Genomic DNA, 57,172 nt, shown 5'->3' with positions numbered 1-57,172 from the left:
GCGATCGCCCCGCACAACGGTTCGCATTATCTCGGCGTCGACGGTGAGATCATCAAGATCTTCGACCCGATGCCGCCGCCGTTTCCGCTCGGCTGGATTCCGAACGTCACCTTCGTGCAGCCGGATGTCGAGCAGGCGCTGCGCGACAAGCTCGCCGAATATCCGCATGCCGACGTTCTCCTTGCGGCCGCCGGCGTGGCGCTGCAGCAGGATGAGAACGCGGTGACGCTGACGGCGCGGCGCGAGTCCGGCGAGGAGTTCTTGATCCGCGCGCGCTATCTGGTCGGCTGTGATGGCGCCAACAGTTTTGTGCGCAAACGACTCGGCATCGGCCTGGAAGACCTCGCCTTCGATGAATGGTGGATGGTGGTGGACACGCTGACCAGCGAGCCCGCCAAACGGCCGTCCCGGAGTTTCCAGTATTGCTGGCCGTCGCGACCCGGCACCTTTGTGCCGGGGCCGCGCAATCTGCGGCGCTGGGAGATCAAGCTGTTGCCGGGCGAGGATCCCGATTTGGCCGGCGTGCCCGACAACGTCGTGAAGCTGCTGAAAGGCTTCACCGACATCTCCGACCTCACGATCTGGCGCTCGGCGGTCTATCGTTTCCACGCGCTGCTCGGCGGGCGCTGGCGCGACCGCCGCGTGCTGCTGATGGGGGACGCCGTGCACCAGACGCCGCCGTTCCTCGGGCAGGGGCTGTGCGCAGGCATCCGCGATGCCGTGAACCTTGCCTGGAAGCTGAGGCTGGTTCTCCGTGGCGATGCCGACGATGCGCTGCTCGACAGCTACGAGATCGAGCGCAAGCCGCATGTCCGCGCCGTCGTCGCCAGCGCCAAGGAGTTCGGCAAGATCATCGGCGAACTCGATCCTGAGGCTGCCACTGAGCGCGACGTGCGGCTGCGCGCCGACCTCAAGGCCGGCAAGGCCGAAACCATCAGGCAGAAATTCATCCCCGATCTCGTGTCCGGTCTGATCGCGCGCGATGCCGATCTTGCCGGGCGGCTGTTCGTGCAGCCGCATGTGCGTGCGCCGGACGGGCGGACTTGCCGGCTCGACGATCTGCTGAAGCCGGAATTTGCGATCGTAGCGATGGCAGCCGAGCCGATGGCGTGGCTGTCGGAGACGTCCTGTGCCGCCTGGCGGCATCTCGCCGGCGAGCGCGTCGTCATCACCGCATCAGGCGAAAGCACCGACGCCAACGGTATCCTGACCGTGGTCGAGCGCGACGGCCTGTTCGCCGACTGGATGCGGCAACATGGCGCCGCGGCGGTGATCGTCCGGCCCGACCGCTACGTCTTCGGTGCCGCCGGCGGTGCCGGCGAGCTCAATATGCTTGTCGAGCAACTGCTCCAGAACCTCAGCGCAGGGCGCTAGGCTTTTCAAGGCGGCGCTTTCTCTGTACCACCGGAAGAAACACAGTCTGCGGAAAAAAGACTTGCCGGGGGAAACCAGTGAACAACAAGAATGATGCGGCGGAGTATGACTACGTCATCGTCGGCGCCGGCTCGGCCGGTTGTGTGCTTGCCAGCCGCCTGAGCGCCGACGGCAGGCACTCGGTGCTGCTGCTCGAGGCCGGGCCAAAGGACACCAACATCTGGATCCATGTCCCGCTCGGCTACGGCAAGCTGTTCAAGGAAAAATCCGTCAACTGGATGTACCAGACCGAGCCCGAGCCGGGTCTCAACGGGCGGCAGGTGTTCCAGCCGCGCGGCAAGGTGCTCGGCGGCTCCAGCTCGATCAACGGCCTGCTCTATGTCCGCGGCCAGCACGAGGACTACGACCGCTGGCGCCAGCGCGGCAATGCCGGTTGGGGCTATGACGACGTCCTGCCCTATTTCAGGAAGGCAGAGGATCAACAGCGCGGCGGCGACAAGTACCACGGCACTGATGGACCGCTGCCGGTATCGGACTGGAGGCATCATGATCCGTTGTCGGAAGCCTTCGTTCATGCCGCGGCCGAGGTCGGCATTCCGACCAATCCGGATTTCAACGGCGCGACCCAGGAGGGCGCGGGCTTCTTCCAGACCACGACGCGGCGCGGCCGGCGCGCCAGCACGGCGCGGTCCTATCTGCGGCCTGCACTGACGCGCGGCAATCTGCATGTCGAGACCTCGGCGCTGGCGCAGCGCATCCTGTTCGACGGCAAGCGCGCGAGCGCCGTCGAGTACAAGCAGGACGGTCTCTTGCGAAGAGCCAAGGCGCGCAAGGAGATCCTGGTGTCGAGCGGCGCGTACAACTCGCCGCAATTGCTGCAGCTCTCCGGTGTCGGCCCCGCCGATCTCTTGAAACAGCACGGCATCGACATCGTGCTCGATGCGCCCGGTGTCGGCAACGACCTGCAGGACCACATGCAGGTGCGCATCGTCACGCGCTGCGCGCAGACCGTCACGCTGAACGATGTTATCAACCATCCGGTGCGCCGCGTCATGGCCGGGCTGCGTTACGCGGCGCTGCGCAAGGGGCCGCTGACGATTGCCGCCGGCACGTCGGGCGCGTTCTTCAAGACCAGCCCGCGGCTGGCGTCGCCCGACATCCAGATCCACTTCCTGCCGTTCTCGACCGACAAGATGGGCGAGAAGCTGCATCCGTTCTCGGGCTTCACCGCCTCGGTCTGCCAGCTGCGCCCGGAAAGCCGCGGCTCGCTGAAGATCAGGAGCGCGGACCCGAGCGTGCCGCCGGAAATCCGCATCAACTATCTGGCGACCGAGACCGATCGCCGCGCCTTCATCGACGGCATCCGCATCCTGCGCAAGATTTTGGCCGCGCCGGCGCTGAAGTCATACTCGGTCGGAGAGGTCGATCCCGGCGCCAAGGTGGTCAGCGACGACGACCTGCTGGATTTCTGCCGCCGCACCGGCAGCACGGTCTATCACCCGACCTCGACCTGCCGGATGGGCAACGATCCGCTCGCGGTCGTCGACCAGCGGCTCAAGGTGCGCGGCGTCGATGGCCTGCGCGTGGTCGACGCGTCTGTCATGCCGGACCTGATGTCGGGCAATACCAATGCGCCGACGATCATGATCGCGGAAAAGGCGTCGGATATGATTTTGGAGGATGCGAGGTAGGAGTCCTCAGTTCCGTCATCCTGAGGAGCGCGCTCTTGCGCGCGTCTCGAAGGATGCACGGCCCCGATGTTTCGCGGTGCGGCACTCTTCACTCGTGGCCAGACTCGGGCCGTCGACCCTTCGAGACGACCGCTGCGCGGTCTCCTCAGGGTGACGGTGACAAAGTGGGCTACGAAGCTGCGACGCTCAGCCCTTATGCGCGCGTACCCGCGCGACCATCTGTTCGACATGGGCGATCGGCGTTTCCGGCAGGATGCCGTGGCCGAGATTGAAGATCAGCCGCCCCTTGCCGAAATTCTCCAGCACATCGTCCACCGCGCGGTCGAGCGCGGCGCCGCCGGTAATCAGCGCCAGCGGATCGAGATTGCCCTGCACGGCGACGCGGCTCTGCACGCGTTCGCGGATCATCGACGGCTCGGTTGCCCAATCGATCGAGACGGCATCGACGGCGGTTTGGTCGATATAGGCCGGCAGCATGCCGCCGGCGCCGCGCGGAAAGCCGATGATCCGGGCACCGGGGACCCGCTTGCGGACCCCGGCAACGATGCGCCGGGTCGGCTCGACCGACCAGCGGGCGAACTCGCGTGGCGGCAGCACGCCGGCCCAGGTGTCGAAGATCTGCAGGCAATCGGCGCCGGCTTTCAGCTGGCCGACGAGATAGTGGATCGAGTTCTCGACCAGGACGTCGATGATCTTGGCGAATGCGTCCGGATGGCGGTAGGCGAGCATCCGCGCGGGCGCCTGGTCCGGCGTGCCCTGTCCGGCCACCATGTAGGTCGCGACCGTCCATGGCGCGCCGCAGAAGCCGATCAGCGCAATGTCAGGCGCAAGCTCGCGGCGGACGCGGCGTAGCGCTTCGAAGACCGGCTCGAGCTTGCCGAAATCGGCCTGCGTTGCCAGCGCGGCGATCTCTCCGGGGGTTGCCAGCGGATCGAGCCGCGGCCCTTCGCCGGCCTCGAAGCGCACCGAACGCCCGAGCGCATAGGGGATCACCAGGATGTCGGAGAAGATGATCGCGGCGTCGAAATTGAACCTGCGGATCGGCTGCAGGGTAATCTCGGCCGCGAATTCGGGCGTGAAGCACAGATCCAGGAAGCCGCCGGCCTTGGCGCGCAACTCGCGGTATTCCGGCAGATAGCGGCCGGCCTGCCGCATCATCCAGAGCGGCGGCACGGGCCGCCGGTGGCCCGACAGGACGTCGATGAGCGGCTTCTTCGCGGGATCCTGCGGCACGGGGAAAGTTCCTGATCAGGTCAAATTTGCGCTCTTGATACACGCTGCGGCGTAATGGGCCAAGGCGGTTCTGGAACCCCGGTTTGCGTGGGCGCGTTGTTCCGGGGAATGGAGGAACGACATGGCCGAGAAATTCGATCCTGCCGCACATGACAAGCATGCCGAGAAGCCGCACGAGGCGCAGGCTGCCGACCGCAAGGCCCGCAGCCGGCTCAAGGAGGGATTGGAGGATACGTTCCCGGCCTCCGATCCGGTCAGCGCGACGCAGCCGGCACCGTCGAAGCACGACGGCAATCGGGACAATTAGCTGGTATATCCCAGCGGTTGCTAACCACGATGCGAGTTGGGTTCAACCATGCGGCGAATGGGTCGCGGCGCGGCGGTGGCTCAGCGCGGACGCGCCCTTGATCTGGAGCGCGATCGTCGGGATGGACTAGATGGGGCCGCCTTCGGGGCGCTGCATCCGGTCATATTCGAAGGTCACGCCGAGCCGGCGCTCCAGACGCCAGACCAGAATGCAGTGCCGTCGGATCGGCTCGCTCTCGATCTCGAGATCGAGCGCAAACGGGAGTGCATCGTCGCTTTCCACCGCGAGCCCAGCGCCGCCGGTCGAGAGATTGAGCACAACGCATCCGACGCTGGTGTTGCGGAAGAAGATGGTTCCGCGCTTCATCAGGACTGTCCGCTGGCTGTCCGTCTTGTATCTTCTTATTGTTGTACTCACGGCAGTCTACTACCCCCGATGATGCAGTCGCGATCGTTCCCCTACAGCGCGATGAGATTTGGTTGAATCGTCACCGCGCTTTCGTCCCTTGCTTGAGCAATATCTCTTCGGAAAACCGCCTGGTACTTTTCTTGGCACTTTTCCGGACCATGCTTTAGTTCACCAGCACCGCGCCGTCGCAGCGGACGCCGAGCACCCAGACGTCGACCTGGCCGAGCCCGATGCCGAGCGTCGCGAGCAGGGATGCCAGCACCTGATCGATTGGACTCGTCACGCCATTCAGGATGCTCATGACCAGCGCGCCCAATCCCGGGATCGGAAGCCCGAGCGGGCCGACGGTGATCGTGAGCGAGAGGTTGCCGAGCAGCGTGCTCGTCAGCGATGTAAGGAAGTTGGTCGTCGTCACCGTCTTCTTGGTTCCCGACTGGATGTCACTGTAGCTGAAATTGACGTTGGTCGGCGTGGTGTTGCCCATGCCGGCATGGGCGAGGCTGGTGACGGTGACGAGACCGAGATTGACCAGCGTCACCGGTGGTGGGTTTGGCTTGGTCGTGAAGTTGGTCATATCGGCCATCGTGACATTGCCGATCCATGCATCCACGATCCCGGGTGTCACGCCGACCGTCACCTGCGACGTGTTGATGTTCGGATGGCCGCAGGACACCGCGTTGAGCGTCGCGGTGCCCGAGGCGATCTCGACATAGACCGGGAGGTTGATCGCGGAAACGGCGCCGGAGCCGAGAACATTGACCGTCGCCAGGATCCTGGTCTGCGCGGTGTGCACGCTCACGCCCTGGGTGCCCATCGCGATCCAGCTCGAGCCGACCGGGCGCTCGCCGATCGTTGCGATCACGGAAACGTTGGCGATGCCGGGCAGGCCGAGATTGACCGAGGTAGCGATCTGATGGTTCCCGTTCGCGATCTGCGCCACGGTGCTAACGAGGTCGAATACCGAAATACTGGCGCCAACCTTGGGTTTCTGCCCGACCGTCAGGTTGGCAAAGGGGCCGAGGTCGACCAGTGTTCCGGGCGTAATCTTGGTTGAGGAGCCGGTGACGGCCTGGGAGATCGTCGACAGCGCGGTCGTCGCGGCGCCCGCGCCGTTGGTGATCTGCTGCGTGGTCAGCGCGGCCGCCATGATGTCGCCGACCTTGATGTTGCTGCTCAGCAGGTCGCTATAGGTGACGCCGGTCAGGTTGACCCGCGTCGCCAGCGCCGACAGGAAATCCAGCGCGTCGATCTTCGCGCTGATCAGCGAATTGTAGTCCATCACCGAGAGCGACAGCGTGGTGCCGAGCATCGAACCGAGCATCGCATTGAGCACGCCGCCGTTGACCGAGAGCAGCCGCGAGCCGATCGCGAACGACGCCATTTCGGTCGACGTCGCGGTGGCGGTGGTCCTGATCGTGAAGCTGCTCGCGCCGGTGATGTAGCGTGCGAAATAGAGCGGGGTCTGGGTATTCAGCGTGACACGCGCGGCGTTGGGAATGCCGACCGCCGGGGTCACGAAACGGGCCTGTGGCGCGACGGCGCTGTTTGCGGTGTAGGTCCCCGTCTCAACCTTGACCACCGCGCTGGCCGGATAGTTGTTCTGTGTCACCGTCGCGGTGGCGGCGTTGACCGGATTGTTCAGGTTGGCGGCGGCGACGATTGCGGCGAGATCGGCGGTGCTCTGGGTCTTGCGGCGGTCGGCGAAGATCGTGCCGAGATCGATTGCAAGCCCGGCGCACCCGATCACGAGCGTCATCAGGCCGGCGCTGATCATCGTGAAGTTTCCGCGTTCATCGGCACCGAAGCGACGCATCAGCATCAGCATGGCCGTCATCCTAGTACCCAGAATCAGAGCTGAGTGATACGGCGGCCTTTGAAACGGCGTTGACGGACCTTTTTCTTGGTCCAGACGAAGGGCTCGGCTCTGTCGTTGTATGCGTTGACGTAGGCATCGATGTGCTCCTGAAGCTGCGTGAGGCTTGTGAAGGAGGTGCCGCTGAGCGACTGCCCCTGCAAGATCGAAAACCATACCTCGACCTGATTGAGCCAAGACGCACTTGTCGGCGTGAAATGAAATTGCACGTTGGGGTGGGCCTTGAGCCAATGCTCGTTCTTCTTGTGGGTGTTGAGGTTGTCGAGGATGACGTGAAGCTTCCGGTTCGGAAAAGCCGCGGTGACGCTGTTCATGAAGTCGAGAAACTCGACGCGGCGTCGGCGTTTTGAATGCGCCGCGATGATCTTTCCGGTGGCGACTTCGAGCGCCGCAAACAATGTTGTGGTGCCATGCCGCTTGTAATCGTGGCTCTGGCCGGTCAAGGCGCGGCCATTGGGCAACTTCAGATAACCCTGCGCTCGCTCCAAAGCCTGGATCGAGGGCTTCTCGTCCACGCACAGCACAATGGCCTTCGCGGGCGGGGCGACATAGAGGCCGACAACATCGGCGGCTTTGGCCGTAAAGTTCGGGTCGTTGCTCTCACACCAGGACTTACGAGCCGCGAGGTCAATCTTGTGGCTGCGCAGGAACCGCCAGACATATTGGACGTCAACATCGCCCAGCGCCCCGGCCAGCAGGGGCCCGGTCCAGCGTGCGAACCCGTCCGGCGGCGGCTTGTCCAGCAGCTTCAGAATCCGCTTGTCGGTGGCCTTCGTATAGATTGGCTGCTTGCCCGGTCGCGGCTTGTCTTGCAGCCCTTCAAGGCCTTGGTCGGCATAGCGATGCCGCCAAAGGCTGACAATCCGCGGCTGGACCCCAACTTCCTTGGCGATCGACCGAGTGCTGCGTCCATCCGCCGCCAACAGAACTATCCGCGCCCGCTTCAAATCGCGCTGCAACGTCACCGGGGAGCGGCAACACGCCTCAAGCACCTTGCGATCTTTCCTCGAAAGGTGGACTTCTCTTGCTTCGGGTATCATCCCGACCTTGAATCACGACTCACGCTTTAAGAACAGTAGGTACTAGAATCCTCCGTACTGAATCGCCGCGGAGCGGACGATGGTGCTCGCGGGCTTGGGTACGAAAGGCAGGCTGTAGATGAAGTTGCCGGCCGCGTTGTAGTTGACCGTCACGACGTAGACGTTCGCGTTCGCCGCCGACGGCGCGGCATTGACCGTGAGATTTGCGGGAACGAGCAACGGATAGGTGGATGCGTTGGCGGTGACGTAGCTCGTCGCGAGGCTGTTGCGCTCGGTGTCGGTCATTCCTGCGATAGACGACCGCGCCGCTTCGGCGGCGAGTTGCTGAACGCCATGCACCATCGCGAGATACGAGCCGAAAACGATGATGCCAAAAATGAAGGCGAGAAAAAGTGGCAGCATGAGCGCGAATTCGACTGCGGACGCGCCGCTTCGACAGCGAAAAAACCTGGGCATGGAACACCTCGAGACGCAAACTACCGCGTCACGTTGCGAGGCTTTGATTAAGGAAAACTATGAAAACGCTTCCGCGAATCAGTGACGTCAATTCAGATGAATGGCAGCACCAGGATTGATCGGGCGCGCGATGCCTTATGGGGTGATCACAATATTTGATGCCGTCTCCGCAGAAATCCGGGGTTCGATGGCGCTGCGGTGCTGCGTGCGTGTGCAGATGCAGTCGTCTGATACCGTAGCCCTACGTGGAAATGCACGTAACAATACATATGGCCCGCAATAGAAGCGTCGTCGCGGCAAATTGTAGCTAAACGAAAGTGCAACCAAATGTTAGTATAGGTGATTGGCATACTGGGGAGATTGGAATTGCGTCACGGGCTGAGATTGGAGCGCTCTCGATGCACAGACCACGTCAGCATTTGAATATTCCTACTGAGATCGTCCGCACCGTCGTTGCGATCGCTGAGACGGGAAGCCTGTCGAAGGCCGGGGAACGTCTCGGCCTCAGCCAGCCGGCGATCAGTTCGCAGGTCAAGCGACTGCAAAGCCTGATCGGCGGCGCACTCTTCGTCAGAACGGCAAACGGCACCACCACCACCGAACTCGGCAAGGTCGCCGTGCAGCAGGCGAGGCGTATTCTCGAAGCGAACGATCAATTGCTTCGGTTGGGCGGCAGTCATGAGGGACCGCAGCCGCTGCGGCTCGGAATCAGCACGATGCTCGCCGAGGAATTCCTCAAGCTTCATCCGGCCGAGGCGCTCGGCGACGTCCTGCTTCACGCGGACATGTCGCCAGCCGTGATCAGAGGATTGATCGACGGCTACATCGATATCGCCTTCGTCTACAGCAATCCTTCGCTGGAGAACGAGGACGAGGTGACGATCGCCGCCGAGGCCGACGAACGGTCGGTTTGGGTGCGATCCCGCGATTTTGTGCTCAGGCCGGGCGCGCCAATCCCGATCCTGGCGTGGCCGGGTGACGACTGGATGATCCGGACGCTCACCAAACACAACATCTCCTACAAGATCGTGTTCAGGAGCCCGAACCACCAGCTGCGACTGGAAGCCGCGCGGGCCGGATATGGCCTGACCGCGTGCCCCGAGCGGATGATCCCGCCCTTCCTGGTTTCGGCGAAGGACTATTATCTGCCGGAGCTTCCGGTGCAGAAGCGCCTGCTGTGTTCCGCCCGGGCCTCGAAGGAAGTCGCGCGACGGCGATGGTGCAGCGGTTGTCGAGCCTGTTCTTCGCCGGCGCGAAGCCGGTCCGGCAGGTGAGCAACATGTAATCCGCCGCCGCCGCATTGCGGCGGCATCGGTCAATAATGCGGCGGGCGCTCGTTGGCGGGCCCTGGCGCCTGCCGTTCGGTCTCCTGAAGCCGGTCGCGCAACTCGGCGACCTGACGCATCAGCGCGTCGATCTGCTTCCACTGCGCCGTGATGGTCTGGTTCAGCGTCTCGATGGCTTCGTCCTGGTAGGTCAGGCGGACCTCCAGCGCATCGACCCGTTCGCTCAGCCTTGCAGCATCATTCATCGACGGCACCCGCGTGTTCGCGCTCGCGCAGGCCGTGGCCGAGCGCGACGCGCTCGTCGAACACGAAACAGTCGCCGCGCCAGCGGCTGTCCTGCTGTGGAGTTTCCTCGAGATATTTCAGAATGCCGCCCTTGAGGTGATAGACCTCGGCAAACCCCCGCGCGAGCAGATAGGCGCTGGCCTTCTCGCAGCGGATGCCGCCGGTGCAGAACATCGCAATCCTGCGGTGCTTCCCGGGATCGAGATGACAGGCGGCAAATTCCTTGAACTGACCGAAGCTCGCGATCCTGGGATCCACCGCGCCTTCGAAGCTGCCCATCGCGACCTCGAACGCGTTGCGGGTGTCGAGCACCAGCATGTCGGGCGAGGCGATCAGCGCATTCCAGTCGGCGGCGTCGACATAGGTGCCGACCTGGCGCGTCGGATCGATCGTGGTGTCGCCGAGCGTCACGATCTCCTTCTTCAGCCGGACCTTGAGCCGCTGGAACGGCATCTGCGCGGCTTCGGAGTATTTCAGCTCGAGATTGTCGAGGCGGCCGCCGAACAGCGGCCCGTGCCCGAGCTCCGCGACGAAGGCATCGATGCCGTCGCCGGTGCCGGCAATTGTGCCGTTGATACCCTCATGGGCGAGCAGCACGCTGCCCTTGAGATCGAGCCCCGCGCAGAGCCCGCGCAGCGGCTCGCGCAGTGCGCGGAAATCGGGCAGCGCGGCGAACTGGTAGAAGGCGGCGACCTTGAACGGCATGGCCGGGGTTTATCAGGCCGGCCAGGTCCGCGAAACCCCGCAAAGCCATGCGTTATCGGGATAATTCCTCTGGCATGCCAGGCATTGCCCTGCCGGGGATGAATGTGCCATGTACTTGGCATCCATCCGCCGCAGCAGCAGCATCAAAACATCACGATCAAGCGAGCTCTCCGCCATGAGGAATTTCCATTTCGCCGGCCGTTCCACGGTCCACGCCCAGAACGCGATGGTCGCGACCTCGCATCCGGAGGCGGCGCTCGTGGCGATCGAGGTGATGCGCGAGGGCGGTACGGCTGCCGATGCGGCGGTCGCGGCCTGCGCGCTGCTCGGCGTCATCGAGCCGCAATCAACCGGCATCGGCGGCGACTGCTTTGCGCTGATCCAGCCGAAGGGCGAGGGCAAGATCACGGCCTATAATGGCAGCGGCCGGGCGCCGATGGCGGCCACCGCCGACTGGTACCTCGAACGCAATATCCATTCGGTGCCGCTGACCTCGGCGCATGCCGTCAGCATTCCCGGCGCAATCGACGCCTGGGACGTCATCCTCAGGGATCACGGCAAGTTCGGCTTCGACCGGCTGCTGCAGCCGGCGATCAAGGCCGCCGAAGAGGGCTATGTGGTCGCGCCGCGCATCGCCTTCGACTGGAAGAACGGTTTTGAGAAGCTGAAGAACGGCACCAATACCGAGCGCTATCTGCTGCCGCATGGCAAGCCTGCGGTCGCCGGCGACGTGATCCGGCAGCCCGAGCTCGGCAAGACGCTGCGCGCGATTGCGCAAAAGGGCCGCGATGCCTTCTATAGCGGCGAGATTGCCGCCGACATGGTCGACACGCTGCGCGGCATCGGCGGCCTGCATACGCTGGAGGACTTTGCCGCGCATTCGACCGAGGCGACCTCGCCGATCGGCACGATGTACAAGGGCCACGACGTCTGGCAGTGCCCGCCGAACGGACCGGGCATCACCATGCTGGTCATGCTCAACATCCTGTCGCGCTTCGACCTGACGAAGTTCAAGCCGCTCAGCATCGAGCGCTTCCACCTCGAGGCCGAAGCCGCCCGCATCGCCTACATGATGCGCGAGCAGTACATCGGCGATCCCCAGCACGCGCATGTCGACGTCGCCGGCATCCTCTCCAGGGAGTTCGCCGACGAGCACATCAAGAACATCCGGATGGATGGCTTGCTCGATCTGCCCAACGTTGCGCCGCCGATGAATCCGTCGACCGTCTACATCACGGTGGTCGACAAGGACCGCAACGTCTGCTCGTTCATCAACTCGATCGCGCATTCGTTCGGCTCGGCGATCGTCTCCAACAAGACCGGCGTCCTGCTGCAGAACCGCGCCGGCGGCTTCCGCATCCAGCCCGGTCATCCGAATTGCATCGCGCCGGGCAAGCGTCCGCTGCACACCATCATTCCGGCGCTGGCCACCAAGAACGGCCGTGCCGTGATGCCGTTCGGCGTGATGGGCGGTCAGTACCAGCCGGTCGGCCAGACCCATGTGCTGACCAACATGCTCGACTATGGCTGTGACGTGCAGGAGGCGATCGACATGCCGCGCGGCCTGCATTACGAGGGCGTCTACCAGCTCGAGGATAGCGTGCCGGCGGAGATCGTCGAAGGCCTGAAGAAGATCGGCCACAAGACCACCAGCGTGGTCGCGCCGCTCGGCGGTGGCCAGGGGATCTGGATCGATTGGGACCAGGGCACGCTGACCGGCGGCTCCGATCCACGCAAGGACGGCTGCGCGCTCGGCTACTGATTGTCGCGGCCGGCGAAGCCGGACCGGCGGAACAAGGTGTTGTCGCGGGGTTGGTGCTGGAAGCCCTTCCCCGCGAGGCCCGTCATCCGTTCCCTCGATTCAGATGATACTGACCAGGCCGATTTGCGCGGCGGCATCTCGCCGTGGTTTGTCGCCGCAACGCCACCGCCGCGTCCCGCGCTATCGGAAAATCTCACCTGCGATGCGCTTATCGTCGGCGCCGGCATCACCGGCTCGCTGGTCGCCGAGCGCCTGACCCGTCAGGGGCTCGACGTCGTCATCGTCGACCGTGAGCACCCCGGCCGCGGCAGCACTGCGGCAAGCACCTCGATGCTGTTGTGGGAGATCGACCGTCCGCTTGTCGAACTGACGGCGATGTACGGCTTCGAGCGGGCTGCGCGTGCCTATCGGGCAAGCCTCGATGCCGTGACCGGCCTGATCTCGCTGGTTCGTGACCACAAGCTGCCGGGAGAGATCAGAAACAAGCGCTCGCTCGCTCTATCTGGCGGCCGGCAGCTCCGTAGCCGAATTGCTCGATGAGCATCGGCTCCGCCGCCGCGCCGGCCTGCCCGGCGACTTCCTCGATCATGGACAACTGCTCGAGACCTACGGAATGGCGCGCGCCGGCGCGATCGTCTCGCCTGGCGCGGCGGATGCCGATCCGCTCCAGCTTGCCCGCGGTCTGCTCCACCTCGCGGTCACGCGCGGTGCGCGGCAGTTCGATGCGGAGGCCGTGGTATTCGATCCGGCAGGTGCCGCAGTCACGGTGGGATTCGAGGATGGCCACGAAATTGCCGCGAGGGCCGTCGTGCTGGCGACCGGCTACGTGATGCCGGATATCGTTCGGTCGAAGGTCCAGGCCGTGTCCTCGAGCTGGGCGATTGCGACCACGCCGCAGCCGCAGAACATCTGGAAGGATGGCGCGCTGATCTGGGAGAACGCGAAGGATTATCTCTACGCACGCACGACGCCGGCGGGGCGCATCATCATCGGTGGCGAGGACAGTGAGGAGATCATCGCGCCCGATGCGCGCGACCGCCTGATCCCGGAGAAGTCGCGGCGGCTCGCGCAACGTCTCGCCGCGCTCTGGCCGTTCGCGGCAACGGAGATCGAATACCGCTGGGCCGGGACGTTCGACACCACCAGCGACGGCCTGCCGCTGATCGGCCCGGTCCCCGGCGCGAAGGGTGTCTATGCCGCGTATGGCTATGGCGGCAACGGCATTACCTTCAGTTATCTGGCCGCGCAATTGATCGGTGATCTCGTCGCGGGCGGCACCTCGCCATTGCTCGACGATTTCGCGCTGGACCGCGATGGCGGCATAGCCGGTCACTGAAAAATGGCTAGGGAATTGCTCTGCGCTGGGCTAGAGACGGCCGTTCTTCACGAGAGGTGCAAGATGCGATCTTCCCGACGCACGATCATCAAGACTGCGTTCGCCGGACTTGCGGCGGCGGTCTCCACGTCCGTTGTCAGCGGGACGGCAACGGCCCAAACTGCAGGAAAGCCCATGACCACAGCCTCAGGCCTCCAGATCATCGACAGCAAGGTCGGCTCCGGCGCCTCGCCGAAGCCCGGCCAGACCTGCGTCATGCACTACACCGGCTGGCTCTACGACAACGGCCAGAAGGGCAAGAAATTCGACTCCTCGGTCGATCGCAACGAGCCGTTCGAGTTTCCGATCGGCCAGGGTCATGTGATCAAGGGCTGGGACGAGGGCGTCGCCAGCATGAAGGTCGGCGGCAAGCGCACGCTGATCATCCCGCCTGATCTCGGCTATGGCGCGCGCGGCGCCGGCGGCGTGATCCCGCCGAATGCGACGCTGATGTTCGATGTCGAGCTGCTTGGCGTGAAATAATCGGGCGTGACGTAACGGCCCACAACAAGAGAGGGCGCAGCGATGAAGATCTCGATCCTCGACGATTATTTCGACACGCTGCGCACCCTCGATTGTTTCCGCAAGCTCGACGGCTACGACGTCACGATCTGGAACGATCACGTCCAGGACGTCGATGCGCTCGCCGAACGGCTGCGCGACACCGACGTGCTGGTCCTGATCCGGGAACGCACCCAGATCCGCACGCCGCTGCTCGAGCGGCTGCCGAAGCTGAAGCTGATCAGCCAGCGCAGCGTCTATCCGCATATCGATATCGACACCTGCACGCGGCTCGGCATCATCGTGTCGTCGGGCCAGCATGCCGACACCCCGTCCTACGCCACCGCCGAGTTCACCTGGGGCCTGATCCTCGCCGCGATGCGCGCGATCCCGCAGCAGATGGCGGCGCTGAAGGCCGGCAAGTGGCAGATCGGCGTCGGCCACACGCTGCGCGGCAAGACGCTCGGCATCTACGGCTACGGCCGCATCGGCGCCGTGGTCGCGGGCTACGGCAAGGCATTCGGCATGAACGTGCTGGTCTGGGCCCGCGAGCCGGCGATGGCCAAGGCGCGCGCCGACGGTTACGAGACATCAGCCAGCAAGGCTGATTTCTTTGCCCGCTGCGACGTGCTGTCGCTGCATATGCGGCTGGTCGACGCGACGCGCGGCATCGTCAAGGCGGAGGACCTCGCGCGGATGAAAGAGACCGCGTTGATCGTCAACACCAGCCGCGCGCCGCTGATCGCGTCCGGCGCGCTGGTCGATGCGTTGCGCGCCGGCCGGCCCGGCATGGCCGCGATCGACGTCTACGAGAAGGAGCCGCTGCGCGACACCGCCGATCCGCTGCTCAACATGGACAACGTGGTCTGCACGCCGCATCTCGGCTACGTCTCGCGCGACGAATACCAGATCCAGTTCACCGATATCTTCGATCAGATATTGGCCTACGCCGCCGGTACGCCGACCGACGTGGTCAATCCGGACGTGCTGGCACATCCGCGCTCGCGCGGCTGAAGCTTCGCAAGGACAACGTGCGGCCGCGCCGGAACGTTCCGATTTTCCGCTCGCCTGCGCTCGCGCTTTTCGGTAGCGTTCCCTGCACGAACTTGACCAACGAAAGCAAGAACGATGAGCGGCTCCCACGATCACACCCATCCCCAAGATCACACCCATGACCACGATCATCACCATCACGACGACGAGCGCTGGAAGCACGACGGCGTCCGCGTCATTCCCGGCAATCAGCTCGATCCGAATGTGCCGTCGACCGCCGGCATGGACCGCAAGGCTGCGATCAATTTCGCCCGCGTCGGCGCCCAGAAACTGTGGGCAGGCACCGTCAGCATCAAGCCGGACGCCAAGACCGGCGCGCATCATCACGGCCATCTCGAAAGCATCATCTACGTCGTGAAGGGCAAGGCGCGGATGCGCTGGGGCGAGAAGCTGCAGTTCACCGCCGAAGCCGGTCCCGGCGATTTCATCTTCGTGCCGCCCTATGTGCCGCATCAGGAGATCAACGCCAGCCGCGACGAGGTGCTGGAATGCGTGCTGGTGCGCTCCGACGGCGAGGCGGTCGCGATCAATCTCGACATCGAGCCGATCGAGAAGGCGGAGACCGTGCTGTGGGTCGACCCGGTGCACCGGCATCCCGACGAGAAGAAATAACGTCGCGGCGCGTCCGTGACGCAAGACAATAACAACAAGAGCAGGGAGGCCAGCATGACGCTCGTTCGCTACGAGAGCGCGGATCACGTCGCGACCATCACGATGGCGCGCAGCGAGAAGCACAACGCGCTCAACGACGCGTTGTGTACGGAGTTGCGCGATGCCTGGCTGCGCTTTCGGGACAGCGGCGATCGTGTCGCGGTGCTGGCTTCGTCCGAGGAGAAGTATTTCTCCGTCGGCGCCGATGTCGGTGATCTCCCCGCCAACATGTGGCACGCCGTGCCTGGCCTTGGTGTCGAACTCGACAAGCCCGTGATCGCGGCGACGTCGGGCTGGGTCGTGGGTGGCGCCTTCGTTCTGGTCCAGATGGCCGACCTGTGCGTGGCGTCGGAGACGACACGTTTCATCTATCCCGAGGGAAAGATCGGTACCACCGCGGGCGGCGTGTCATCGGTGATGGCACGGATGCCGCACAAGATTGCGATGGAATTTCTGCTGGTCGGCGAGGAAATGTCGGCGGAGCGCGCCTTCCAGATCGGCTTCGTCAACAAGGTCGCGCCGAAAGGGCAGCACGTCGTGATGGCGCAGGAGATGGCCGCGAAAATTGCCGGCAATGCGCCGCTGGTGGTCCGCGCGCTGAAGAAGCTGGCGCGCGAGGCCATGCCGAAGGGCCCCCTCGAAACCGTTGCCGATGCGCGGCGGCTGCTCGATGAAGTCAAAGACAGCGAAGATCTCAAGGAAGGCGTCAAGGCCTTCGCAGAGAAGCGCAAGCCGAGGTTCACGGGGAAGTGACGCTGCCATTCCGGGGCGACGCGGAAGCGTCGAACCCGGAATCTCGCGCCACAATATCGAGATTCCCCGATGCGCAATTGCGCATCTGAGGTTCTCGCTTCGCGAGCCCCGGAATGACGAGGGGTGAGAGTTACGCAAACACCCGGTGATCGATCGCCCCGTTCGGCACCACATAGCCGTAGCGCCTATTCGACGGCTCTGGGCCTGCCTTCTCATACTGCGCCTTCATCATCGCGAAGCGATCGCCTTTCAGCTCGAGCATCGCGCGCTTCGGCTGGACGTTGTAGAGCCGCGCATTGTTGTCGCCGAAGATCGCCGCCTTCACCGGTCCGTCGGCGGGCCCAAGCGGCGCGTAGCCGAACTTCTTCTGCATCACTTCGGGGATTTCCAGCCGCCGCAGGCCCTCGATCTGCCACTGTGGCGCGCCGGTCCACAGTGCGTCGGTGCCCCAGCAGACATGATCGACGCCGAGCCCCTTGATCAGCGTGCCCATCAGCGCGGCGCAGACATTGGGCTCCGCGACGAGGGTGGTTGCGAACAATTGCCCGACATCGCCGTAGACATTGCTGACGCCATACTGCGCCGGGATGTCGGCGAGATCGCTGGTCCAGGCGATCCGTCCGGTGCGCTCGAATTCGGCGAGTGCGACCCTCGGATCGCCGCCGACATGGCGATAGGCCGAGTGATAGATCACGAAGTTGAGCTGCGGCCAGTCCTTGGCGGCCTGGCCGACATCGGCAACGTCGGCAAAGCCGCGCAGGTTCGGATATTGCTTCTCGATCCCGGGCGGGAACAGTCCCTTGTGGACGCAGACATTCTTGATGCCTGCCTTCACCATCTTCTCATAGCCCTTGTAGGCGACCTTCTCGTCGTCCAGCCGCCAGGGATAGCGGCTGATCTCCTTGTGGGTGTTGTCGCCGATCGTGTAGCCCTTGCAGGATTCAGGCTTCAGCGCCAATGCAGCGTCGAGCTTGTCGAGCCAGCCGGGCTGTCCGGGCGTGAAGATGGCGTGGCAGAACACCCGGCGCGAGCCGGCCTCGTCGTTGATCTTCTTGCGCGCGTCGGCCATCTGCTCGTTGGTCAGGAACCAGTCCTGCTCGATATCCGACGGCGCCGAGGAGATCAGCGAGATCTTGGTGTCGGAATCGAGAAACATCTCCTTCTTGTAGTTGTTGAACTTGAGATCCTCGATGGTCTGCTCGTGATCGCTGAGCTGCTTGTTCCAGCCGGCCTTGCCGACCGCCTTGCGCATTTCCACGAAGCCCATGATGCGGGTGTCGTCGCGCAGGAAATGCGTGTGCATGTCCATGATGAACTGGTCCTTCAGGGCGTTGGCGCGCTCTTGCGCCATCGCCGGTGTCGCGGCCTCGGCCGGGGTCACGTCGAACAGCTCCCCGTAGACCTGGTTCATCGCGACAAAGGAGGCGGCCATGCCGGCCGCGGTCTGGAAGAAACGGCGGCGGTCGAGGCCCTGCTTGCCGCCGAGATCGTCGGCCATCGCGAGCAGCCGCGCCTCGACCTCGCGCTGCCGTTCGTTCTGCGGATCGGGATAGAACTCGTCGCTGGAGACGATCTGGGTCGGGATCGGCGTCTGGTACTGGCACAGTTCGGAGGGCATCAAGGCGGCAAGTTCTTCGTCGGTCAGATTGCTGCTCATTCTTCGCTCCCGCTTCTCGCCGGATATTTCCGGTCGGACCGCGGCGGAGACTAGGACCAAGTCCATCCGTCGTCCGCGCCGATTGCCGGAAACAGCGTTCACAAAATCGTGCATCGCATTTGCCGTCGTTGCGGGGAGCGTACGCGACGAAGCGATCCATACTCCCGCAGCAAGCGGCGCTATGAATTGCTTCCGCCTTCGCCAAGGCTTCGGCGGACACGTCGCTTGCGCTCGCAATGACGGTTGTGGATGCTAGCATCGTGCAACCCGGGGGCCGAACGAAGCCCCGTCGTAAGAGGGGAACCATGACGAATTCCGACCATTCGCGGCGCAGCGTCATCAAGGGCATCGGCGTTGCAACGGCAGCCGGTGTGCTCGGCGAAGCGCCGGCGGCGCGGGCCGCAAGCGCAGTTCCGGCCGAAGGCGAAATCTGGAGCAGCGAATACTGGGCGAAGAAGGGCGACATTCCGCTCTGGATGTTCCGCAAGCGGATCGGTGCGCCGAAGCAAGGCGAGCCGCCGCGGCCCGTGGTGTTCTTCGTCCACGGCTCGTCGGTGACGTCTAGGGTGTTCGACCTCACGGTGCCGGGCAAAGGCGAGTATTCGCTGCTCAATGTCTTTGCGCGCTACGGCTTCGATTGCTGGACCATGGACCACGAGAATTACGGCAAGTCGGGCCGCACCTCAGGCAATGCGGATATCGCGAGTGGCGTCGAGGATCTGAAAGCCGCGGTCGAGGTGATCGCCCGCGAGACCGGCGAGAGGCGATATCACTTCATCGGCGAATCCTCCGGTGCGCTGCGGGCCGGCGCCTTCGCGATGGCGGCGCCCGAGCGGATCGACCGGCTGGTGTTCGCCGCCTTCACCTACAAGGGCGAGGGCTCGCCGACGCTGGCAAAGCGCGCCGAGCAGCTCGCCTATTACCGCAGCCACAACATGCGCAAGCGCGACCGCGACATGATCCGCTCGATCGCGACCCGCGACAGGCCCGGCACGTCGGATCCCGCGGTGATGGAGGTGCTGGCCGATGTCGAGATGCAGTTCGGCGACCAGATCCCGACCGGCACCTATCTCGACATGACCGCCAATCTGCCGGTGGTGCATCCGGAGAAGGTGCCGGCGCCGGTGCTGCTGGTCCGCGGCGAATATGACGGGATCGCGGCGGTCCCCGACCTCGAGGAGTTCTTCAACAGACTGCCCAATGGCGACCGGCAGTTCATCATCCTGCCCGGCACGGCACATTCGGTGGCGCTGGCCACCAATCGCGAGCTGTTCTGGCATGTGACACGGGCATTTCTGACCATGCCGACGCCGATCGTGACCTGAGGCACCCTGCGGCAGGACGCCGCAACAAGAATCTGCGCGGCGATGTCGGGAGCCGGCCATGCGGTTCGTCCTCGGGGCACAACCCCGAGAAAAGGAGCCGTTCATGGCCAAGCCGACAATGATCTTCGTCAACCTGCCGGTCAGCAACCTCGCCCGCGCGACCGCCTTCTATGAGGCGATCGGGGCGACGAAAAATCCGCAATTCTCGGATGACACCGCCTCCGGCATGGTGATCTCCGACACCATCCACGTCATGTTGCTGACCCACGACAAGTTCCGGCAGTTCACGCCGAAGACAATCGCCGATGCCCGGACCACGAGCGAGGTGCTGATCTGCCTGTCCGCCGAGAGCCGCGACGCAGTCGACGGCTATGTCGCCAAAGCCAAGGGCGCCGGCGGTACTGCCGATCCGTCGCCGCAGCAGGATTACGGCTTCATGTACGGTCGCAGCTTCGAGGATCCCGACGGTCACATCTGGGAAGTGATGTGGATGGACGTCGAGGCCGCGATGAAGGCGCAGTCCGCCGCGGTCACCGCCTGAGCGCGCGCCGACAAGGAGCTCATCGATGTCAAAAGTGTCACCCTGCCTGTGGTTCGACGGCGAGGCCGAGGAGGCCGCGAACTTCTACGTCTCGCTGTTGCCGGACTCCCGCATTGACAAGATTCAGAACAACATCATCGACGGTCCGGCCGGAAAGGCCGGCACCGTGCTGGTGGTCGAGTTCACGCTGGCCGGTCAGCGCTTCATGGCGCTGAACGGCGGGATGCGGATGGAATACACCCATGCGATCTCGTTCTCGATCGACTGTGTCGATCAGGCCGAGGTCGATCGGCTCTGGGCCGCGTTGCTCGCTGGTGGCGGCAAGGAAGACCAGTGCGGCTGGCTGCGCGACCGCTTCGGCGTGTCCTGGCAGATCGTGCCGCGCCAGCTTCACAGCTATATCGGCGGCGCCGATGCGGCCGGCGCCGCGCGCGCGATGCAGGCGATGCTCGGGATGATCAAGCTCGACGTCGAAGGCCTGCGCCGCGCCTATGAAGGCAAGGCGGCGGCTTAACCTTCTCCCTCGCCCTGCTCTTGCGGGGAGAGGGTTGGGGTGAGGGGCCCATCCGCGATAACGGTGACAAGTGCGTTCGCGGAGGTTCCCCCTCACCCGAAATTCGAGCGACGCTCGAATTTCGACCTCTCCCCGCAAGCGGGGCGAGGTGGGCGCGCACCCTAATAATTGATCCTCAGTCCCACGCCGCCGTGAACCGTGTTGCCGACCGGCTGCGGCCCGGCGGTGCCGTTGACGAACAGGTCGGCGATCCAGCCCTTGGTGATGCGGAAGCCGACGCGGCCGCCATATTCGAACCAGCCCTGGTTGCCCATCGTTGGCACGATGGTGCCGTCGCCGGTGACGGTGGCGACGATGCCCGAATGGGTGGCGAAGGATTGCACCCAGCCGCCATTGATGTTGGTTTCGATGTTCGATCCGAACAGATGCGTCCACTGGCCGCCGATCTTCACCAGGCTGGTGCGATCGGTGCCGTCGGCGATCGTTGCATCGAACGGATTGAAGGCGACAGCGGGATCGCTGTAGCCCTTGACCCGCTGCCACAACTGCCAAACCTCGACCGAAGCCGCGAGCTCATCACGCGCCGACAGCCGGTTGATCCAGCCTGCGCGGCCGTAGACGCCGTAATTCTCGCTCGAGGTCTGGCTGGTGATGGACACCGGGCCGAGGCTCGTCGCGTAGTTGCGGGTGTAGCGTACCTTCTCGGACGGCGAGAGGATGGTGCCGACGTCGAAGAACGGCCGCGACGAGCCCCAGTCGACGAAGTCGTAGCGCAACGCGAAGGCGCCGATCGGCGCGCTGGTGACGTTGTAGCCGCCCTCGCCATATTGCGTGTAGGCGATGCCGGCGAGCAGCGACAGGTTCGGCGTGATGGTCTTGCGGCCGTGGATGCCCGCCGAGAACGAGCCGGCCGAGCCGAAGGCGCTGATGCAGTCATTGCAATTGACCTGCTCGTTGACGCCGAGCAGCACCGTGCCGAGCACGCGGTTGGTGATCATCTGGTTGAAGCGCTGGTCGGCGAGGCCGTTGATCGAACCGCCGCTCGACGGCGCGCCGGTGATCGGCGTCGGGGTTGGTGTCGGCGTTGGGGTAGGAGTTGGAGTGGGCGTAGGCGACGGCGTCGGCGTTGGTGTCGGAGTAGGCGTCGGTGTGGGGGTCGAATTGCAGTTCGGCGACGCCGCCAGCGTGCTTTCGGGAATTGAAGTACAGTTCGGCGTTGGAGTCTGCGCCTGGGCCGGCGCAGCCAGCGCCTGCAGCATTGCAAGCGACAGCGCCGTCGTCAGAGCGACCGACAGAACCAACTGATGCATGCGCCGTATCATGCTCAGCGTCCGCACAGCATGCCGGTGGGGTCGTCGTCGACCGGCGGCGTCACCGGCGTCGCATCGGCGAACTGGGTGACGGTGCAGAGCCCGGCCGCCTGGCTGCAGGTCGCGGCAAAGGTCCAGGGCGGATTGTTGGTCTTCTGGATCGTGGTGTGGCCGCCGCTCGAGGTGATGATCGCAGTGTCGCCCGGCTGGGTCAGATCGATGCACTGCCGGTTCGACGTGCACACCGTCGATGCGCCCTCCTGCAACACCACCGTGGTCTTGCCGCGTTGTGACAGGATATCGAGCACAGTGCCGCGAACGCCGATGGTCGCAAGCGGTGTCGTGATCCTGTAGGCGGCCTTGTCGGAGTGGCCGGTGACGAAGCGGAACGCGCCCGATGTCAGGCGGATTGCGACATCGCGGTAATGATGCTCGTCGTCGAACACGGTGCGGTCGAGCTTGAGCGAGGCATTCGGACCGAGCGAAAGGTTGGTGCTGTCAGCCATCACCAGCCGCGCGGCGCTTTCGAGACCGGTGCGCACCGTCTCATCGCGCAGCAGTGCGTCGCCGACATTGATCGGCGTGGTCGCGGCCGCAACACGAAGGACCTCGTTCTTCACCATGGCAGCTTCGCCGACGCGCGTCTGCGCGCGAGCGGGATGCGCCGTCAGTGCGGCGACAAGACCGAGCGCAAGAATGGAAAGAAAGCTGTGAGGCAAATTCATTGCAATACCGATCGACCAACCCTGTCATCGTATCGGATCGCCCCTGCAGCTGATATTGTATAATTGTCACAAGCTCTGCTGAGTTGAAGCGGTGCTGATGAATTCGAGGACGTTCAAGGAGCGGGTATGAGAGTGAGTTCTGATCACATTCGTCACATACGTCACACGCACCGGCGTAGCTCACACTTCGCTCACACTCGTTCCCCTCGCACCGTGCTCACGTTTTGAACATCGCATCCGAATCTCCCTCTGTTCTGCGTGGTCCCGTCGCGCGCACGGCGATTGTTGCGGCCATCATCTTCATCGTCGCCCATGTCGTGCTGCTGCTCGGGATCACGGCGCCGGACAAGCTCTATTTCGATGAGGTGCACTACGTGCCGGCGGCGCGGCAGATGCTGCTGCAGGTAGTCGAGGGTCCGATCCTCAACCCGATGCATCCGCCGCTTGCCAAGGAGATCATCGCCCTCTCGATCAAGGCATTTGGCGACGTGCCGCTCGGATGGCGCTATCCCGCGGCGCTGTTCGGCGCGCTGGCGCTGGTCGCCATCTATCTCGGCGGGCTCGGGCTGTTCGCGTCGCAGGAACGCGCCATCGCGGCGGTGCTGCTCGCCTTCTTCAACCAGATGCTGTTCGTGCAGTCGCGGATCGCGATGCTGGATATTTTTGTGCTCGCCTTCTGTCTGTTTGCGATCGCGGCCTTCATCCACGGCTTCGGGCAACAGCGGCCGCAACTCGCCTTCGCGCTGACGGGGTTAGCAGCGGGGTTGGCGTGCGCCTGCAAATGGAGCGGGCTGTTCGTGCTCGCGACCTGCATCGCGATCGTCGCGGTGATCCGCCTGATGCAGAGCTGGCGCACGCGCTTTGCCGATGCCGATGCGGAGGACTGGTACCGGCCCGATTTGTGGCCGGATTTCCGTCTCCCTCACTTCATCGTCTGTTTCGTGCTGATTCCGTTGATCGTCTATCTCGCGACCTTCGTGCCGCTCTACGGCCTCTCGTTCTCCGGCCTCATCGAGGCGCAGCGCCGCATCTTTGCCGACAACACCACGACGGCGATTGCAGGCCACACCTATATGAGCTCGTGGCCGTCCTGGCCGTTCCTGGTGCGTCCGGTCTGGTATCTGTTCGAGAAGGTCGGCGACGACGCCTTCGCGGCGATCGTGTTCCTCGGCAACCCGCTGGTGCTGTGGCCGGCCTTGATCGCGCTGATCGTGGCGCTGCGCGACTGGATCGTCAGGCGCCGCCGCGATGCGTTTCTGGTGCTTGCGTTCTACCTCGGCCCGTATCTCGCCTGGGCGCTGCTGCCGCGCACGCTTGGCTTCATCTATTACTATCTGCCGGCAGCGTGCACCGCGAGCTTCGTGCTGGTCTACGCGTTGACGCGCAAGGGGGCGCCGCGCTGGCTGTTGTGGGCTTTCGTGGCGGCCGGATGCGCCGGCTTCATCGCGATGCTGCCGGTCACGGTCGCCGCCATCGGGACGTCGATGGCGACCTTCAACCGGCTGATGCTGTTTCAGAGCTGGATCTGAAACGCTCGGGGATAAAATGATCCGCCTGCCAGGTTTGGCAGGCGGATCGAGGCTGCGGGAGGTTATTTCGACGCAGTCTTGGTATCCATATTGACGACCTGCACGCGGCGATTGGTCGGGTCCATCGGCGCGTTCGGATCCTTCGGCCGGGTCTTGCCGTAGCCGACGGTCACGAGGTCCGAGCCGTTGAGGCCGTAACGCTCGACCAGATACTTCTTGATGGTGTCGGCGCGGCGCTCCGACAAATCCTGGTTGTAGGCTTCGCCGCCGATCGCGTCGGTGTGGCCGGCGACGACGAAGGTCGAGCCCTTCATGCTTGCATCCGACAGCGCCTTGCCGAGCTCCTGCACCGCCTGGGTCGAGCCCTTGGCAATCTCCGGCGAGTTGTAGTCGAAGTGAATTTCCAGATCGATCTTCGGTTTGGTGGCGGCGATGTCGGCGATCTCCTGGCGCTCGCCGAGCGAAAGCGAACGGGTCTGCCGGTTGCGAACGGTGTTGAGGAAGCTCGCCTCCTTGGCCGAAGCGGCCGGGTCGACCTGCGTATCGGCCGAGAGGCCGCGGGTGGCCGACTTCGGCTTCAGCGCATTGAGGATCTGGGCGGCCGGAACGGTGTCGCTGCCGGCCAGTGCCACGCCCGCCGTCATCGACAGCGCAGCGCCGATTGCCAAAAGAGACAAGGAAAGAGAGCGGGTCATGGGTTTCGTCCTTAAATATGCGGCCAGCCAAATTTGGCTTGCTGTCGTTTTGATGCCGAGAACCTAGGACCGGTTCAAAGCCCGGTATGTGACATAAGTCACAGTTGGATGTGCAGGACCTGGCTTGTGCCAGCCAGGGCAGCGGAGAGGGTGAGCACCATGGCCCAAATCAATCGCGTCCTCCGCTCGATCAATGACGAGGATGCCGCGCGCTGCGTCGATATCTTCCTTCGCCCTGAAGGGACCACCGGCTTCGAAGAATACCGGCGGGACGTCGAAGACATCAGCGGCTGGTTTCCGGTTGGCGGTCATGCGTCCCGGGTGTTTCAAGAGGAGAGCGCCGCACTCGAGGCAGCGATGCGGGACGTTCCCTGGTTGCGGCGGGTCGTCGGATCGGCGTAGCCGGTCCTGCTCGCCCGCAAACACCGAAGCCTGCATGATTGTGCGCGAGCAGATTTCCGTCGCCCGGCTCTCCACAGCGGCGCGAATCTCACTACATTGCTGGCGCAATGCCCCGCGCCGAAGAACCCCTTTCGCTGAACAATGCCGCCGCCCGCCATATCTGGCTGCGCGCGCAGCGGCTCGATACCCAAGCGCCGTTCGGGCAGGGGGCTTCAGCCGTGGCGGCCGCCGTCGACCATCTCGGCTATGTGCAGATCGACACCATCAACGTGATCGAGCGCTGCCATCACCACATCCTGTTCACCCGGATTCCGGACTACCGCCGCGCCGACCTCAAGCAGGCGCAGAGCACCGACAAGAGCGTGTTCGAATACTGGACGCACGCGCTGTCCTACATTCCGTCCAAGGACATCGGCATCTTCCTGCCGGCGATGAAGGCGCACAAGCGCGAGGGCCATAAATGGTTCTCGTCGGTAACGGCGGCCGATACGCGCAAGGTGCTGCGGCTGCTGCGGGCCGGTCCGCTGACCATCCGCGACATCGAGGACGACGTGCTGACCGAGAAGGAGCATCTCTGGCAGAGCCGCAAGCCCTCCAAGCGCGCACTGCAGCTCGCCTTCTATGGCGGCGTGGTCACGATCAGCGAGCGCGCCGGCATGCTGAAGACCTATGAGCTGATGAGCAGGCACTTCGGCTGGGACAAGCCGCCGAAGCCGGCCCCGGTCTCGGCCAGAACAGCCTATCTGCTCGACCGCGCGCTGCGCTCGCAGGGCATCGTCAGCCTGGATTCGATCTGCCATCTGGACGCGCCGAGCAAGAAGGCGGTGCGCAGCCTGATCGAGGCGAGGGTGCGCCGCAAGGAATTGGTCCGGATCGCGCTCGACGGCGCCGGCAAGCAGGAGCATTGGGCGCGCCCCGAGGTGCTGGAGCAGACCGGCGAGGGGGATCCCGCCCTGGTCCACATCCTGTCGCCGTTCGATCCCCTGATCATCCAGCGCAAGCGCACCGAGCTGTTCTTCGGCTATGGCCACCGCTTCGAGGCCTATGTGCCGAAGCAGAAGCGTCTGTTCGGCTATTTCGCGCTGCCCGTGCTGGTCGGCGACGACATCGTCGCCGCCCTCGACCTCAAGACCGACCGCCAGAACAAGAAACTCCTGATGCAGAAATGGAGCTGGGTCGGCAACGGCAAGAAACAGGCGTCGCGCAAGGAGCTGAAGCGCCGCATCGAGGAGGAGCTCGACCGCTTCGAGCGGTTTCAGCTGGCCGAATAAGTCCAGCTCGATCCGTCGTCACCCGCCGCCGGCCGCCGCGTCGGTTCCCGTTTGACGCTGTGTGCTATGAGTTTTTGCCATTGCTCAATGCGGAGCGAGCCAATAATCCTCGGGCCAGCAACACCCTGGGGGAAACTGATGAGCCAGACCGCAACCATTGCGCCAAGCACCGGCGCCCGCAGCGAGATCGAGACGTCGACGATCCGCGCGATTTCCTGGCGGCTGATCCCGTTCCTGATCCTGGCCTACTTCTTCTCCTATCTCGACCGCGTCAATCTCGGCTTCGCCGCGCTCACCATGAACGCGGAGCTGAAATTCTCGCCGGTGGTGTTCTCGTTCGGGGCGGGCATCTTCTTCATCGGCTATTTCATCTTCGAGGTGCCGAGCAACCTCGCGCTGGAGAGGTTCGGTGCCAGCAAGTGGATCGCCCGCATCATGGTGAGCTGGGGCATCCTCTCGGCCCTGATGGCGGCGGTCTATGACGAGCACAGCTTCTACGCGCTGCGCTTCTTCCTCGGCGTTGCCGAGGCCGGCTTCTTCCCCGGCATCATCCTCTATCTCACCTACTGGTATCCGGCCGAATATCGCGCCCGCTTCCTCGCCGCCTTCGCGCTCGCCGTTCCGATCTCCACCGTGATCGGCGCGCCGATCTCCGGCTTGCTGCTCGGGCTGGACGGCGTCATGGGTATGCAGGGCTGGCAGTGGCTGTTCATCATCGAGGGCGTCCCCTCGATGCTGCTCGGCATCGTCACCTGGTTCTATCTCACCGACCGGCCGGAGAAGGCCGATTGGCTCTCGGCCGAACAGAAGGCCTGGCTGAAGGCGAAGCTGGACGCCGAGGTCGCGGCCAAGCAGGCGGCGAAGCATTTCAGGCTCGGCGAGGCGCTGTCTTCGCCGAGGGTGCTGGCGCTCAGCGCGATCTATTTCGGCTTCGTCGCCGCGCTCTACGGCATGCAGTTCTGGCTACCGCAGATCGTCAAGGCGTTCGGTCTGACCAATGCGCAGACCGGCTTCGTCACCGCGATCCCCTATGCATTCGGCGCCGCCGCGATGATCCTGTGGGCGCGCCATTCGGATGCGACGCGGGAGCGCGTGTTCCATGTCGGGGCGCCGCTGTTGCTGACGGCGCTGGCGCTCGGCGTCTCCAGCTACATCACCGATCCGACCATGACCATGGTGGTGCTGACCGTCGCCGCGATCGGCGTGTTCTGCACCTTCGCGGTGTTCTGGACGCTACCGACCGCCTGGCTCTCCGGCACCGCCGCCGCCGGCGCGATCGCGCTGATCAACTCGATCGGCAACCTCGCCGGTTTCGGCGGGCCCTATCTGATCGGCTGGGTCAAGGAGGCCACCGGAAGCACGTCGACCGGCCTGCTGGTGCTGTCGCTGTTGCCGCTCGCGGCGGGCCTCTTGGTTTTCCTCGGCAGCCACGAAACCAAGACCGAATTCGCCGACGCGAAGTAGCGATGACGCCAGCGTAGCCGAGCCTTCGCCGCAAACATAGCTGTCATCGCCCGGCTTGACCGGGCGATCCAGTACGGCCGCGGCCTCTCGTTTCAATTACGACTGTCTCTGGAATACTGGGATCGCCCGCTTTCGCGGGCGATGACAGTTTTTGGGCGCAGCGATCGCCGTAGCCCGGATGGAGCGAAGCGCAATCCAGGGACCCTCTCTCCATGGGCGAGGTCCCGGATTACGCTGCGCTTCATCCGGGCTTCTGTAACGGGCCTTTGTAAGTCAATCCCTTTTTGCGTGATCCACTCGCCGGGCACTTGCTTCTGTACGGGATCGGCGCGAAGGCCGTCGCCTGATGGGGTGCATTGAGGAGCCGGCCGGCCAATCTACGGAAGCGTGGTTGTGAGCCACTTCCCGGATGGCGGCCTGACCGGATCCATCGTCCCGGCGCAGGGACCTCGCTCAGGGAGAGCCTGGTGTCGTGGCCCGCCCAGAACCGATTGCTGCTCCTTGCTTAGGTTGCCGAGGCCTTGGCCATCGGGTTGAACGGTTTGGCGTCGGCGAGCATGCGATGCAGAACGACGGCGAGCTTGCGTGCGAGCGCCACCTTGGCCTTGCGCAGGCCTGCGCGCCGGGCGATCCGCATCGCCCAGCCTTTCAGCGCCGAGCAGTTCCTGACCGGCTTGGTCAGCATGACGTGAGCCGCTTGATAGAGCGCCTCGCGCACGGAGGCATCGCCGATCTTGCTGATGCGGCCGGTATAGTCGGTTTCGCCCGATTGGTACTTCTTCGGGGTGAGGCCAAAATGCGCTCCCGTCGCCTTCGAGGACCGGAAGCGCTTCGGGTCGTCGACCGCCGAGGCGTAGGTAAGCGCCACGATCGGGCCGACGGACGGTGTCGTCATCAGGAGGCGGGCTTGAGGGTGCGACCTGGCGAGCTTTTGGGTGTGCTTATCCAGGCCATTGAACTCGCGCCGCAGCACGGCGTGGGCTTCGAGCAGCGCCTGTGCCACGATCTCAAGTCCGGGATGGCCCGCTACGAGCTCCCGGATGCGTTCGGCGAACGTGCGCTCGGTGGTCGTGCCGACCTTCAGACCGAAGCCGCGGAGCACGCCGCGCAGGCTGTTCTCGATGTCGCGCAGCTTGGACTGCAGCAGCTTGCGTGCCGTCAGAACCGCCCGCGTCTCTTGCGCTTCGATCGACTTGCAGTGCACCGGCCGGAACCAGCCCAGCCGCATCAGTTGCGCGATCCCGCGGGCATCGTTGCGGTCCGACTTCACCGGCATCGCCTTGAAGGCATCGCGGACGTGCCGCGTCTCCAACAGTTCGACTGCCAGGCCCGCATCCCGCATCGCTGCGTAGAGCCATTGCGACAGCGGACCAGCCCCCAGCCCGATCCGTTCCAGCACCAACCCCAGCGACCGCAACCAGGTGATCAAGGCCTCCGGCTCACTCGCAACCCTCGCCTCGCGCAAAATCTTACCTGTCCCATCGACAAGGCAGACGCTCGAGCATTCCAAAGACACGTCGATTCCTGCATAGTGGTACATGGTCGTCCCTTAATGATGCTTGGAGCGGGCTTGCCCGACTCCGTTTATTGACACCATCAGTTTGAGGGACGACCGCCTTCCAACCAACAGGCCGCTCGCGAGCGCGCTTCCAAATCGCGCCGTAGCGAGCGGCCGGCCGGCCCGTTACCCCATCTACGCATTTTCCGAGTTCCACGCTCCAATGGCGCGTTACCTCACGAATTGGTTATCACTGACGAATATTGACATTTATCAGTGATAAATCGATACTCTTCATCAGTCGTCAGCCCGATGGAGATTCCCGATGTTCGCCCGTTCCATTTTCTCGAGCTATTACAGGCTCTTGACGGGAGCCACGTTGGCTTTTGCGGTGTTCGCGCTGACCGGCTGCAACGAAAAGGCGGCCGAAAAGGCCGATCCGGGACGCCCCGTTCTGGTGGCGACCGTCCATTACGAAGCCGAAACCCCTGAGCGCAGTTTTGTCGGCACCGTGAAGCCCCGTATCGAAGCCGATATGGGCTTTCGGGTTGCCGGCAAGGTGGCCAAGCGGCTGGTCGAGGTCGGACAGACAGTCGACGTCGATCAGCCCTTGGCCACCCTCGACGAGGTCGATCTGAAGCTGCAGGCCGAGCAGGCGGAGGCCGAGTTCCGCGCCGCCACCGGCGTGCTGGCGCAGGCCGCGGCCGCCGAGCAGCGGTCCAAGGACCTCAAGGCCAAGGGCTGGACCACCGATGCGCAGCTCGATTCCGCCAAGGCTGCCGGCGACGAGGCCCGCGCCCGGCTGAACCGCGCCGAGCGTTCGGTCGAGCTGACCAAGAATTCTCTCTCCTATGCAACGCTGGTGGCCGACACCCGGGGTGTCGTCACAGCGACCATGATCGAGCCCGGCCAGGTGGTTGCCGCGGGCCAGGCATCGATCCGTGTCGCCCGACTTGGCGAGAAGGAAGCTGTCGTCGCGATCCCAGAGACGCTTCTTGCTCGTGCCAGGTCGGGCGTTGCCACGGTGACGCTGTGGTCGGATGCGAAGAAGACCTATGCCGCCAAGCTGCGCGAGGTCGCGCCGCAGGCCGATCCCGCCACCCGCACCTATCTCGCAAAATTCTCGCTGCCGGACGCCGACGAGGCCGTCTCGCTCGGCATGACCGCAACGTTGACCCTGGCCGACAAGGCGAGCGAGCGCGTAGCGAAGCTGCCGCTGTCGGCGCTGTACAGCCAGGGCGGCGATCCCTCGCTCTACATCGTCGACGACAAGGGCGAGGTCGCGCTGAAGCCGGTCAAGGTGAAGGCCTATGAGAGCAACAACGTCGTCATCTCTGACGGCGTCGACGAGGGCGCCAAGGTCGTCGCCCTCGGTGTGCAGAAACTCGATCCGACCCAGAAGGTGCGGGTCGTGTCGTCGCTGTCGTTCTAACCCTCGCAATATCAGCGCAAACGGTTCCGGGACTTGGTCTAGAACTTGGAGAGTTCGATGAAGCGCTTCAACCTTTCGGCCTGGGCGGTCAGCCATCCGACGCTGGTCCTGTTCCTGATGCTCGTGCTCGGCGTCGCCGGCTTCTTCTCCTACGAGAAGCTCGGCCGCGCCGAGGACCCGTTCTTCACCGTCAAGGTGGTGAACGTCTCGGTGATGTGGCCGGGCGCGACCTCGCAGGAAATGCAGATGCAGGTCGCCGATCCGATCGAGAAGAAGCTGCAGGAGCTGCCGTTCTTCGAGAAGGTGCAGACCTATTCCAAGCCGGGCTTCACGGCGATGCAGGTCACCTTCCGCGACTCGACCCCGCCGAAGGACGTGCCCTATCTGTTCTATCTCTTGCGCAAGAAGCTGGTCGACGTGCAGGGCCAGCTGCCGTCGGGCATCCTCGGCCCCGTGGTCAACGACGAATTCTCCGACGTCGATTCGATCCTCTACATGATGACCGGCGACGGCGCCGATTACGCGCAGCTCAAGAAGGTCGCCGAAGGCTTCCGCCAGCGCCTGCTGAAGGTGCCCGGCGTAACCAAGGTCGACCTCTACGGCACCCAGGACGAGCGCATCTATGTCGAGTTCTCGCATGCCAAGCTTGCGACGCTCGGCATCACGCCGCAGGCGCTGTTCGACTCGCTCGCCAAGCAGAACAACGTCACGCCGGCCGGCACCGTCGAGACCTCGTCGCAGCGCGTGCCGCTGCGCGTCACCGGCGCGCTTGACGGCGTCAAGGCGGTTGCCGAGACGCCGGTCGAGAGCAACGGCCGCGTGTTCCGGCTCGGCGATATCGCGACCGTCAGCCACGGCTATGTCGATCCGCCGAGCTTCACCGTTCGCCAGGAAGGCAAGCCCGCGCTCGGCATCGGCGTCGTCACCGCCAAGGGCGCCAACATCCTCGATCTCGGCAAGGAGGTCGAGAAGGCCACCGCCGACTTCATGAAGGCGGTGCCGCAGGGCGTCGAGGTCGAGCAGATTGCGGACCAGCCCAAGGTGGTCGAGCACGCCGTCGGCGAGTTCGTGCACTCCTTCGTCGAGGCGCTCGCGATCGTGCTGTTCGTCTCGTTCGTCGCGCTCGGCTGGCGCACCGGCATTGTGGTGGCGCTGTCGGTGCCGCTGGTGCTCGGCATCGTCTTCATCGTGATGAATGCGATGTCGCTCGATTTGCACCGCATCACGCTCGGCGCGCTGATCATCGCGCTCGGCCTCTTGGTCGATGACGCCATCATCGCGGTCGAGATGATGGTGGTGAAAATGGAGCAGGGCTGGGACCGCTTCAAGGCCGCGTCCTTTGCCTGGGAATCTACCGCGTTTCCGATGCTCACGGGGACGCTGGTCACAGCCGCTGGCTTCCTCCCCATCGGCTTTGCCAATTCGGCGGTCGGCGAATATGCCGGCGGCATCTTCTGGATCGTGGCGATCTCGCTGGTCGCCTCCTGGTTCGTCGCGGTGATCTTCACGCCCTATATCGGCGTCAAGCTGCTGCCCAACATTAAGGTGCACCAGAACCACGATCCGCACGCGATCTACGAGACGCGGATGTATCGCGGCCTGCGCAGCGTGGTGCAATGGTGCGTCGATCATCGCGTCAAGGTGGTGGTCGCGACCGTCGGTGTCTTCGTCGCCTCGATCGTCGCGTTCGGCCACGTTCAGCAGCAGTTCTTCCCGCTGTCGGAACGGCCCGAGCTGTTCCTGCAGCTCCGCCTGCCCGAGGGCACCGCCTTCGGCACCACCGAGAAGGCAGTCAAGAAGGCCGAGAGCCTGCTCAAGGACGACAAGGACATCGAGACCTACACCGCCTATGTCGGCCAGGGCTCGCCGCGCTTCTGGCTCGGCCTCAACCCGCAGCTGCCGAACGAGGCGTTTGCCGAGATCGTGATCCTCGCCAAGAACGTCGACGCGCGCGAGCGCATCAAGGCGAAGCTCGAGCAGGCCGCCGCCGATGGTGCGCTGAACGAGGCGCGGGTCCGGGTCGACCGCTTCAACTTCGGTCCGCCGGTCGGCTTCCCGGTTCAGTTCCGCGTGATCGGGCCCGACGCCAACAAGGTGCGCGACATCGCCTACCAGGTGCGCGACGTGATGCGCCAGAACCCCAACGTCAAGGACGTCCAGCTCGACTGGAACGAGCAGTCGCCCTACCTGAAGCTCGCCGTCGACCAGGATCGGGCGCGGGCGCTCGGCTTGACCCCGCAAGAGGTCTCGCAGGCGCTGGCGATGCTGATCTCGGGCGCGCCGGTCACCACGATCCGCGACGGCATCGAGAAGGTCGGCGTGGTCGCCCGCGCGGTGCCGTCGGAGCGGCTCGATCTCGGCCGGGTCGGCGATCTCACCATCACGTCACGCAATGGTGTGGCGGTTCCGCTGCAGCAGATTGCGAAGATCGAATATGCGCATGAGGAGCCGATCCTGTGGCGGCGCAACCGCGACATGGCGATCACCGTGCGCTCCGACGTCGTCGACGGCGTGCAGGCGCCCGATGTGACCAACCAGATCTCGCCGAAGCTGAAGGACATCCAGGCCCATCTCGAGCCGGCCTACCGGATCGAGCCCGGCGGCGCGTTCGAGGAATCGGCCAAGGGCAATGCGTCGATCTTCATCCTCTTCCCCGTGATGGTGATGGTGATGCTGACGCTCCTGATGATCCAGCTGCAGAGCTTCTCGCGCCTGTTCCTGGTGTTTCTGACCGCGCCGCTCGGCATCGTCGGCGCCTCGCTCGGGTTGAACGTCGCCAACCAGCCGTTCGGCTTCGTGGCGCTGCTCGGCCTGATCGCGCTCGCCGGCATGATCATGCGCAACGCGGTGATCCTGGTCGATCAGATCGAGAGCGACGTGTCCTCCGGCCTGACCCGGCGCGAGGCGATCGTCGAGGCCACCGTCCGGCGTGCCCGGCCGGTGGTGCTGACCGCGCTCGCCGCGATCCTCGCCATGATCCCGCTGTCGCGCTCGGCGTTCTGGGGCCCGATGGCGATCACCATCATGGGCGGTTTGTTTGTTGCGACTTTCCTGACCTTGCTGTATCTGCCGGGCCTTTACGCCCTCTGGTTCCGCAAGACCCTCGAGGAGAGCGGCCCCGAGCAAACCGATACTGCGCCGCAGCATGCAGGAAAGGGACAACTCGCATTTCCGCTTGCTGAGGCTGCCGAATAATTGAAGATTGAGCAGGCCAACATGACGCTGATCCAGGAACATAGCGAAACCGACACCCGCGAACGGATTCTCGTGGTGGCGGAGCGTTTGTTCCGGCAGATCGGCTACCAGAAGACCACGGTGGCTGACATCGCCAAAGAGCTGCGGATGAGCCCCGCCAACGTGTATCGCTTCTTCGATTCGAAGAAGTCGATCCACGAAGGCGTGGCGCGCGGCCTGATGGGCGAGGTCGAAATCGAGGCGCAGCGCATCGCGCGCTCGGAAGGGCCGGCCGCGCCGCGCTTGCGCCAGATGATGACGACCATCAATCGCATGAACACCGAACGTTATGTCGGTGATTCCAAGCTGCATGAGATGGTCGAGGTCGCGATGCAGGAGGACTGGGACGTCTGTGTCGCCCATATGGAGTGTATCGCCGCTATTATCGGCGAGGTGATCGCGCAAGGAGCCGCGTCGGGCGAGTTCGAGGCCCCGGACCTGCAACTCGCCTCGCTGTGCGCCTGCACCGCGATGATGCGCTTCTTCCACCCCCAGATGATCGCCCAGTGTGCGACCAAGCCGGGCCCGACCATCGACCAGATGATCGATTTCGTGATCGCCGGCCTGTCGCCGCGCATCCGCGCCAATTGAGCGCCAGCACTGACGTTTTCGTCAGTTGACTTCCTTGTCATTCCGGGGCGATGCGTAAGCATCGAACCCGGAATCTCGAGATTCCGGATCTGGTGCTCACGCACCATCCCGGAACGACGAGGCCCCACCGTGACCGCAAAAGACCTGCACTTCTACGAGCCGAAGAACGGCCACGGGCTGAAGCACGACCCGTTCAACGCCATCGTGGCGCCGCGGCCGATCGGCTGAATCTCCTCGCGCGACAAGGGCGGCAACGTCAACCTCGCGCCCTACAGCTTCTTCAACGCCTTCTGCTACGTGCCGCCGATCATCGGCTTCTCCTCCACCAACTGGAAGGACAGCGTCGCCAACATCCAGGACACCGGCGAGTTCGTCTGGAATCTGGCGACCATGGATCTGGCCAAGCACATGAACGCGACTGCGGCGCATGTCGCCCGCGACGTCGACGAGTTCAAGCTCGCAGGCCTCACGCCGGTCGCCGGCAAGCTCGTCAACGTGCCGCGCGTCGCCGAAAGCCCGGTGTCGTTCGAATGCAAGGTCAGCCAGATCGTCCAGCTCCAGGGCGCCGACGGCAAGAAGGCCGAGGCCTGGCTGACGCTCGGCGAGGTCGTCGCCGTCCACATCGACAAGGCCTTCATCAAGGACGGCGTCTATCAGACCGGTCTCGCGCACCCGATCGTCCGTGCCGGCCGCCGCGGCGACTATTTCGAGATCAAGCCGGAAAACATGTTCGAGATGATCCGGCCGGATTAGCTCTCTCTTCCCCCTCGCCCCGCTCTTGCGGGGAGAGGGCAGGGGTGAGGGGCTGCTTCCGCGAGTTGTGATGGTCGTTAGACCTGTACCCCCTCACCCGAAATTCAAGCTGCGCTTGAATTTCGACCTCTCCCCGCAAGCGGGGCGAGGTAAGGGACGCCGCTCTATGGCGCATTTGCACGCTCCGCGACGACGGCCCGCACCACAACACTGTGAAATTTCAGCGTGCAGTGATGAAAATCCGTCACTCGCAACCTCCAAGCGAGCAGTCTAACCTCCCCCGCGCCAGGCCGGATCAACGGCCGGCCAACAGAGTGGGAGGATGTGATGACACATCAAGAACGGCGCGATCCGAACGTGTCACGTCGAACGCTTGTCCGGGGATTGGCGGTTGGGGCGGCCGCCGTCGCAACCGGCGTCAGTAGTGCGCTGGCCCAGAACGCCCCCGCGCCGGTCGGGCCGCCGACCACGATCACAACCCGCCGCGCGACTTCAGTCCGCGCGGTGCGCCGACCACCTATTTCTGGGACCCCGACATCATCGCGGTCGATCCGTCGTTCGACGACCTTGCCCAGCCCAACACCTCGATCAAGCGGCTCCATACCGGTCTGTTGTGGGCGGAAGGCCCGGCCTGGAGCGCGCAGGGCCGCTATCTCCTGTGGAGCGACATCCCCAACAACCGGCAGATGCGCTGGTCGGAGGATGACGGCCATGTCAGCGTCTTCCGCACGCCGTCGAACTACTCGAACGGCAATTCGTTCGACTTCCAGGGCCGCCAGCTGTCCTGCGAACATCTCACCCGCCGCGTGACGCGTTACGAGAATGACGGCACCGCGACGGTGCTCGCCGATGCCTATCAAGGCAAGCGGCTGAACTCGCCGAACGACGTCGTCGCGCATCCCGACGGCAGTTACTGGTTCACCGATCCGCCCTATGGCGGCCAGCTCTATGAGGGCGAACCCGACGCTGCCGGCGGACCGGGCAATGCGGCCGGCAAGCTCAACCCGCGGACCGGCCAGCCGGCCGGCTTCGTGCCGGCCAAGCGCGAACTGCCGACCAATTGCTATCGCATCGATCCCTCCGGGCGTATCGATCTCGTGGTCAGCGAGGATCAGGTGCCGGATCCGAACGGCCTCTGCTTCTCGCCCGATTACAAGAAGCTCTATGTGGTCTCGACCGGCAAGGGACCGGGCGACACCGGCCCCGGCGGCAACGGTGACGTCTTCGTGTTCGATGTCGGTGCCGACAACAAGCTCGCCAACGGCAAGCGGTTCAGCGATTTCACGATCGACGGCGTGAAGTGCGGACCGGACGGCATCCGCTGCGACGTCAACGGCAATGTCTGGTGCTCGAGCAATGCCGGCCGCGCGGTCGGCTACAGCGGCGTGACGGTATGGTCGCCGGAAGGTAAGCTGCTTGGCCGCATCCGGCTGCCCGAGGTCTGCGGCAACATCACCTTCGGCGGCCCCAAGCGCAATCGCCTGTTCATGGCCGCAAGCCAGTCGCTCTACGCGGTCTACACCGCGACCCAGGGCGCCGGGCCTGCCTAAAGTATCCGCGTAGGAAACTGCGCTCCCTCTCCCGCTTGCGGGGGAGGGCTGGGGTGGGGGCTCTTTCCACGAGTCGCATTGTGGAGAGAGCCCCCACCCGCATCGCATCTTCGATGCGATGCGACCTCCCCCGCAAGCGGGAGAGGTGCAGGGAGTCTGCCGCGAGACCGATCGAACTTGGTTTCACCCGCCGGCGCCATCTCCCGCTACCTGATTGTCGTACCTCAGCTTTCGGAACTGAACGCGTGGCGTGCCGTTAACAGAACGGCGCCTTGGCCGCGTCAATTTCGCTTTATCTGCAAGGCGAAGTGTTCACCGGTGACCGGCACTTTCGGGTAACATGGAGCATGATCCGAAAAAGTGGAGACCGGTTTTTCGAGAAGATCATGCTCCCAACATAAATCCTATCCGCGCCGTCGATCCATGAGGACCCCACCATGAGCTTCCGCCGCGACTTCATCACCAAGCCGATCTTCTCCTGGGCGTGTGGCGTGCTGCCGACGATGTCGGACACCGAGCGCGAGGCGCTGGAAGCCGGCGACGTCTGGTGGGACGCCGATCTCTTCACCGGCAATCCCGATTGGTCGAAATTGCTGGCGTTCGCGCCGGCCAAACTGACCGACGAGGAGAACGCCTTCCTGCACGGTCCGGTCGACGAGCTCTGCAAGATGCTCGACGAGTGGAAGATCAACTGGGAATGGCGCGATCTGCCGCCCGAGGTCTGGGCCTTCATCAAGGCCAAGAAATTCTTCGGCATGATCATCCCGAAGGAATTCGGCGGGCTCGGCTTCTCGCCCTATGCGCATTCCGAAGTGGTGCGAAAGATTTCGTCGCGCTCGCTGACCGCGGCCGTCACCGTGATGGTGCCGAACTCGCTCGGGCCGGGCGAACTCCTGATGCGCTTCGGCACCAGGGAGCAGCAGGACAAATGGCTGCCGCGTCTGGCCGCCGGCCAGGACATTCCCTGCTTCGGCCTGACCAGCCCCGAGGCCGGCTCGGATGCCGCCTCGATGATCGACACCGGCATCATCTGCAAGGGCAATTTCGAGGGCCGCGAGGTGCTGGGCTTGAGGCTGAACTGGCACAAGCGCTACATCACGCTCGGCCCGGTCTCAACGCTGCTCGGCCTCGCCTTCAAGGCCTATGATCCCGATCACCTGGTCGGCAGCGAGGAGGAGCTCGGCATCACCGTCGCGCTGATCCCGACCCATCTGCCCGGCGTCTCGATCGGCCAGCGCCATCTGCCGGCGATGCAGGTGTTCCAGAACGGCCCGAACTGGGGCCGCGATGTCTTCATCCCGCTCGACTACATCATCGGCGGTCAAGAGCGGCTCGGCCAAGGCTGGAAGATGCTGATGACGGCGCTCGCCGCCGGCCGCGGCATCTCGCTGCCGTCGCTGTCGGCCGCCGGCGCCGCCTACGCCGCGCGCACCACCGGCGCCTATGCCCGGATCCGCGAGCAGTTCGGCATCTCGATCTCGAAATTCGAGGGCATCGAGGAGCCGCTGGCGCGCATCGCCGGCACCGCCTATCTGCTCGACGCCGCGCGGCGGCTGACCTGCGCCGCATTGAACGAGGGGCATCATCCCGCCGTCATCTCCGGCATCATGAAGCTGCACGCCACCGAGCGGATGCGGATCGCGATCGACGACGCCATGGACATCCATGGCGGCAAGGCCGTGATCGACGGGCCGCAAAACTATCTCGGCGGGCTCTACCGTTCGGTGCCGGTCGGCATCACGGTCGAGGGCGCCAATATCCTGACCCGCAATCTGATCGTGTTCGGGCAGGGCGCGATCCGCGCGCATCCCTATTTGTTGCAGGAGATGAACGCGCTCGGCGAGGCCGATCGCGACAAGGGCCTCACTGCGTTCGACACTGCGTTCTGGAAGCATGTCGGCCACAGCTTTGCGACCATGTTCCGCGCCTGGGGCCGCAGCTGGAGCTTCGGCCTGTTCGCACCGGCGCCTGACGCCGGCGAGGCCACCGAATTCTATCGGCAGCTGTCGCGCTATTCGTCGGCGTTCGCGCTGTGCGCCGACATGGCGCTGCTGACGCTCGGCGGCGCGCTGAAGCGCAAGGAGATGCTCTCCGCCCGCTTCGGCGATATCCTCTCCGAGCTCTATTTGCTGTCGGCCGCGCTGAAGCGGTGGCAGGACGAGGGCCGTCAGAAGGAGGATCTTCCGGCGCTGCAATGGTGCATGGCGTCGGGCTTCAAGACCATCGAGAACCGCTTTGCGGAAATCCTTGCCAATCTGCCGAACCGCTTTGTCGGCTGGATGCTGAAATTCCTGATCCAGCCGTTCGGCGCCCGCGTCACCGGTCCGTCTGATAGTGTCGTGCATCTCTGTGCCCAGCTCGTGCTGTCGCCGTCGGCGGCGCGCGACCGCCTGACGCCGGACCTCGCCTTTGTCGAGGATGACGGCGGCATCGCGCGGCTGGAGAAGGCCTTCCGCCTCGTCACCGAGGCCGACGATGCCGCCAAGCAGCTGCGCGCGGCGCGGCTGCATGACTGGAAGGAGGGCGTCAAGAAGGGCGTCATCACCGAGGCCGACGGCGAGAAGCTTGCCGCCGCCCACGAGGCCGTCGCAAAAGTCATCGAGGTCGATGATTTTGCGCCGGAGGCGCTGTCCCCGATTTACAAGAAAACCGCCGACGTGCATCAGTTCTTCCAGGAGCTGGGTGAGCAGAGGGCGGCGAGCTGATGGCGCGACAAGTCTTTATCGTCGACGGCAGCCGGACGCCGTTCCTGAAGGCGCGCTCCGGTCCCGGCCCGTTCACCCCGGTCGATCTCGCCGTGCAGTGCGGCCGGCCGCTGCTGGCGCGACAGCCGTTTGCGCCCACCGCCTTTGATCAGGTGATCCTCGGCTGCGTCAACGTGATCGCCGACGAGATGAACCCGGCGCGGGTCGCAGCACTCCGGCTTGGCATGGGCGAGAAGATGGTCGCCTTCACAGTGCAGATCAATTGCGGCTCCGGCATGCAGTCGATCGACACCGGCTACCGCTATATCCGAGAGGGCATCTCCGATCTGATCCTCGCCGGCGGCGCCGAGGCGTTGAGCCACGCACCGCTGGTCTGGCCCAATTCCGGCGTGCGCTGGTTTGCCGGCTTTGCCGGCGCCAAGGGTCTAGGTGCCAAGATCGCCGCCGCGCTGAAGGTCAAGCCGAGCTACTTCAAGCCGATCATCGGCCTCGAGCGCGGGCTGACCGACCCGATCACCGAGCTCAACATGGGGCAGACCGCCGAGAAGGTCGGGCACCTCTTCGGCATCACCCGCGCCCAGTCCGACGCCTACGCCGCCGAGAGCCACCAGCGGCTGGCCAACGCGCAAAAGGAAGGCTTCCTCAAGGGCGAGGTCGAGACCGCATTCGCCCGTGACGGCAAGTTCTACGACCATGACGACGGTGTCCGCCCGGACTCGACTGCGGAGACGCTGGCGAAGCTGAAGCCGGTGTTCGAGCGCCCCTGGGGCCAGGTCACCGCCGGCAATTCCTCGCAGATCACCGACGGCGCCTCCTGGGTGATCCTGGCGTCCGAGGCGGCGGTGGCGAAGTTTGGGCTGACGCCAAAGGCCGTCATCCTCGACAGCCAGTGGTCGGCACTCGATCCCTCGATCATGGGGCTCGGTCCGGTGCTGTCAGCGAGCGCGCTGCTCAAGCGCAACGAGCTGACGTTGCAGGACGTCGAGACCTGGGAGTTGAACGAGGCGTTTGCGACGCAGGTGCTCGGCTGCCTGGCGGCGTGGAACGACGACAAATTCTGCCGCGAGATTTTGGGACTTGACGGCGCGGCCGGCGAGATCGACCGCGCCAAGCTGAACGTCGATGGCGGCGCGATCAGCCTCGGCCATCCCGTAGGCTGCAGCGGCAACCGCATCGTGCTGCATCTGGTCAATGCGATGAAGCGGCTCGGCACCAGGCGCGGCGTCGCCACCGAATGCATCGGTGGCGGGCAGGGCGGCGCGATGTTGATAGAGACGGTGTGATCATGGATTCACGGATCATGGACGTTCTCGCCGACCGCGTGCTCGAACTCGGGCCGACCCCGGCCGCCGACAGCCCGTACAAGAATTTCAAGCTGACGCGCGACGAGGACGGCATCGCCTGGCTGCTGTTCGATCGCGCCGGCGCCAGCGCCAACACATTGTCCGCCGATCTGCTCGAGGAGCTCGACGCCATCGTCGCGGCGCTGGAAAACCAGCGGCCGGCCGGCCTCGTGGTGCGCTCCGCGAAAAAGAGCGGCTTCATCGCCGGCGCCGACGTCAATGAGTTTCGCGGCGCCAGCGACCCGCGCGCGGTCGAGACCGAGATCGGCCGGGCGCATGCCGTGATCGACCGGCTGGAGGCGCTGCGCGTGCCGTCGGTCGCCGTCATCCACGGCTTCTGCCTCGGCGGCGGCCTCGAGGTCGCGCTGGCCTGCCAGATGCGGATCGCGATCGATGATGCGCGGTTCGGCTTCCCCGAGGTGATGCTCGGGCTGCATCCCGGCCTCGGCGGCACGGTGCGCTTCACCGAGCTGGTCAATCCGATGCAGGCGATGACCTTGATGTTGACCGGCAAGACGATCGACGCGCGCCGCGCCAAGTCGCTCGGTCTGGTCGATGCCGTCACCCAGGAGCGCCATGTCCGCAACGCGGTGAAGGACGCGGTGTTCGGCCGGCTGAAGCGCGCCAAGCCGGGCGCGCTCAATACCATCCTCAATTTCGGTCCGGTCAGGGGCTTCCTGGCCTCGCGAATGCGCAGCGAGGCCGAGAAGGCCGCGCCGCGCAAGCACTATCCGGCGCCCTCAGCGCTGATCGATCTCTGGGAGAAGCACGCCGGCAACCGTGCGGCGATGCTGAATGCGGAGAAGGCCTCGTTCGCCAATCTGATGGTGACGCCGACCGCGCAGAACCTGATCCGCGTCGTCTTCCTGCGCGAGCAGATGAAGAAGGCGGCGGGCGGCGGCAACAAGGTGCAGCACGTCCATGTCATCGGCGCCGGCGCGATGGGCGGCGATATCGCGGCCTGGTGCGCCAACCAGGACATGCGCGTCACGCTCGCCGACATGAAGGCCGAACCGATTGCGGGCGCGATGAAGCGGGCGTCGGAGCTCTTCGGCAAGATCATGCGCAGGAAGATCGACCAGCGCGACGCTCTGGACCGGCTGATCCCCGACATGGACGGCGAGGGCGTCCGCAACGCCGATGTGATCATCGAGGCGGTGCCGGAAAAGCTCGAGCTGAAGCAGAAGGTCTATGCCTCGCTCGAACCGAAGATGAAGCAGGGCGCGATCCTCGCCACCAACACGTCGAGCATTCCGCTGCAGGATCTGCGCACCACGCTGGCACGGCCGGAGCGGCTGCTCGGCCTGCACTTCTTCAACCCGGTGTCGCGGCTGCAACTCGTCGAGGTCGTCAGCCATGATGGCACCGATGCGGCCATGCTCAAGGAGGCGCTGGCCTTTGTCGGCGCCGTCGACCGCCTGCCGCTGCCGGTGAAGAGCTCGCCGGGCTTTCTCGTCAACCGCGCGCTGACACCCTACATGCTGGAAGCGATGATGATGCTGGACGAAAAGACCGACCAGCGCCTGATCGATGCGGCGGCCGTCGAGTTCGGCATGCCGATGGGCCCGATCGAGCTCGCCGACCAGGTCGGCCTCGATATCTGCCTCGATGTCGGCGACATGCTGCGCTCGAAGTTCGGCGATACGCTGCCGCCGACGCCGGCGTGGCTGCGCGAGAAGGTCGCCAAGGGCGAGCTCGGGCGCAAGACCGGCAAGGGTTTCTACACCTGGAAGGACGGCAAGGCCGAGAAGGCGCCGCTGCCGGAGACCGGTCCGAAGGTGACGGACGAGATGATCGATCGCCTGGTGCTGCCGATCTCGAACGTCTGCGTCGCCGCCTTGCGCGAGGGCATTGTCGACAATGCCGACATGGTCGACGGCGCGATGATCTTCGGCACCGGCTATGCGCCGTTCCGCGGCGGCCCGCTCAATTATGCGCGCAGTCGCGGCGTCGACAATGTGGTGTCGACGATGCAGGCGCTGATGCGTAAGTTTGGCGGACGGTTTGCACCGGATACCGGCTGGGAGGCCTTCAAGTGACCGAGACCCAAGCGCCCGAAACTCACGTCCACGCGCCGCCGATCAACGGCAACGAGCCGCAGGGCGATCTCTGCATCCGCACGCTGGCGATGCCGGCCGACACCAATGCCAATGGCGATATCTTCGGCGGCTGGCTGCTCAGCCAGATGGACGTCGGCGGCGGCGTGTTCGCCTCCAAGCTGGCGAAGTCGCGCACCGTGACGGTTGCGATCGAGGCGATGAATTTCCGCAAGGCGGTCTATGTCGGTGATCTCGTCTCGGTGCACGCCAACCTCGTGCGCGTCGGCCGCACCTCGATCACGGTGCATCTCGAAGCCTGGGTGCTGCGCCGCCGCGAGCAGCAGTCGATCCTCGTGACCGACGGCAATTTCACCTACGTCTCGATCGACGAGCAGGGCCATCCGCAACCGATCCAGCGCGACGGCGCGACGATCGAGACCTGAACTCTTCGCGCGCCTGTGTCGCTGATTCGGCGCGAGAGCAAACGCGACGAAACTGAGTCCAGAGCCTGGTTTGATTGCAAAAGCGCCGCTTCGGCTCGCAAAAACAACGTAGGAACAAACAGCCAGTGACTCCGTTGTCGGCCCGGAGTCAAACCGAGGCCGACAATGTCCGACAGTTACGTGATCGAAGTGAGTTCTCAGACAGCGGGTATCGTGGTGCGAGATAGGCGTGGTTATCAGTTCTTTGCTGCGTCGCAACTTTTCCAGCGTCTGGAAGGCCAGATCTTCCGCAACGCCCGCGAGGCTGAGCGCGCGGCGCGCCGGCTCCTCACCGGGTCAGCCCGTGCTGATGGCGTCGTAACTGACCTTGGCGCGTCATTTGCGTGTGCCGCAATTGCCTGTATGGATGCATCCGGGCTCACGGAAGCATCTCTCGGATGTCACAGGCACATGGCAGAGCGTCGCAGACGCAAGACAAGGCGCTGTTGTTCGATATCGACGGCACGCTCGCCGATACCGATCCGCTCCATCTGGCAGCGTTCAACCGCGTACTCGGTCCTCACGGGCATGTGTTCGATCACGCGCGCTTCGGCAAGGAGCTGCAGGGCTTCTCCAACGCCTCGATCGGCGATCGCTTCCTCGCACATGAGCCGCCGGATCGCAGCGCAATCATCCTTGGCGAGAAGGAGCGGACATTCCGCGAACTGGTCAGCGGCCAGATCGTGCCGGTGCCGGGATTGATGACGCTGCTCGACCGGGCTGATCACGCCGGCGTGCCGATGGTGGCGGTGACCAATGCGCCGCGCCCGAATGCCGAGCTGCTGCTCTCGGGACTGGGCATTGCGCATCGCTTCAAGGCTGTCGTGATCGGTGACGAATTGGCACACGGCAAGCCGCACCCATTGCCCTATCTCGAGGGACTGCGCCTCGCAGGCGCGTCGGCATCGGCCTCGCTGGCGTTCGAGGATTCGCGATCCGGCGTGCAGTCCGCGACGGCCGCAGGCATCGCGACGATCGGGATGCGAACCGGGCTCAGTCATGCCGATCTGCTCGCGGCCGGCGCGGTCGCGAGCGCGGCGGCGTTCGACGATCCCGAGTTGATCCGCCGGGTTGCATCGGCCATGTCTTGGCAGGAAGCGGCTTGGTGGCAAGCAGCCTGGTAGGAATCGCCGCCACTCACCGCCTCGACATTGCTGCAACGCAGTTCTTAACCCCACTGATGCTTCTCGTTGACCTCGGTGCCGAACGGTCGCAACATGGGAGACTCGCCGTTTCAAGGGGGCCGCCGTGGCCGGACTCTCCCATCGCCAGACTGAAATCCTCAACATCGCGCGCGCATTCGGCCGGGTCATGGTCGAGGATCTTGCCAGGCGATTCGAGGTGTCGGCGCAGACCATCCGCAAGGATCTCAACGACCTCTGCGACCAGCGCTCGCTGACCCGCATCCATGGCGGCGCGATCATCGCCTCCGGCGTCGAGAACCTTGCCTATGAGGCGCGCCGCTTCGTCGCCGCCGAGGAGAAGAAGGCGATCGGCGCCGCCGCGGCCGCGCGGATTCCGAACGGCTGCTCGCTGTTCATCAACATCGGCACCACCACGGAGGAGGTCGCGAGCGCGCTGACCTCGCATGAGGACCTGCTGGTCATCACCAACAACCTCAACGTCGCGATGCTGCTGTACCGCCATCCGCGCATCGAGGTGGTCGTCGCCGGCGGCACGGTGCGCCGCGCCGACGGCGCGGTGGTCGGCTCCACCGCGACGCAGCTGATCGGCCAGTTCAAGGTCGATTACGCCATCATCGGCGCATCCGCGATCGACGAGGAGGGCGCGCTGCTCGACTTCGATTATCGCGAGGTGCAGGTCGCGCAGGCGATCATCGCCAACGCGCGCAACGTCATGCTGGTCTCGGATTCGACCAAGCTTCGCCGCAGCGCGCCGGTGCGCATCGCGCATATGAGCCAGATCCAGACCTTCGTGACCGACTCGCCGCTCCCCGCGGGCCTCGCCAACATCTGCCACAGCCGCGGCATCGAAGTCGTCGTCGCGATGGACAAGCCGCAGAGCGATCTCGACGACAATGCCGAGCCCGCACCGGCGACGCTGCGCAGCGCGTGATCCCGTATCCTCTCGCTGTCATCGCCCGGCTCGACCGCGATCCGATGAAGCCGCGTGCACAACCCTTTCACCGTCATCCCCGCGCAACGGCTTCGCCGTTGTCGCTGGAGGAGCGCGCTCTTGCGCGCGTCGCGAAGGATCGACGGCCACTGCTCGGGCCGTGCACCCTTCGAGGCTCGCTCCGCTCGCACTTCAGGATGACGGGTCGAACAGGTAAGCCGCTGCGCCGGGGTGACGGCGGAGAGATATGGGACCGGGTGCCCCTGCCGCGATCACGCCGCCCAAAAAATCCACAGCCAAAGTTCCCTGTTTTCACTTTGCTTTCGTTTTTGGTTGTGATCTACTCCAATCCGAAAGTAAAACCGTCAAAGCGAAAACGGTTGCCGGGGGAAGCGTTCTTTGGACCAGATTTACGACCTCGCCATCATTGGAGGCGGCGTTAATGGCTGCGGCATCGCGCGCGATGCGGCGGGCCGGGGTAACTCTGTTTTCCTCTGTGAAATGAATGACTTGGCCAGCGGGACGTCGTCATGGTCGACCAAGCTCGTGCATGGCGGTCTGCGCTATCTCGAATATTACGAGTTTCGTTTGGTGCGCGAGGCGCTGATCGAGCGCGAGATCCTCTGGCAGATCGCGCCCCATATCATTCGTCCGCTGCGTTTCGTTTTGCCGCACCACGCCGGCCTGCGCCCGGCCTGGCTACTGCGGCTCGGCCTATTCCTTTACGACCACATTGGCGGCCGTCACTTGCTGCCGGCGACGCGCTCGGTCGATCTGACGCGCGACGTGGTCGGCAAGCCGCTGATCCCGGGCCGCTACACCAAGGGCTTTGAATATTCCGACTGCTTCGTCGACGACGCGCGGCTGGTTGCGCTGACCGCGCGCGATGCCGCCGATCGCGGCGCCGAGATCCGCACCCGCACCCGCGCGGTCGAGATCAGGCAGGTCGACGGCGTCTGGCATCTCACGGTCGAGGACGGCGTCAGCGGTGCGCGCAACACCATCAAGGCACGCGTGCTGGTCAATGCCGGCGGTCCCTGGGTCGAGCAGGTGCTGGCGTCGGGCGCCGGTGTCAACGCGCGCGCCAAGGTGCGGCTGGTGCAGGGATCGCACATCGTGGTGCCGAAGCTCTACGACCACGACCGTGCCTACATCTTCCAGAACGCCGACGGCCGCATCATCTTCGTCATTCCCTATCAGGACGATTTCTCGCTGATCGGCACCACCGATCGCGACTATGACGGCGATCCGGCCAAGGTGAAGGCGTCGCAGGAGGAGATCGAATATCTCTGCGCCTCCGCCAGCGCCTATCTTGCCAAGCCGGTGAAGCCCGAAGACGTGGTCTGGAATTACTCCGGCGTGCGTCCGCTGTATGACGACGGCGCCAGCGAGGCCAAGGCGGCGACCCGCGATTACGTGTTCGAGCTCGATACGCCCGGCGGTGCGCCGCTACTGTCGATCTATGGCGGCAAGATCACGACCTATCGCCGTCTCTCCGAGGAGGCGCTGGAGCGGCTGTCGCCTTACCTCCGCGGCACAAAGGCGCAGGAGGGTTGGACCGGCAAGGCGCCGCTGCCCGGCGGCGACATGGATGTCTCCGCGGTCGTGGCGTTATCAGCCGAATTGGTTCGCAACTACCCGTTCCTTGCGCAACAGCACGCCAATCGTCTCGCGCATGCCTACGGCACGCGTGCCAGCAAAGTCTTGGGCAATGCAGCATCGGCCGAAGATCTCGGCCGCTCGTTCGGCGCCACCTTGACGGAGAGCGAAGTCAGGTACCTGATGGCAAACGAATGGGCTCGGACTGCGGACGATGTCGTCTGGCGACGATCCAAGCTGGGCTTGCGGATGACGGCGGGTGAAATCGCCGCGCTCGACGAGTGGATGCTCGCCAACCGCGTGTCCGGTGAACGTCCCCTCCGCGAAGCGGGAGGACGGGCATGAGCGTCACACTGCAGAATGTCACGCGGACCGTGGATGGCATCGCGACCATCCGCGACGTGTCGCTGACGCTGGAGCGTGGCACGCTCAGCGTGCTGCTCGGGCCGACGTTGTCGGGCAAGACCTCGATCATGCGGCTGCTCGCCGGCCTCGACAAGCCGACCACCGGCCGCGTGCTGGTCGACGGCAAGGACGTCACCGGGGCGGACGTGCGCCAGCGTTCGGTCGCGATGGTCTATCAGCAGTTCATCAACTATCCCTCGCTCACGGTTTACGAGAACATCGCCTCGCCGTTGCGGGTGCAGGGCAAGCCGCGCGCCGAGATCGAGAAGCGGGTGGCGGAAGCCGCCGGCCTGCTGCGGCTCGAGCCGTTCCTAAAGCGCACGCCGCTGCAGCTCTCCGGCGGCCAGCAGCAGCGCACCGCGATTGCCCGCGCGCTGGTCAAGGGCGCCGATCTCGTGCTGCTCGACGAGCCCTTGGCCAATCTCGATTACAAGCTGCGCGAGGAGCTGCGCGCCGAGCTGCCGCGCATCTTCGAGGCCTCCGGCGCGATCTTCGTCTACGCCACCACCGAGCCGTCGGAAGCGCTGCTGCTCGGCGGCGGCACCGTGTGCATGTGGGAAGGAGAGGTGCTGCAAATCGGCGCGACGCCGAAGGTCTACCGCCATCCCGACACGCTGCGCGTCGCCCAGGTGTTCTCCGATCCGCCGCTCAACATCATCGGCATCGAGAAGAAGGGCGCCCAGGTGATCTATGCCGGCGGCGAGCAGGCGCCCGCGGCCGGCCTTTACGCCACGCTGCCCGACGGCATCTACAAGATCGGCTTCCGCGCGCACCAGCTCGAGGTTGGTAGCTCCGCAGCCGGCCGCCACAAATTCTCCGCCACCGTGACGGTGACCGAGATCACCGGCTCGGAGAGTTTTGTGCACGTCCATGTCCACGATTCGAACTGGGTCGCGGTGCTGCACGGCGTGCACGAATATGAACCCGGGCAGGTGCTTGAAGCCGCGCTCGATCCCGAAAACATCTTCGTGTTTGACGCCGCCGACCGCCTGGTCGCGTCGCCCGCGACCGCGTTTGCAAGCGAATTGTATGGCGATTCGCTTGCGGCACGCGCGTCGGCCAGCAAGAGCAATTGAGGGAGATGCCCGATGGCCCGCATTGACCTCGTCGATCTCGCGCAGTCCTACAGCGGCAATGACGCGCCGCCGGAATCCTTTGCGCTGAAGCCGGTGACGATGACCTGGCGGCAGGGCGGCGCCTATGCGCTGCTCGGGCCGTCCGGCTGCGGCAAGACCACGCTGCTCAACCTGATCTCCGGCATCGTGATCCCGTCGCGCGGCAAGATTCTGTTCGACGGCCAGGACATCACGCCGCTGTCGACGCAGAAGCGCAACATCGCGCAGGTGTTCCAGTTCCCGGTGATCTACGACACCATGACGGTCGGCGAGAACCTGGCCTTCCCGCTGAAGAACCGCGGCGTCGCCAAGGCCGAGGTCGATGCGCGGGTCCGGCAGATCGCCGACCTGCTCGACCTCACGCCGTATCTGAATCGCAAGGCGACCCGGCTCACCGCCGACGCCAAGCAGAAGATCTCGCTCGGCCGCGGCCTGGTGCGCTCCGACGTCGCCGCGGTGCTGTTCGACGAACCGCTGACCGTGATCGATCCGGAGCTGAAGTGGCAATTGCGCTCGAAGCTGAAGGCGCTGCATCGCGAGCTCGACCTCACGATGATCTATGTCACCCACGACCAGACCGAGGCGCTGACCTTCGCCGACACCGTCGTCGTGATGCATGACGGCCGCGTGGTGCAGAGCGGCACGCCGGCCGAATTGTTCGACAAGCCGGCGCATACCTTCGTCGGCTATTTCATCGGCTCACCCGGCATGAATATCGTGCCCGCCGAGGTCAGTGGCCACGAGGCGCGGGTCGACGGCCATGTCATCGGCCTGAATCGAAACTATGGTGTGCTGCCGGCGGGCAAGAAAATCGAGATCGGCGTGCGGCCCGAATTCGTCGACGTCGCCGCGCCGGCACCCGGCCTGCTGTCGGCCACGATCGAGCGGATCGACGATCTCGGCCGCATCCAGTTCGCCCGCGTTCGCGTCGGCAACACCAAATTCGCCGCGCGCGTGCCGCCGGGCTTCTCGGTCTCCGGCGATACCGCCGGGCTGATCTTCAATCCCGCGCATGTCCACGTCTATGCCGACAGCCATTTGGTGGAAGGGGTCGCCTGATGGACAAGACGATCAACCAAAAAGCCTGGTTCCTGGTGCTGCCGGTGTTCCTGGTGGTGGCGTTCTCGGCGGTGCTGCCGCTGATGACCGTCGTGAACTATTCGATGCAGGACACCTTCGGCAACAACCAGTTCTTCTGGAACGGCGTCGGCTGGTTCAAGGAGCTGCTCGATCCCTCGACCGATCTCGGCGGCCGCTTCCTGGCCTCGCTCGGTCGCAATTTGTTGTTCTCGGCGATCATCCTCGCGATCGAGGTGCCGCTCGGCATCATCGTCGCGCTGTCGATGCCGCGCGAGGGCTGGAGCGTCGCGGCCTGTCTCGTCATCCTCGCTCTGCCGCTGCTGATTCCGTGGAACGTGGTCGGCACCATCTGGCAGATCTTCGGCCGCCCCGATATCGGCCTGCTCGGCTATACGCTGAACCATCTCGGTATCAACTACAATTACGTCTCCAATGACCTCGACGCCTGGGTCACGGTGATCGTGATGGACGTCTGGCACTGGACCAGCCTCGTCGCGCTGCTGTGCTACGCCGGCCTGAAGTCGATCCCCGACGCCTATTACCAGGCGGCGCAGATCGACGGCGCCTCGCGCTGGGCGGTGTTCAAGGCGATCCAGCTGCCGAAGATGAACCGCGTGCTGCTGATCGCGGTGCTGCTGCGCTTCATGGACAGTTTCATGATCTACACGGAGCCGTTCGTGGTCACCGGCGGCGGCCCGGGCAATTCCACCACCTTCGTCTCGATCGAACTCGTCAAGATCGCGCTCGGCCAGTTCGACCTCGGCAAGGCCGCGGCGCTGTCGCTGGCCTACAATCTCATCATCCTGATCGTGTGCTGGGTGTTCTACACCGTGATGACCAATGCCGGCGCCGAGCGTCCGGTCAAGGGAGGAGCGGCATGATGCATTCGATCCCCGGCCGCCGCCTCATCATGGCGCTGTTCCTGATCTTCCTGCTGTTGCCGATCTACTGGCTCGTCAACATGAGCTTCAAGACCAACGCCGAGATCGTCTCGACGATGACGCTGTGGCCGCATACGCCGACGCTGCAGCACTACAAGCGCATCTTCACCGACGAGAGCTGGTATTCGGGCTATATCAATTCGCTCGAATATGTCGTGCTCAACACCATCATCTCGATCGCGGTGGCATTGCCGGCGGCCTATGCGTTCTCGCGCTACCGCTTCCTCGGCGACAAGCATTTGTTCTTCTGGCTGCTGTCGAACCGCATGGCGCCGGCGGCGGTCTACGCGCTGCCGTTCTTCAACCTGTATTCGGCGATAGGCCTGTTCGATACGCCGTGGGCGGTTGCGCTCGCGCACTGCATCTTCAACGTGCCGCTGGCGGTGTGGATCCTCGAAGGCTTCGTCTCCGGCGTGCCGCGCGAGATCGACGAGACCGCCTTCCTCGACGGCTATTCGTTCCCGCGCTTCTTCATCAAGATCCTGGTGCCGCTGATCGCGAGCGGCATCGGCGTCGCCGCCTTCTTCTGCTTCATGTTCTCCTGGGTCGAGCTCCTGCTGGCGCGCACGCTGACCTCGGTGCAGACCAAGCCGATCGCGGCGATCATGACGCGCACGGTCTCCGCCGCCGGCATGGACTGGGGGCTGCTTGCCGCCGCCGGCGTGCTCACCATCATTCCGGGCGCGCTGGTGATCTGGTTCGTCCGCAACTACATCGCGCGCGGCTTCGCGCTCGGCCGGGTCTAGGATGATGATGAAGCAATCAGGCAGCATCTCAACGCCGGACTTCACCTCTCCCATGGGGAGAGGTCGGATTTGGCGCGGAGCGGCAAATCCGGGTGAGGGGTTTCGCTCGATCGATAGACCGTACCCCCTCACCCCAACCCTCTCCCCATGGGAGAGCGGGCGCAGCGCATCGTGTGGAGGGATTTGAGTCATGGAATCCATCGCATGGATGGCCTGGACGCTGCCGACCGCGATCTTCTTCGCGCTGTTGGCCTCGACGCTCGGCGCCATGACCTGGCTCGCGGCGGTCTATCCGGAGGCCGAGCGGGTCGGCGTGCTGCGCATCCCGACCACGCGCGGCGATCGTTTGTTCATTTCGCTGGTGCTGGCGGCGGTGATCCACCTTTTGTGGATCGGCCTCGTCGGCACCGATACGATCTTCACGCTGCCGATCGGGGAGGGCGTGGAGATTTCGAGCCTGTGGCTCGCAACGCTGATTTCGCTTCTTTCAGCCGTCGCGATTTTTCGCACCGTCTGACGAAAGCGAAGAAGAGCAGATCCGGGGTCTACCCGGGCCTGAGGTTTTGGTTTGTCGCTGCAACCGGAGGAAACTATATGCCACATTTGAGAACGACAAAGGATAGTCTTTTGACTATGACCAGCGCCGCCGCGCTGATCGCAGCTTCGCTCGCGGTCGCCGCGCCGGCGCGTGCGGCCGATGAAGCCGTGATCCAGAAGTGGATCGCGGAATTCCAGCCCTCGACGCTGTCGAAGGCAGACCAGAAGAAGGAGCTCGAGTGGTTCGCCAAGGCCGCCGAACCCTTCAAGGGCATGGAGATCAACGTCGTGTCGGAAACGATCACGACGCACGAATATGAATCGCAGACGCTGGCCAAGGCGTTCTCCGAACTCACCGGCATCAAGCTCAAGCACGACATCATCCAGGAAGGTGACGTGGTCGAGAAGCTGCAGACCCAGATGCAGTCCGGCAAGAATGTCTATGACGGCTGGATCAACGACTCCGACCTGATCGGCACGCACTTCCGCTACGGCCAGACCATCGTGCTCTCGGACTACATGAAGGGTGAGGGCAAGGACGTCACCGACCCGATGCTCGACGTCGACGACTTCATCGGCAAGTCGTTCACGACCTCGCCGGACGGCAAGCTCTATCAGCTTCCCGACCAGCAGTTCGCGAACCTCTATTGGTTCCGCTACGACTGGTTCACCAACCCCGACTACAAGGCCAAGTTCAAGGCCAAGTATGGCTACGAGCTCGGCGTGCCCGTGAACTGGTCGGCCTATGAAGACATCGCCGAGTTCTTCACCAACGACATCAAGGAGATCAACGGCGTCAAGGTCTATGGCCACATGGACTATGGCAAGAAGGATCCCTCGCTCGGCTGGCGGTTCACCGACGCCTGGCTGTCGATGGCCGGCAACGGCGACAAGGGTATCCCGAACGGCCTGCCGGTCGACGAGTGGGGCATCCGGATGGAAGGCTGCCGTCCGGTCGGCTCCTCGGTCGATCGTGGTGGCGACACCAACGGTCCGGCCGCGGTCTACTCGATCACCAAGTATCTCGACTGGCTGAAGAAGTATGCCCCGCCGCAAGCCCAGGGCATGACGTTCTCGGAAGCCGGCCCGGTGCCTGCGCAGGGCAACATCGCCCAGCAGATCTTCTGGTACACCGCCTTCACCGCCGACATGGTGAAGCCGGGCATCGCCGTGATGAACGCGGACGGTACGCCGAAGTGGCGTATGGCTCCGTCGCCGCACGGCTCGTACTGGAAGGAAGGCATGAAGCTCGGCTATCAGGACGCCGGTTCCGCCACGCTCTTGAAGTCGACTCCGCCGGATCGCCGCAAGGCAGCCTGGCTCTATCTGCAGTTCATCGTCTCCAAGTCGGTGTCGCTGAAGAAGAGCCATGTCGGTCTCACCTTCATCCGTGAATCCGACATCTGGGACAAGTCGTTCACCGAGCGTGCGCCGAAGCTCGGCGGCCTGATCGAGTTCTACCGCTCGCCCGCGCGCGTGCAGTGGACCCCGACCGGCAACAACGTGCCCGACTATCCGAAGCTCGCGCAGCTGTGGTGGCAGAACATCGGCGATGCGTCGTCCGGTACCAAGACGCCGCAGCAGGCGATGGACGCGCTCGCCGCGGCCCAGGATTCGGTGATGGAACGTCTTGAGAAGTCCGGTGTGCAGGGTGCCTGCGGACCGAAGCTGAACAAGAAGGAATCCGCCGAGTTCTGGTTCAAGAAGGCCGAGAAGGACGGCACCATCGCTCCGCAGCGCAAGCTCGCGAACGAGAAGCCGAAGGGCGAAACCGTCGACTACGACGCGCTGATCAAGTCGTGGCCGGCCACCCCGCCCAAGCGCGCCGAAGCCAAGTAAGGCAGGCGTACCAGCCCACGCCATCCGAACACGACGAAAGGCCGGGAGCGATCCCGGCCTTTTTTTGTTTTCTCCGTTGTCATCGCCCGGCTTGACCGGGCGATCCAGTACGCCGCGGCGTTTCGATCAATCGCTGGCGTCTCTGGAATACTGGATGCCCCGCCCTCGCGGGGCATGACAGTCTTTGGTCCACTCTACTCCGCCGCCTCGGTCGCCTTCAGCGTCGGGTAATCCGTGTAGCCCTTGGCGCCGCCGCCATAGAAGGTCGCCTTGTCCCACTCGTTGAGCGGGGCGCCGGCCTTGAGCCGCTCGACCAGATCGGGGTTGGAGATGAACGGCTTGCCGAACGCGATGAGGTCGGCGGCGCCGGCTTCCAGCACCTTCTCGGCCAGCGGGAAGTCGTAGCCGTTGTTGGCGACATAGGCCTGCTTGAAGCGCTTGCGCAGCGAAGCGTAGTCGAACGGCGCGATGTCCCGCGGGCCGCCGGTCGCGCCTTCGATGACGTGAATATAGGTCAGCTTCAGCGCGTTGAGCTGATCGACAATGTAGTCGAACAGCAGCTGCGGATTGGAGTCGGAGACGTCATTGGCCGGCGTCACCGGCGAGATGCGGATGCCGGTGCGATCGGCGCCGGCCTCGGCGGCGACCACCTTGGAAACCTCAAGCATCAGCTTTGCGCGGTTCTCGATAGAGCCGCCGTAAGCGTCGGTGCGCTTGTTGGTGCTGTCCCTCGCGAACTGGTCGAGAAGATAACCATTGGCGCCGTGGATCTCGACGCCGTCGAAGCCGGCAGCCAGCGCATTCGCGGTGCCGCGCTTGAAGTCCTCGATGATCCCGGGGATTTCCGACAGCTCGAGCGCGCGCGGCTCGGAGACGTCGGCAAAGGTGCCATTGACGAAGGTCTTGGTCTTGGCCTTGAGCGCGCTCGGCGCCACCGGCGCACCGCCGTTCGGCTGCAACGCTACATGCGAGATGCGGCCAACATGCCAGATCTGGATGAAGATGCGGCCGCCGCGCTCATGCACGCGGTCGGTGACCTTGCGCCAGGCCGCGACCTGCTCCTTCGAATAGATGCCGGGCGTGTCCTGATAGCCCTGGCCCTGCTGCGAGACCTGGCTCGCCTCGGATATCAGCAGGCCGGCGGAGGCGCGCTGGCCGTAATAGTCCACCGCGAGCGGGCTCGGCACCATGCCGGGCGGCACCGCGCGGTTGCGCGTCAGTGGCGCCATCACCAGGCGGTTCGGCAGCGTCAGCGCGCCGAGCTTGAAGGATTCAAGGAGTTTGGTCGGTTGGCTCATGGATAGGTCCCAGGGAGTGACGAATAGGGAAGACTTGTGCATTGCGGCGACAAGCGCAATGGCCGAGGCATTCGCGCACCGCAGGTTAGCTGCGCACGATCCCGCCCATGTGGCCGGCATCGAGGAACAGGGTGTGCGCGTTCACATAGGAGGATTCATTCGAAATCAGGAACAGCGCAGTATAGGCGACCTCCCAGCCGGTGCCCTGGCGGCCGAAAGGCACTGTCACGGCGCGGTCGGTCCGCCTTCGGCTGGCGTCGCGGCCCATCGGCGTATCCATGAAACCGGGCGCGATCACATTGCAGCGAATGCCCTTGTCCTCGCCGGCCCGCGCGATCGCCCGTCCCAGCGCGATCTGCGCCGCCTTGGAGGATTCATAGGCCGGGTTGCGGCCGCCGGCGCGCTGGCTTGCCATCGAGGAGATCAGGATGATCGCGCCGCCCGGCGCCATCACCTCCAGCGCCTTCTGCGCGAACAGCATGTGGCTGCGCACATTGACGGCATAGTCGCGGTCCCAGGCTTCTGCCGTCATTTTGGGCAGCGACACGCCGGAGGAAATGCCGACATTCAGCGCCAGCCCGTCGAGCCCGCCGAGCCTGTCGGCGCAGCGTTCGACCGAAAGCCTTGCCGCCTTCGCGTGTGATCTGCGCGACGGTGTCGTCGGCGGCTTCCTTGTTGACGTCCAGGCAGGCGACCGAGGCGCCCTCGCGCGCGAACAGCACGCTCATCGCGCGGCCGTTGCCGATCGGCGGCTCAGCGTCCACGGTGGTGCGCTGTCCCGCGCCGACCACGATGATGCGCCGGCCGTTGAGGCGGCCGTGGTTCTTTGCCAGTCCCAGCGCTTCCGCATGCAGTGAGGCGGAAGGATCGATGGCTTTCGGCGCGTGGGTTGTGGTCGACATGGCGTGCTCCCTGACGTCTTGTTGTTGTCAGGGAGCAGTAGCACGGCCGTGCGTGCGAGGCTAAAATCCCGCGGTGGGGAATATGTTTGTGCCACGTCATTCCGGGGCGATGCGAAGCATCGAACCCGGAATCCAGAAGTTGTGTGGCTCGAGATTCCCCGGTGCGCAATTGCGCACCTGAGGTTCTCGCTTCGCGAGCCCCGGAATGACGCGCGAAGCGCGTCAGCTCACGCCGAGGAAATCGCGCTTGCCGATCTCGACGCCGTTGTGGCGCAGGATGCCGTGCGCGGTGACGGCGTGGAAATAGAAGTTTGGGAACGAAAACGCGTTGAGGAACTGCTGGCCCTTCAGGGTCATGGTGCGGCCGGGGCCGACCGGGAAGGTGACGTCCTTGGCATCGCCGCCGTCGAACTGCTCCGGCTTGAACGACTTCACATAGTCGATCGTGTTGGCGAGCCGCTGCTTCAATTCGGCGAAGGTGGTCTCGGTGTCGGGCGTCGACTGCACCTCGCTATGCGTCAGCCGCGCGCAGCCCCTTGCGGCGTGATCGCAGACCAGCTGTACCTGCTTGGTCAGCGGCAGCATATCCGGATAGAGCCGCGATCCGAGCAGCACCTCGGGCGCGATCTTCTTCGCCTCGCAATGCGCTTCGGCCTTGCTGAGCAGGCCGGTGAGGCTGTTGAGGATCTGAAGATAGGCGGGGACGACGGCGTCATAAAAGGACATGCGTTGCTCTTCTTGGTTCTGATGAAATCCAAATCTGCCGAACGGCGATGCTGCAAATGGGGCTGCGAAGGGAAGAATACAACCGCGGAAGGCTG

General features: G+C 64.5%; 50 protein-coding genes and 3 pseudogenes (1 of these 53 only partly in view). 38 read left to right on the top strand and 15 right to left on the bottom strand.

Translation table 11 applies throughout. From position 1 onward, the window contains the following. Together HAP54_RS03545 and HAP54_RS03540 are read left to right on the top strand one after the other, a co-directional pair. Window positions 1-1,374, top strand: partial view of a bifunctional 3-(3-hydroxy-phenyl)propionate/3-hydroxycinnamic acid hydroxylase gene (locus HAP54_RS03545; protein WP_166298777.1) — the 3' portion only. Its footprint begins 216 nt before the window's first position; 1,374 of the gene's 1,590 nt are visible here — the last part of the coding sequence; its start codon lies off the left edge, out of view; it ends in the stop codon at window positions 1,372-1,374. Between the two features lie 77 nt (window positions 1,375-1,451). Further along, window positions 1,452-3,065 (top strand): GMC family oxidoreductase, encoded by a 1,614-nt coding sequence (locus HAP54_RS03540; RefSeq protein WP_166298776.1) that lies wholly within the window; start codon window positions 1,452-1,454, stop codon window positions 3,063-3,065. A 186-nt stretch (window positions 3,066-3,251) separates the two neighbouring features. On the opposite strand, the gene hemE is transcribed toward HAP54_RS03540, so the two are convergent. Then, complete coding sequence (gene hemE, locus HAP54_RS03535; protein WP_166298775.1) at window positions 3,252-4,298, bottom strand: uroporphyrinogen decarboxylase; 1,047 nt, start codon at window positions 4,296-4,298, stop codon at window positions 3,252-3,254. Window positions 4,299-4,419: 121 nt separating this feature from the next. On the opposite strand from hemE, the gene HAP54_RS03530 reads away from it, so the two are divergent. After that, window positions 4,420-4,605, top strand: a complete 186-nt coding sequence (locus HAP54_RS03530; RefSeq protein ID WP_165126033.1) for a hypothetical protein — start codon at window positions 4,420-4,422, stop codon at window positions 4,603-4,605. Between the two features lie 126 nt (window positions 4,606-4,731). On the opposite strand, the gene HAP54_RS03525 is transcribed toward HAP54_RS03530, so the two are convergent. From HAP54_RS03525 to HAP54_RS03510, 4 genes are all read right to left on the bottom strand, one after another. Further along, on the bottom strand, window positions 4,732-5,022 hold the full coding sequence (locus HAP54_RS03525) for a PilZ domain-containing protein (RefSeq protein WP_339156826.1): 291 nt from the start codon (window positions 5,020-5,022) through the stop codon (window positions 4,732-4,734). A 154-nt stretch (window positions 5,023-5,176) separates the two neighbouring features. After that, window positions 5,177-6,847 (bottom strand): pilus assembly protein TadG-related protein, encoded by a 1,671-nt coding sequence (locus tag HAP54_RS03520; protein WP_166298773.1) that lies wholly within the window; start codon window positions 6,845-6,847, stop codon window positions 5,177-5,179. Window positions 6,848-6,861: 14 nt separating this feature from the next. After that, window positions 6,862-7,926, bottom strand: a complete 1,065-nt coding sequence (locus tag HAP54_RS03515) for an IS630 family transposase (RefSeq protein WP_166204319.1) — start codon at window positions 7,924-7,926, stop codon at window positions 6,862-6,864. Window positions 7,927-7,968: 42 nt separating this feature from the next. Further along, window positions 7,969-8,382 carry a TadE/TadG family type IV pilus assembly protein gene (locus HAP54_RS03510; protein ID WP_166298772.1) on the bottom strand — a complete coding sequence of 138 codons (414 nt, stop codon included), beginning with the start codon at window positions 8,380-8,382 and terminating at the stop codon, window positions 7,969-7,971. 398 nt (window positions 8,383-8,780) lie between these two features. Between HAP54_RS03510 and HAP54_RS03505 the strand changes: the two genes are divergently transcribed. Next, complete coding sequence (locus HAP54_RS03505; protein WP_224741392.1) at window positions 8,781-9,656, top strand: LysR family transcriptional regulator; 876 nt, start codon at window positions 8,781-8,783, stop codon at window positions 9,654-9,656. 41 nt (window positions 9,657-9,697) lie between these two features. On the opposite strand, the gene HAP54_RS03500 is transcribed toward HAP54_RS03505, so the two are convergent. Both HAP54_RS03500 and HAP54_RS03495 read right to left on the bottom strand, forming a co-directional pair. Continuing rightward, a complete protein-coding gene (locus HAP54_RS03500; RefSeq protein WP_166298771.1) occupies window positions 9,698-9,913 on the bottom strand; it encodes a SlyX family protein in 216 nt (71 codons plus the stop codon). Next, the gene (locus HAP54_RS03495; protein ID WP_166298770.1) at window positions 9,906-10,658 is read right to left on the bottom strand and encodes a rhodanese-related sulfurtransferase; all 753 of its coding nucleotides are present in this window, start codon (window positions 10,656-10,658) and stop codon (window positions 9,906-9,908) included. The genes HAP54_RS03500 and HAP54_RS03495 overlap by 8 nt, the downstream gene beginning before the upstream one ends. Before the next feature lie 175 nt (window positions 10,659-10,833). Here HAP54_RS03495 and ggt point away from each other — a divergent pair, with 175 nt between their 5' ends. The 7 genes from ggt (at window position 10,834) to HAP54_RS03460 (ending at window position 16,753) form a co-directional block, all read left to right on the top strand. Further along, window positions 10,834-12,420: a gamma-glutamyltransferase gene (gene ggt / locus HAP54_RS03490; RefSeq protein ID WP_166298769.1), complete on the top strand. Its 1,587-nt coding sequence runs from the start codon at window positions 10,834-10,836 to the stop codon at window positions 12,418-12,420. A 123-nt stretch (window positions 12,421-12,543) separates the two neighbouring features. Next, entirely contained in the window at window positions 12,544-12,960 is a 417-nt protein-coding gene (locus tag HAP54_RS03485) for an FAD-dependent oxidoreductase (protein ID WP_339156864.1), read from the top strand. Beyond that, window positions 12,872-13,756 carry an FAD-dependent oxidoreductase gene (locus tag HAP54_RS03480; RefSeq protein WP_312022750.1) on the top strand — a complete coding sequence of 295 codons (885 nt, stop codon included), beginning with the start codon at window positions 12,872-12,874 and terminating at the stop codon, window positions 13,754-13,756. The genes HAP54_RS03485 and HAP54_RS03480 overlap by 89 nt, the downstream gene beginning before the upstream one ends. Window positions 13,757-13,819: 63 nt before the next feature. Then, window positions 13,820-14,278, top strand: coding sequence for an FKBP-type peptidyl-prolyl cis-trans isomerase (locus HAP54_RS03475; protein WP_166298768.1), 459 nt, complete (start codon window positions 13,820-13,822; stop codon window positions 14,276-14,278). 42 nt (window positions 14,279-14,320) lie between these two features. Further along, window positions 14,321-15,310, top strand: a complete 990-nt coding sequence (locus tag HAP54_RS03470) for a D-2-hydroxyacid dehydrogenase family protein (protein WP_166298767.1) — start codon at window positions 14,321-14,323, stop codon at window positions 15,308-15,310. Window positions 15,311-15,424: 114 nt separating this feature from the next. Further along, window positions 15,425-15,961 carry a cupin domain-containing protein gene (locus HAP54_RS03465; protein WP_166298766.1) on the top strand — a complete coding sequence of 179 codons (537 nt, stop codon included), beginning with the start codon at window positions 15,425-15,427 and terminating at the stop codon, window positions 15,959-15,961. A gap of 54 nt (window positions 15,962-16,015) precedes the next feature. Further along, complete coding sequence (locus HAP54_RS03460; RefSeq protein ID WP_166298765.1) at window positions 16,016-16,753, top strand: enoyl-CoA hydratase/isomerase family protein; 738 nt, start codon at window positions 16,016-16,018, stop codon at window positions 16,751-16,753. 130 nt (window positions 16,754-16,883) lie between these two features. Here the strand turns inward: HAP54_RS03460 and HAP54_RS03455 are convergent, their stop codons facing one another. Then, window positions 16,884-18,410, bottom strand: a complete 1,527-nt coding sequence (locus HAP54_RS03455) for an amidohydrolase family protein (RefSeq protein ID WP_166298764.1) — start codon at window positions 18,408-18,410, stop codon at window positions 16,884-16,886. Window positions 18,411-18,715: 305 nt separating this feature from the next. Here HAP54_RS03455 and HAP54_RS03450 point away from each other — a divergent pair, with 305 nt between their 5' ends. The 3 genes from HAP54_RS03450 to HAP54_RS03440 all read left to right on the top strand — a co-directional run bounded on the left by HAP54_RS03450 (window position 18,716) and on the right by HAP54_RS03440 (window position 20,790). Beyond that, window positions 18,716-19,735, top strand: coding sequence for an alpha/beta hydrolase (locus HAP54_RS03450; protein WP_166298763.1), 1,020 nt, complete (start codon window positions 18,716-18,718; stop codon window positions 19,733-19,735). A 103-nt stretch (window positions 19,736-19,838) separates the two neighbouring features. Beyond that, the gene (locus HAP54_RS03445) at window positions 19,839-20,276 is read left to right on the top strand and encodes a VOC family protein (RefSeq protein WP_166298762.1); all 438 of its coding nucleotides are present in this window, start codon (window positions 19,839-19,841) and stop codon (window positions 20,274-20,276) included. A 25-nt stretch (window positions 20,277-20,301) separates the two neighbouring features. Then, a complete protein-coding gene (locus HAP54_RS03440) occupies window positions 20,302-20,790 on the top strand; it encodes a VOC family protein (protein ID WP_166298761.1) in 489 nt (162 codons plus the stop codon). A gap of 161 nt (window positions 20,791-20,951) precedes the next feature. On the opposite strand, the gene HAP54_RS03435 is transcribed toward HAP54_RS03440, so the two are convergent. Further along, entirely contained in the window at window positions 20,952-22,112 is a 1,161-nt protein-coding gene (locus HAP54_RS03435) for a hypothetical protein (protein WP_166293463.1), read from the bottom strand. Window positions 22,113-22,114: 2 nt separating this feature from the next. Continuing rightward, window positions 22,115-22,825 carry a FecR family protein gene (locus tag HAP54_RS03430; protein ID WP_166298760.1) on the bottom strand — a complete coding sequence of 237 codons (711 nt, stop codon included), beginning with the start codon at window positions 22,823-22,825 and terminating at the stop codon, window positions 22,115-22,117. 224 nt (window positions 22,826-23,049) lie between these two features. Between HAP54_RS03430 and HAP54_RS03425 the strand changes: the two genes are divergently transcribed. Next, complete coding sequence (locus tag HAP54_RS03425) at window positions 23,050-24,354, top strand: phospholipid carrier-dependent glycosyltransferase (protein ID WP_166298759.1); 1,305 nt, start codon at window positions 23,050-23,052, stop codon at window positions 24,352-24,354. A 62-nt stretch (window positions 24,355-24,416) separates the two neighbouring features. Here the strand turns inward: HAP54_RS03425 and HAP54_RS03420 are convergent, their stop codons facing one another. After that, a complete protein-coding gene (locus tag HAP54_RS03420; protein WP_166298758.1) occupies window positions 24,417-25,049 on the bottom strand; it encodes an OmpA family protein in 633 nt (210 codons plus the stop codon). Between the two features lie 159 nt (window positions 25,050-25,208). Here HAP54_RS03420 and HAP54_RS03415 point away from each other — a divergent pair, with 159 nt between their 5' ends. From HAP54_RS03415 to HAP54_RS03405, 3 genes are all read left to right on the top strand, one after another. After that, window positions 25,209-25,451 carry a hypothetical protein gene (locus tag HAP54_RS03415; RefSeq protein WP_166307370.1) on the top strand — a complete coding sequence of 81 codons (243 nt, stop codon included), beginning with the start codon at window positions 25,209-25,211 and terminating at the stop codon, window positions 25,449-25,451. A 107-nt stretch (window positions 25,452-25,558) separates the two neighbouring features. Then, window positions 25,559-26,722, top strand: coding sequence for a winged helix-turn-helix domain-containing protein (locus HAP54_RS03410; protein WP_166298757.1), 1,164 nt, complete (start codon window positions 25,559-25,561; stop codon window positions 26,720-26,722). A 138-nt stretch (window positions 26,723-26,860) separates the two neighbouring features. Beyond that, window positions 26,861-28,186 (top strand): MFS transporter, encoded by a 1,326-nt coding sequence (locus HAP54_RS03405; protein ID WP_166298756.1) that lies wholly within the window; start codon window positions 26,861-26,863, stop codon window positions 28,184-28,186. Between the two features lie 505 nt (window positions 28,187-28,691). On the opposite strand, the gene HAP54_RS03400 is transcribed toward HAP54_RS03405, so the two are convergent. After that, a complete protein-coding gene (locus HAP54_RS03400; RefSeq protein ID WP_166298755.1) occupies window positions 28,692-29,726 on the bottom strand; it encodes an IS110 family transposase in 1,035 nt (344 codons plus the stop codon). Window positions 29,727-30,009: 283 nt separating this feature from the next. On the opposite strand from HAP54_RS03400, the gene HAP54_RS03395 reads away from it, so the two are divergent. The 19 genes and pseudogenes from HAP54_RS03395 to HAP54_RS03310 all read left to right on the top strand — a co-directional run bounded on the left by HAP54_RS03395 (window position 30,010) and on the right by HAP54_RS03310 (window position 54,151). Then, the gene (locus HAP54_RS03395) at window positions 30,010-31,116 is read left to right on the top strand and encodes an efflux RND transporter periplasmic adaptor subunit (RefSeq protein WP_166298754.1); all 1,107 of its coding nucleotides are present in this window, start codon (window positions 30,010-30,012) and stop codon (window positions 31,114-31,116) included. 57 nt (window positions 31,117-31,173) lie between these two features. After that, window positions 31,174-34,311: an efflux RND transporter permease subunit gene (locus tag HAP54_RS03390; RefSeq protein WP_166298753.1), complete on the top strand. Its 3,138-nt coding sequence runs from the start codon at window positions 31,174-31,176 to the stop codon at window positions 34,309-34,311. A gap of 21 nt (window positions 34,312-34,332) precedes the next feature. Further along, complete coding sequence (locus tag HAP54_RS03385; RefSeq protein WP_166298752.1) at window positions 34,333-34,941, top strand: TetR/AcrR family transcriptional regulator; 609 nt, start codon at window positions 34,333-34,335, stop codon at window positions 34,939-34,941. Window positions 34,942-35,070: 129 nt separating this feature from the next. Then, window positions 35,071-35,694: pseudogene (locus HAP54_RS03380) on the top strand (flavin reductase family protein). A gap of 327 nt (window positions 35,695-36,021) precedes the next feature. Beyond that, a pseudogene (locus tag HAP54_RS03375) lies at window positions 36,022-37,244 on the top strand (SMP-30/gluconolactonase/LRE family protein). Between the two features lie 437 nt (window positions 37,245-37,681). Continuing rightward, window positions 37,682-39,949 (top strand): acyl-CoA dehydrogenase, encoded by a 2,268-nt coding sequence (locus tag HAP54_RS03370; RefSeq protein WP_166298751.1) that lies wholly within the window; start codon window positions 37,682-37,684, stop codon window positions 39,947-39,949. Next, entirely contained in the window at window positions 39,949-41,232 is a 1,284-nt protein-coding gene (locus tag HAP54_RS03365) for an acetyl-CoA C-acetyltransferase (RefSeq protein WP_166298750.1), read from the top strand. The genes HAP54_RS03370 and HAP54_RS03365 overlap by 1 nt, the downstream gene beginning before the upstream one ends. Before the next feature lie 2 nt (window positions 41,233-41,234). Next, window positions 41,235-43,331: a 3-hydroxyacyl-CoA dehydrogenase NAD-binding domain-containing protein gene (locus HAP54_RS03360; protein ID WP_166298749.1), complete on the top strand. Its 2,097-nt coding sequence runs from the start codon at window positions 41,235-41,237 to the stop codon at window positions 43,329-43,331. Further along, window positions 43,328-43,774, top strand: coding sequence for an acyl-CoA thioesterase (locus HAP54_RS03355; protein WP_371261207.1), 447 nt, complete (start codon window positions 43,328-43,330; stop codon window positions 43,772-43,774). Before HAP54_RS03360 ends, HAP54_RS03355 begins: the two co-directional genes overlap by 4 nt. Window positions 43,775-43,939: 165 nt before the next feature. Beyond that, window positions 43,940-44,119 (top strand): annotated as a pseudogene (locus tag HAP54_RS52420) (hypothetical protein); the annotation flags it as partial. 92 nt (window positions 44,120-44,211) lie between these two features. After that, window positions 44,212-44,937, top strand: a complete 726-nt coding sequence (locus HAP54_RS03350) for an HAD family hydrolase (protein WP_166298748.1) — start codon at window positions 44,212-44,214, stop codon at window positions 44,935-44,937. A gap of 124 nt (window positions 44,938-45,061) precedes the next feature. Further along, a complete protein-coding gene (locus HAP54_RS03345) occupies window positions 45,062-45,889 on the top strand; it encodes a DeoR/GlpR family DNA-binding transcription regulator (RefSeq protein WP_166214359.1) in 828 nt (275 codons plus the stop codon). A 399-nt stretch (window positions 45,890-46,288) separates the two neighbouring features. Continuing rightward, window positions 46,289-47,833 carry a glycerol-3-phosphate dehydrogenase gene (glpD, locus tag HAP54_RS03340; protein WP_166298747.1) on the top strand — a complete coding sequence of 515 codons (1,545 nt, stop codon included), beginning with the start codon at window positions 46,289-46,291 and terminating at the stop codon, window positions 47,831-47,833. Then, window positions 47,830-48,969: an ABC transporter ATP-binding protein gene (locus tag HAP54_RS03335; RefSeq protein ID WP_166298746.1), complete on the top strand. Its 1,140-nt coding sequence runs from the start codon at window positions 47,830-47,832 to the stop codon at window positions 48,967-48,969. The genes glpD and HAP54_RS03335 overlap by 4 nt, the downstream gene beginning before the upstream one ends. A 12-nt stretch (window positions 48,970-48,981) precedes the next feature. Further along, entirely contained in the window at window positions 48,982-50,067 is a 1,086-nt protein-coding gene (locus tag HAP54_RS03330; RefSeq protein WP_166298745.1) for an ABC transporter ATP-binding protein, read from the top strand. Next, window positions 50,067-50,969 carry a carbohydrate ABC transporter permease gene (locus tag HAP54_RS03325; RefSeq protein WP_029082997.1) on the top strand — a complete coding sequence of 301 codons (903 nt, stop codon included), beginning with the start codon at window positions 50,067-50,069 and terminating at the stop codon, window positions 50,967-50,969. The genes HAP54_RS03330 and HAP54_RS03325 overlap by 1 nt, the downstream gene beginning before the upstream one ends. Then, window positions 50,969-51,775, top strand: a complete 807-nt coding sequence (locus tag HAP54_RS03320) for a carbohydrate ABC transporter permease (RefSeq protein ID WP_029082996.1) — start codon at window positions 50,969-50,971, stop codon at window positions 51,773-51,775. Before HAP54_RS03325 ends, HAP54_RS03320 begins: the two co-directional genes overlap by 1 nt. Window positions 51,776-51,965: 190 nt before the next feature. Then, window positions 51,966-52,292, top strand: coding sequence for a DUF2160 domain-containing protein (locus HAP54_RS03315; RefSeq protein WP_029082995.1), 327 nt, complete (start codon window positions 51,966-51,968; stop codon window positions 52,290-52,292). Between the two features lie 116 nt (window positions 52,293-52,408). Beyond that, window positions 52,409-54,151, top strand: coding sequence for an ABC transporter substrate-binding protein (locus HAP54_RS03310; protein WP_166307367.1), 1,743 nt, complete (start codon window positions 52,409-52,411; stop codon window positions 54,149-54,151). A 194-nt stretch (window positions 54,152-54,345) separates the two neighbouring features. On the opposite strand, the gene HAP54_RS03305 is transcribed toward HAP54_RS03310, so the two are convergent. Both HAP54_RS03305 and HAP54_RS03300 read right to left on the bottom strand, forming a co-directional pair. Next, a complete protein-coding gene (locus HAP54_RS03305; RefSeq protein ID WP_166298744.1) occupies window positions 54,346-55,449 on the bottom strand; it encodes an alkene reductase in 1,104 nt (367 codons plus the stop codon). Window positions 55,450-55,534: 85 nt separating this feature from the next. Further along, a complete protein-coding gene (locus HAP54_RS03300) occupies window positions 55,535-56,020 on the bottom strand; it encodes an SDR family NAD(P)-dependent oxidoreductase (protein WP_339156863.1) in 486 nt (161 codons plus the stop codon). Here HAP54_RS03300 and HAP54_RS03295 point away from each other — a divergent pair. Beyond that, window positions 56,007-56,306 (top strand): hypothetical protein, encoded by a 300-nt coding sequence (locus HAP54_RS03295; protein ID WP_312022751.1) that lies wholly within the window; start codon window positions 56,007-56,009, stop codon window positions 56,304-56,306. The genes HAP54_RS03300 and HAP54_RS03295 overlap by 14 nt on opposite strands. A gap of 267 nt (window positions 56,307-56,573) precedes the next feature. On the opposite strand, the gene HAP54_RS03290 is transcribed toward HAP54_RS03295, so the two are convergent. Then, window positions 56,574-57,077, bottom strand: coding sequence for a DUF1993 domain-containing protein (locus HAP54_RS03290; RefSeq protein ID WP_166298743.1), 504 nt, complete (start codon window positions 57,075-57,077; stop codon window positions 56,574-56,576). Window positions 57,078-57,172: the final 95 nt, after the last annotated feature.

The sequence above is a fragment of the Bradyrhizobium sp. 2S1 genome, from assembly GCF_011516625.5.
GTDB classification, from domain to species: Bacteria; Pseudomonadota; Alphaproteobacteria; order Rhizobiales; family Xanthobacteraceae; genus Bradyrhizobium; species Bradyrhizobium septentrionale.
Note: the sequence above shows the minus strand (reverse complement) of the source record. Positions and strands in the feature narration are given on the sequence as shown.

Bases quoted from the DNA above. Each gene is read 5' to 3' on its own strand.
- HAP54_RS03530 (WP_165126033.1), top strand. From the start codon at position 4,420: ATGGCCGAGAAATTCGATCCTGCCGCACATGACAAGCATGCCGAGAAG.
- HAP54_RS03520 (WP_166298773.1), bottom strand. From the start codon at position 6,847: ATGACGGCCATGCTGATGCTGATGCGTCGCTTCGGTGCCGATGAACGC.
- HAP54_RS03515 (WP_166204319.1), bottom strand. From the start codon at position 7,926: ATGATACCCGAAGCAAGAGAAGTCCACCTTTCGAGGAAAGATCGCAAG.
- HAP54_RS03510 (WP_166298772.1), bottom strand. From the start codon at position 8,382: ATGCCCAGGTTTTTTCGCTGTCGAAGCGGCGCGTCCGCAGTCGAATTC.
- HAP54_RS03505 (WP_224741392.1), top strand. From the start codon at position 8,781: ATGCACAGACCACGTCAGCATTTGAATATTCCTACTGAGATCGTCCGC.
- HAP54_RS03500 (WP_166298771.1), bottom strand. From the start codon at position 9,913: ATGAATGATGCTGCAAGGCTGAGCGAACGGGTCGATGCGCTGGAGGTC.
- HAP54_RS03495 (WP_166298770.1), bottom strand. From the start codon at position 10,658: ATGCCGTTCAAGGTCGCCGCCTTCTACCAGTTCGCCGCGCTGCCCGAT.
- ggt (WP_166298769.1), top strand. From the start codon at position 10,834: ATGAGGAATTTCCATTTCGCCGGCCGTTCCACGGTCCACGCCCAGAAC.
- HAP54_RS03475 (WP_166298768.1), top strand. From the start codon at position 13,820: ATGCGATCTTCCCGACGCACGATCATCAAGACTGCGTTCGCCGGACTT.
- HAP54_RS03470 (WP_166298767.1), top strand. From the start codon at position 14,321: ATGAAGATCTCGATCCTCGACGATTATTTCGACACGCTGCGCACCCTC.
- HAP54_RS03465 (WP_166298766.1), top strand. From the start codon at position 15,425: ATGAGCGGCTCCCACGATCACACCCATCCCCAAGATCACACCCATGAC.
- HAP54_RS03460 (WP_166298765.1), top strand. From the start codon at position 16,016: ATGACGCTCGTTCGCTACGAGAGCGCGGATCACGTCGCGACCATCACG.
- HAP54_RS03455 (WP_166298764.1), bottom strand. From the start codon at position 18,410: ATGAGCAGCAATCTGACCGACGAAGAACTTGCCGCCTTGATGCCCTCC.
- HAP54_RS03450 (WP_166298763.1), top strand. From the start codon at position 18,716: ATGACGAATTCCGACCATTCGCGGCGCAGCGTCATCAAGGGCATCGGC.
- HAP54_RS03445 (WP_166298762.1), top strand. From the start codon at position 19,839: ATGGCCAAGCCGACAATGATCTTCGTCAACCTGCCGGTCAGCAACCTC.
- HAP54_RS03440 (WP_166298761.1), top strand. From the start codon at position 20,302: ATGTCAAAAGTGTCACCCTGCCTGTGGTTCGACGGCGAGGCCGAGGAG.
- HAP54_RS03435 (WP_166293463.1), bottom strand. From the start codon at position 22,112: ATGATACGGCGCATGCATCAGTTGGTTCTGTCGGTCGCTCTGACGACG.
- HAP54_RS03430 (WP_166298760.1), bottom strand. From the start codon at position 22,825: ATGAATTTGCCTCACAGCTTTCTTTCCATTCTTGCGCTCGGTCTTGTC.
- HAP54_RS03420 (WP_166298758.1), bottom strand. From the start codon at position 25,049: ATGACCCGCTCTCTTTCCTTGTCTCTTTTGGCAATCGGCGCTGCGCTG.
- HAP54_RS03415 (WP_166307370.1), top strand. From the start codon at position 25,209: ATGGCCCAAATCAATCGCGTCCTCCGCTCGATCAATGACGAGGATGCC.
- HAP54_RS03410 (WP_166298757.1), top strand. From the start codon at position 25,559: ATGCCCCGCGCCGAAGAACCCCTTTCGCTGAACAATGCCGCCGCCCGC.
- HAP54_RS03405 (WP_166298756.1), top strand. From the start codon at position 26,861: ATGAGCCAGACCGCAACCATTGCGCCAAGCACCGGCGCCCGCAGCGAG.
- HAP54_RS03400 (WP_166298755.1), bottom strand. From the start codon at position 29,726: ATGTACCACTATGCAGGAATCGACGTGTCTTTGGAATGCTCGAGCGTC.
- HAP54_RS03395 (WP_166298754.1), top strand. From the start codon at position 30,010: ATGTTCGCCCGTTCCATTTTCTCGAGCTATTACAGGCTCTTGACGGGA.
- HAP54_RS03390 (WP_166298753.1), top strand. From the start codon at position 31,174: ATGAAGCGCTTCAACCTTTCGGCCTGGGCGGTCAGCCATCCGACGCTG.
- HAP54_RS03385 (WP_166298752.1), top strand. From the start codon at position 34,333: ATGACGCTGATCCAGGAACATAGCGAAACCGACACCCGCGAACGGATT.
- HAP54_RS03370 (WP_166298751.1), top strand. From the start codon at position 37,682: ATGAGCTTCCGCCGCGACTTCATCACCAAGCCGATCTTCTCCTGGGCG.
- HAP54_RS03365 (WP_166298750.1), top strand. From the start codon at position 39,949: ATGGCGCGACAAGTCTTTATCGTCGACGGCAGCCGGACGCCGTTCCTG.
- HAP54_RS03360 (WP_166298749.1), top strand. From the start codon at position 41,235: ATGGATTCACGGATCATGGACGTTCTCGCCGACCGCGTGCTCGAACTC.
- HAP54_RS03350 (WP_166298748.1), top strand. From the start codon at position 44,212: ATGTCACAGGCACATGGCAGAGCGTCGCAGACGCAAGACAAGGCGCTG.
- HAP54_RS03335 (WP_166298746.1), top strand. From the start codon at position 47,830: ATGAGCGTCACACTGCAGAATGTCACGCGGACCGTGGATGGCATCGCG.
- HAP54_RS03330 (WP_166298745.1), top strand. From the start codon at position 48,982: ATGGCCCGCATTGACCTCGTCGATCTCGCGCAGTCCTACAGCGGCAAT.
- HAP54_RS03325 (WP_029082997.1), top strand. From the start codon at position 50,067: ATGGACAAGACGATCAACCAAAAAGCCTGGTTCCTGGTGCTGCCGGTG.
- HAP54_RS03320 (WP_029082996.1), top strand. From the start codon at position 50,969: ATGCATTCGATCCCCGGCCGCCGCCTCATCATGGCGCTGTTCCTGATC.
- HAP54_RS03315 (WP_029082995.1), top strand. From the start codon at position 51,966: ATGGAATCCATCGCATGGATGGCCTGGACGCTGCCGACCGCGATCTTC.
- HAP54_RS03310 (WP_166307367.1), top strand. From the start codon at position 52,409: ATGACCAGCGCCGCCGCGCTGATCGCAGCTTCGCTCGCGGTCGCCGCG.
- HAP54_RS03305 (WP_166298744.1), bottom strand. From the start codon at position 55,449: ATGAGCCAACCGACCAAACTCCTTGAATCCTTCAAGCTCGGCGCGCTG.
- HAP54_RS03295 (WP_312022751.1), top strand. From the start codon at position 56,007: ATGCCGACATTCAGCGCCAGCCCGTCGAGCCCGCCGAGCCTGTCGGCG.
- HAP54_RS03290 (WP_166298743.1), bottom strand. From the start codon at position 57,077: ATGTCCTTTTATGACGCCGTCGTCCCCGCCTATCTTCAGATCCTCAAC.